This window comes from Micromonospora parastrephiae, from assembly GCF_016802865.1.
GTDB classification, from domain to species: Bacteria; Actinomycetota; Actinomycetes; order Mycobacteriales; family Micromonosporaceae; genus Micromonospora; species Micromonospora parastrephiae.
This window is the reverse complement of record NZ_JAEVHM010000012.1, coordinates 1-57542: the sequence shown is the minus strand read 5'-3', so window position 1 is coordinate 57542 and position 57542 is coordinate 1. Positions and strand designations below refer to the sequence as shown.

Here is a 57542-nt window from a genome sequence, read left to right as displayed (position 1 = left end):
CTGGGAAATCGTCAACTACGTCTTCGACCGGGCGAGCATCGGTGACTCCTTCTCACTGCGCAACGGCCAGAACTCGTACGGCCAGGGTCAGTGGGCGTCGTCGCTGCGTTACCACGACGGCATGTTCTACGTCGCCTTCAACACCAACAACCTCAACGGGGCGTACCTCTACCGCACCGACGACATCGAGAACGGCGCCTGGCAGCGCACCGCCCTCGGCCGCGGCCTGCACGACCCGTCGCTGTTCTTCGACGTCGACGGCACGCCGTACATCTTCTACGGCTCCGGCGGCACCAGCGCCGTACGCCTCAACGCCGATCTGACGGCCATCGAGCAGGACTATCCGAACATCTTCACGGCGGGCGACTACGCCGGGCAGCCGTTCATCGGCGGCCTGTTCGAGGGCGCGCAGTTCTATCGCATCGACGGCTGGTACTACGCCGTCATCATCACCTGGCCGTCCGGGCAGGGCCGCCAGGTCGTCATGTTCCGGTCGAAGAACCTGCTCGGCCGCTACACCTCAGCCGGCGGGGTGAACACCTACGAGGCGCGTGGGGTGCTCAACTCCAACGGCTTCGCGCAGGGCAGCCTGGTGCCGATCAGCCGCCCGGGTGGCGGGACCGACTGGCACGGCATGTTCTTCCGCGACACCTTCCCGATCGGGCGGATCCCGGCGCTCATTCCCGCCACCTGGCAGGACGGGTGGCCCACCTTCGGCACCGACGGTGTCGTACCGGTCAACGGCCTGTTCGACAAGCCGATCCAGCTCAGCCCGGCGGAGGAGGTGTTCGAACGACAGAAGAGCATCGTCGCCTCGGACGACTTCGCCAACGACGCGCCGCACAGGGCGTACCAGGACGAACAGTGGACCGTGCCCGCGCCGCTCGACGAGGCGGAGATCAGACCCAACGGATCGCGGCTGGACCTGGCGTGGGAGTGGAACCACGCCCCCGACAACCGGTACTGGTCGCTCACCGACCGTGACGGCTGGCTGCGGTTGACCGCCGGCAAGGTGGTCACCGGCCAGTACGTCTACACGAAACTGTCCAACCGGGCCGAGCTGGCGTGGTTCGAGGAGGCCCGCAACACGCTCTCCCAGCGGACGTTCGGGCCACGGCAGTCGGTGGAGACCCGGATGGACATCTCCGGGATGCGAAACGGCGACGTCGCGGGCCTGGCCGCCTACAACCGCGGATTCTCGTACGTGGCGGTCAAGCGCGTCGGCGGCGTCAACACGCTGGGCGTCGTCAACCGGGTGCAGCCGTTCGCGGTCGACCTCGACCAGTCGACGCTGGAGACCTTCCTACCGGGCACGACGGTGCCGCTCGGTGCCGCCACCGAGGTGCACGTGAAGGCGGACCTCGACTTCGCCTCGCCGGTGGGCCAGTTGTGGACGACGTTCTACTACAGCCTGGACGGGCAGCAGTGGACTCGTCTGGGCGACCGCGTCGGGCCGCAGACGCTGGACGCAGCCTCGCGCACTTCATGGGTCACCGGGTCGGACTGTTCAACTACGCGACCCAGGAGACCGGCGGACGGGTCGACTTCGACCACTACCTGCTCAGCGACACGCTGACCGCGCAGGCCCGGCCACTGGACACCAGCGCCCTCGACGCTGCCATCGCCCACGCCGAGAGCCTCGACGGGCGCCACTACCCGGCCGACGCCTGGGCCGCGGCACAGTCCGCGCTCACGGCGGCCAGGTCGGCGCGGGCCGGACACTTCGGCACCCAGAACCAGATCGACGCGCCGGAGCGGGCACTCAGCTACCAACTGGCCCGGCTCGGAGTGCTCGCGGCGTTGCCCGTGACGGTCACGGCTCAGGCGCGGTGTCTGGGTGGGAAGGCGTACGTGGCGGTGCGGGCGCGTAACGATTCGGATGGGCCGGTCGGGGTGGCGTTGGAGACGGCGTACGGGAGTCGGTCGTTCGCGGCGGTGGCGCCGGGGGCGAGTGTCTATCAGTCGTTCAACTCGCGGGCGGTGTCGGTGGCGGCTGGTACGGCGACGGTCCGGGTGACCGGTGTGGTCGGCGGTAGGGACGTGACGACCGTGCGGACCGTGCAGCACCCCGCCGCCACCTGCGGCGGATAACCCCGGCACGGGTTCCCGGCGCACCGGGCACCGCCACCACGGCACGACCGCCCGGCGCGCGGAACGGCCGGTCCTGTCCCGCGCCGCCGGCCCCGTTCGCGCCGGTGGCGTGACCGACCCTGACCTCCGAGCGTCCACCCCACCGATCCCCGTACACCGATGACCGCACGTCAGAGATGAAGGAGGATGCCTCGTGGAACAACCACAGCGACGCGCGACCCGAGGACGGGTCGCCGCGATCGCATCGGTCGGCGTGCTGCTGGCCGCAGGAATCGTCGCCGGGGCGGCACCCGTCCAGGCCGCCGAAACGGATCTTGTCGTCAACGGCGGCTTCGAGCAGGGCACCGCGAACTGGTTCGTCAACAACGGAAACGCCTCCGACAGTGCGGCTCTCTCGGTCACGTCGGACGCCTACTCCGGATCGAGCGCCGCGCTCGTCACCAACCGGACGACCACCGGATCCGGGCCCATGCAGGATCTCAGCGGCAAGGTGCAGGCCGGGCAGACGTACGTCCTCACGGCCCGCATCAAGTACGAGAACCCGAGCGGGCCGGCCACCAAGCAGTTCTTCGCCACGATGCACTACGGCGCCGCCACCTACACCAACCTCGTCAGCGTGACGGCGACGAAGGGCCAGTGGGCGCAGTTCAACGGGACGTTCACGATCCCCGCCGAGCAGAACGTGTCGACGGCCCGGCTGTTCTTCGAGACGCCGTGGACGAGCACTCCCTCCACCGACCCGGACCTGCACCTCATGGACTTCACACTCGATGACGTGTCGGTGGTCGGCGCCGCCCCGCCCGCGGCGCGTCGAAGACCATCGAGGTCGTCGGCAAGCTGCCGGGGGAGCACAACCCGTTGATCGGACACAAGTTCGGCGCCGACGGCTTCGGGTTCGTGCACGACGGCCGGGTGTACATGTACATGACCAACGACACCCAGGGCTACGCCCCCGACCCCGCTACGGGCGTCTCGCCGGGCATCAACTACGGCAACATCAACCAGATCACGGTCATCTCCTCGGAGGACCTCGTGAACTGGACGGATCACGGCGAGATCCAGGTCGCGGGCCCGAACGGCGTCGCGCCGTTCACCGCCAACTCGTGGGCGCCCGGCATCACCAGAAAGGTGGTGAACGGCCAGGAAAAGTTCTTCCTCTACTACGCCAACGGCGGCGGCTCCAGCAACGTGATCACGGGAGCGTCACCGCTCGGCCCGTGGACCAGCGAGCGTACGAGCACGCTGATCAACGGCAGCACCCCCGGCGCCGAGGACGTCGCCTGGAAGTTCGACCCGGCGCCGTTCGTGGACGACGACGGTCAGCCGTACCTCTACTTCGGTGGTGGTCCCGCGTCGACGAGCATGCCGCCGGCCGAGCGGTTCAACAACCCGAAGAACATCCGGGCGATCGAACTCGGCGACAACATGGTCTCCACCGAGGGGACGGCCGCGGTGGTCGACGCCCCGGTCGCCTTCGAGGCCGGCCACGTCTTCAAGCGTGCGGGCAAGTACTACTTCTCGTACTCCTCGCACTTCGGCGGCAACGACTTCGGTGGCAACCAGCAGCCGCTTCCCGGATACCCGGGCGCCGGCCAGATCGGCTACCTGATCTCCGACAACCCGATGTCGTGGCCGAAGGAGACCTACGCGGGCGTGCTGTTCCCGAACCAGTCGCAGTTCTTCGGCGCCGGCACGGGCGGCAACAACCACCAGTCGGTCTTCGAGTTCGGGGGCAGGTACTACTTCACGTACCACGCCCCGACGTTGAACAAGCGCATCAACGGGAACACCACCCAGGGGTACCGCAGCCCGCACATCCAGGAACTGACCTTCAACCCGGACGGCACGATCCAGCAGGTCGTCGGCACCTACGCCGGCGTCGACCAGGTCCGCAACTTCGACCCGTACCGCGTCTTCGAGGCCGAGACCTTCGGTTGGAGCAAGGGCGTCGCGACCGCGAAGGTCGACGATGCCTCCGCCCAGTTCGGCGCCGCGGCGCCGAACCTGGTGGTACGCGACATCGACAACGGGGACTGGACGGCACTGTCGTCGGTGGACTTCGGCGACAACGGCGCGCGCAGCGTGACGACCCGCGTGCGGACGCTCGCCGCCGGCGCGAAGATCGAGGTACGACTGGACGACGTCAACGGTCCCGTGGTCGGCACGATCCCGGTCGACACGCCGAACGGCGAGTGGGCCGAGGTGACCGCCGACCTCTCGGGCGCCACCGGCGTGCACGACGTCTACTTCACCTACACCGGCCCGTCGGGCGCCGACCTCTTCGAGATCGACACCTGGACGTTCGGAGCCGCCACGGGTGAGCCCGAGCTGCCCGTGACGGTCACGGCTCAGGCGCGGTGTCTGGGTGGGAAGGCGTACGTGGCGGTGCGGGCGCGTAACGATTCGGATGGGCCGGTCGGGGTGGCGTTGGAGACGGCGTACGGGAGTCGGTCGTTCGCGGCGGTGGCACCGGGGGCGAGTGTCTATCAGTCGTTCAACTCGCGTGCGGTGTCGGTGGCGGCTGGTACGGCGACGGTCCGGGTGACCGGTGTGGTCGGCGGTAGGGACGTGACGACCGTGCGGACCGCGCAGTACCCCGCCGCCACCTGCGGCGGATGACCCTTCACGGATGAGATCGGAGATCACATGAACACCCATAGACGACGACACCTGCTCGCGGCCTGCGCCGCCGGCGCCGCGCTGGTCGGGGCGGCGGTGCTGCCCTCGCCCGCGATGGCCGAGCCCGACGACGACGCCAGCGTGCGGGTGACCGTCGACATCGACGAGATCAGGGAGCCGGGCGTGCTGGCCCTGTCGATCGCGGGCGACTCCGTCGCGTTGTCCGAGGACGGCTCGACCCTGCTGGTCCGTCAGTTCGTCGGTACGTTGCCGACGGTGACGGTCACCGACACCCGCGTCGCCGACGAGGTGCCCGACGGTGCGAGCTGGGCCGTGCTGGGCAGCGCGACCGACTTCGCGGGCAGCGCCGGTCAGCCGCCGATCAGCGCCGACCACTTCGGTTGGAAGCCGCGCCTGCTCGACGGTGGGGAGACCGGTCTGGTCACCGAGGGCGAGGAGGTGGTGACCGTCCTCGACGAGGAGACCCTGCCCGGCAACAACGTCGGCCTGGTCGACCAGGAGCTGCTGGTCTCGGCGTTCGACTCCGCGGCCGTCGCCAGCGACTCGTACTCGGTCAACGCCGACCTGTACCTGCGGGCCCCGGCGGAGGTCGCCGCCGGCGAGTACAGCTCCACGCTCACGCTCTCACTGTTCGAGTAGCGGCTCGGCGGGGGTCCGGACCGGGCCCCCGCCAAGCCCCCTGTCGAAGGGCCGTCGCCATGTCCGTCACCCCGCTGCGCCGGGCGCTCACCGTCCTCGCCGTCGCGGCCCTCGCCGTTCCGGCCGCCCCGACCGCGGCGGCGGCGGACCCGGACCCGAAGGCCCTGACCTGGACGGTCCAGCCGGCCACCGCGAGCGGCCCGGACGAACGTCGATGGATCACGGCAACCGTCGATCCGGGACAGGTCGTGACCGAGCACCTGGCGGTCCGGAACTTCAGCCGCTCCGCCGTCACCTTCGCACTGAAGGCCGCCGACGGCTATCTCACCGACAAGGGCCGCTTCAACATGCTGCCGTCGGACCGCCCCTCCGTCGACGGTGGCACCTGGATCGACGTGCAGGAGAAGGTCACCGTCGGCCCCAACGAGACCAGGGTGGTGCCGTTCACGATCACCGTGCCCCGGGGCGCCACTCCCGGTGACCATCCGGCCGGCGTCGCGGCGACCGTCACCAGCACCGGGGGCACGGTCAACGTCGAGAGCCGCGTCGGGTTCCGAGTCATGATGCGGGTCAACGGCACGGTCCGGGCGAGCCTGCCCGTCCAGGGCCTCGCCGTCACCTACACCCCGTCGTGGAATCCTCTCGCCGGTGGCACGGTCCGGGTTCGCTACACCGTGACGAACGACGGCAACGTCTGGGTCACCGGCACGGGGCGGGTCGCGGTCTCCGACGTCCTCGGCCTCTCCAACCGCGACGTCACCGGCGAGATCGAGGAACTGCTCCCCGGCGGCAGCAGGCAGGTCGAGGCCCGCGTCGACGGCGTCTGGGCGCTGGGACGGCTCCGTACGACCGTCACCACCACTCCGGCCCTGCCGGGCGACGCTCAGGATGGCGCGGATCTCCGGCAGGCGTCCGGCGCCGTCACCACCTGGATCGTGCCGTGGGCGCAGCTCGCGGTGCTGTTCCTGCTCGCCGCGCTGCTGCTCGGCGTACGGGTCGCGGTCCGCCGTCGTCGACGGCGGTTGGCCGGGCTGCTCGCCCTCGCTCGGGAGCAGGGACGCCGGGAGGCCCGGGAGTCCGTGCTGGTGGGGGACTCGGCCGCGGGCGGGGAACCCGGACCGGGGGACACCCAGCGGCAGGCCGACACGCGCTGACGGGCTGCGGCACGAGGCGCGGACAGGTCAGTTGCTGGTCGCCTTGTATCGATCCCAGGCTCGGACCAACTGGAGCCGACTGTTGATACCGAGCTTCTGGTAGATCGACCGGAGCTGCGTGTCCACGGTGTGGAAGGAGACGAAGAGGCTCCCGGCCGCCTGCTTCTTGGTGGCGCCCCCGGCCAGGATCTCGGCGACCCGCTTCTCGGCGGGGGTGAGCAGGCCCAGGCCCGCGTTCGGAGGTCGATAATGGTGCGGGGCGGCAGCGAGCGCGACGTACCGGCGGTCGGCGATCGACTGGTCGCCGGGCGCGCCGATCCGGGCGTAGAGCGCGGCCGCCTCGTGCGCGGCCTCCCGCGCCTCCGCGGGTCGCAGCCGGGGGCTGTTCGCGAGGTCGAGCAACGCGTCGCCAGCGCCGGCCGGGCGGCCGTGGCGCGCAGTCGGCCGACCGCCGAGCGCAGCGCGTCCGGGTCGCGGTCGAGCAGGCCCCTGGTCTGGTCGGCCAGCGCGCGCCACAGCGGGACGGGAGTGCGCGCGGCCACCCCTTCGACCAGTTCGGTGACCCGTCGGGCGGCGTGCGGGTCGTCGGCGGCCACGGCCGCGCGTACCAGTCGGGGGCCGAACTGCGGGACGGGCAGGAGCGGCCGGACCGACCGGTGCAGGTCGGCGACGACCTGACCGAGCGCGTGCGCCGGCTCGCCGACCACGGGGTCGCGGACGGCGACACAGAGTGCGGCGGTCCACATCGTACTGTCGGGCCAGCGCCGTTGCCCGGTGCCGGCGCGGAGGATCGCGCGCGCGGCGTCGGCCTCGCCACGGCGGTAGCGGACCTCGGCGACCACCGCGACCAGCAGGGCACGGACCTCCTGGCTGATGTCCTGCGAGCCGAGCGTGGTGGCGGCCAGCGCCGCCGCCTCGGGCAACTCGCCCACCGCGACCATGCGCAGGCAGTCCAGGGCGGTCAGCCTGCTACTCGCCGCGGTGCCCGGCGCGGTCGTGGCGTCGAACGCCTGGCAGACCGCCGTTCGGGCGTCCTCGTGTCGGCCGAGGCCGAGTTGGACGAGGATTCGTTCCGCCCGGATCGACGCGGCGTCTTCCCGTGCCGTCGGGGCGTCGGGATCCAGGACTGCCAGCACGGCGTCGGCGCCCGGTAGGTCCCCGTACGACAGGGAACGGGCGGCCCGGCCGAGGGCGAGGTGGCGAGCGGACGACGGATCACCCACCGCCGCGTGCGCGGTGCCGGCGTCGCGCAGCAGGGCGTCGGCATCCGGGTGTCCGGTACGCGCCGCGACGGTGGCGATCATCGCGAGCACGGTGCTCCGGCCGCCGGTGTCCAGTGGCCGCGTCAGCGCGGCCCGCAGCGCGGCGAGGGCGACCGACGGCTGCTCCCCGGCAACGAGCTCCGCCAGGCGACCGGGCGGGCGGCAACGGTCGGGGTCGACGCCACGGATCGCGGCGGTCGCGTTCGCGTCGAAGGTTGAATCGGACAATGGCGTTCTCCCCGGTGGTAACCCGGCGCGTCGAAATGCCGTCCTGCGACCGAGCCTAACCAGAGCGGCAGGGGTGGGCGACCAGATCGACGAACCAGCGCCCGCAGCAGGCAACGGAGAACCGGTGTGCGCCGAATGGCTCACGTCGTCCCCGATCTGACGTGCCGCTATGGCGCGATCACGTGATGCGAGCCCACGGGCCCAACCCGGACCATCAGCTGACAGGACCTGCGACAGGGAGGCCGTCGTGACGCCGATCGACACCGTGACGCGGACCCGCCCGGAGCGGACCGACCTTCCCGGTCTGCACCGGCTGCGGGTCGTACTGCTCGTGTTCGTGCTGCTCGCCATCACCGGGGCGGGCGGTCACGCACCGCCGTGGACCCGGCTGGTGCTGGCCGCGACCGCAGCGGCCGTTCCCGCCGCGATCGCGGTCCAGTACGGCTGGTCCACCGTTCGCACGCTGCTGGGGATGCCTTCCCGGCCAGATTCACGCGGTGGCGCCGTCTCCGCGGGGGATCCGATCCGATCGGAGTGAGGAGCCAGCGAGCATGGTGAACAGCGATCCCCAGCCCCGACGCGGCGACGAGGGCAGCGCGCCGTTCGCGGGCCGCAACGTCGAGGTCGAGCGGCAGAATCCCGATCTCCTGGTGCCGCCGACGACCGACAGTCGGCTGGTACCCAACCTCAAGTTCTCGTTCTCCCAGGCGCACACCCGGGTGGAGCGGGGCGGCTGGACCCGTGAGGTCACCGTCCGGGACCTGCCGATCGCCACCACGATGTCCGGCGTCCAGTTCGGACTGGAACCCGGCGCGTACCGCGAAATCCACTGGCATCAGCAGTCGGAGTGGGCGTACATGCTCGGCGGCAGTTGCCGCATCAGCGCCGTCGACCACGAGGGGCGCAACTTCATCGAGGACGTCAATGCGGGCGACCTGTGGTTCTTCCCGCAGGGGGTGCCGCACAACATCCAGGCGCTCGACGACGGCGCGCAGTTCCTGCTGGTCTTCGACGACGGCGCCTTCTCGGAGAACAACACGTTCCTGCTCAGCGACTTCTTCGCGCACACGCCCCGGCACGTGTTGGCGAAGAACTTCGGCTGGACGATGGAACAGATGGAGAATCTGCCCGAGCGGGAGAAGTACATCTTCCAGGGCGACGTCCCACCGCCCCTGCAACGGGGCCGGGTGATCAGCCCGACCGGCGACATTCCACGAAGCTTCAAACACCGGATGACCGCCCAGACCCCGCAGCGGTTCCGCGGTGGAACGGTCCGGATCACCGACTCGACGAACTTCGCCGCCTCCGCCACCACCGCCGCCGCCCTCGTGGAGGTCGAACCCGGGGGGATGCGTGAGCTGCACTGGCATCCGACCACCGACGAGTGGCAGTACTACATCTCGGGCACCGGACGGATGGGCGTGTTCGCGGCCCAGGCCAGCGCTCGGACGTTCGACTTCCAGGCCGGCGACGTCGGCTACGTTCCCTTCGCCTACGGCCACTACATCGAGAACACCGGTGACGAGCCGCTGGTGTTCCTGGAAATGTTCAAGCATTCCCGGTTCGAGGACATCTCGGTGATGCAGTGGATGGCGAACACGCCCCACGAGATCATCGCCGACACGATCAACGTGGAGAAGTCGATCGTCGACGAGCTTCCGGCCACCAAACAAACCGTGATCTGAACGTACACCCGCGCTGTCAGCGTTGAGCCGTCCGCCGTCGCCACAGCAACCCGGCCGCCAGCACCGCCAGTACGGCCAGCGCGGTGCCGGCGGCGAGGACACCGCCGGCCGGGCCGTCGTGCGACTCCGCCGCGGCCGCAGTGCCGTCGTCGACCGGTGCGGCGCCCGCCGTGGGTTCGGCCACCGTGGTGGTGGTACTGGGCATGAACGTTCCTTCCCATGGCTGGTCTGACGTCCGTTTGGTCGGCCACCTCGGGTGAAAAGTTCCTACCGGCCGGAAGTGGCCCGGACGCCGACCCGGTCACGTAGCGTGCTGGTGACGCTTCGGTGATGGGATGTGTGCAGACGTGCGTGCCGCGGTGCTACGGGAGTTTGACGTTCCGCTGACGGTCGAGCGGATGGATCAACCCACCGCCGGTGCCGGTGAGGTGCTCGTGCGGGTCGTCGCCAGCGGCGTCAATCCGCTCGACACGAAAATCCAGGCGGGCAGGGCCGCGCACGCCCGCATCCGGCTACCCGCCGTCCTCGGCCTGGACGTCGCCGGTGTCGTCGCCGCGGTCGGCCCGGAGGTGACCGGGTTCGCGCCCGGTGACGAGGTGTACGGGCTGTGCGGCGGTGTCGGCGATCTGCAGGGCTCGCTGGCCGAGTACGCCGCGGTGGACGCCCGGCTGCTGGCCCGCAAACCGGGGACGCTCTCGATGCGGGAGGCCGCCGCGCTGCCGCTGGCGGCGATCACCTCCTGGGAGGGGCTGGTCGACCGGGCCGGGGTCCGCGCCGGACAGAAGGTGCTGGTGCACGGCGGCTCGGGCGGCGTCGGTCATGTGGGCGTGCAGCTCGCCCGGGCGCGAGGTGCCGAGGTGTACGCGACCGGCGCGCCGGCGAGCATGGAGGTGATCGAGAGCCTCGGCGCCGTGCCGATCGACTACACCTCGACCGACGTCGAGGAGTACGTGCAGCGGTACACCGCGGGGGAGGGCTTCGACATCGTCGCTGACAACGTCGGCGGTGCGACGCTCGACGCGTCGTTCGCGGCGGTACGCACCTACCACGGGCACGTCGTCAGCGCGCTGGGCTGGGGATCGCACTCGCTCGCCCCGCTGTCGTTTCGCGGCGCGACCTACTCCGGAGTGTTCACCCTGCTGCCGATGCTGACCGGACGGGGCCGTGCACACCAGGGCGAGATCCTGCGCGAGATCGCGGCCCTGGCCGCCGGGGGCGAGCTGCGCCCACGGGTGGACCCGCGCACCTTCACTCTCGACACGGTCATGGACGCCCACCGGCTCGTCGCCGGCGGCGCCGCCACCGGCAAGGTCATCGTCGACATCGACGGTTGAGCGGGCCGCTGCGACAGCGCGCGACTTCGCACCGGTGAATGCGGCGTGCCGAAGTGCGCTCTCCGGCCCGGATGACGTCGCGGTCATACCGGGCCGGAGGCCCTACGACGGAGGTCGGCGGCTGAGCGACCGCCGGCCGAGCGTCAGCGGACCACGCCGATGCCGGTGAACGACCTGTCGTACTCGCCGAAGGACTGGTTGGTGTACGGCGCGTGGATCCAGGTACGCAGCGAGTTCGCGGCGGTGTCGATCTCGACGAGGCGTACCGGATTCGTGGTGTTGGAGTGGAACGTCTGGAGGAACGTGTAGATCTTGTTTCCGTTGACGCCGGTGTCGACCCGGTTCGCGGCGACGCCGACGTGACCGGAGAAGACGAACCGGATGTTGGCGTACTGCTTGATGAGGTTGTCGAACAGGTACTGCGGGCTGGTCGCGCCGTACGAGGCGCTCTGTTCGATGGCGCCGTTGCCGTCGATGAAGTCGTGCGTGACGACGATGACGTTGTGTCGGGGGTGGGCGGCGACGACGCTCCTGGCCCAGGTGACCGCCTCGACCCGGGGCCAGAGTTCGAGGGTCAGCACCATCCACTGCACGCCGCCGGCCTCGAAGGTCGAGTACGAGTTGTCGACCTTGCCGGACTCGAACTGTCCCTTGACCGCCCCGAACTGACCGGCGGTGAAGTACCGGTTGAACACGGTGGTGTCGCGGACGAGTTCCCGGGTGTGGGCGGGGTCGCGGGCGGAGCCCCCGACGCCGGTCGCCTGGGTGTCGTGGTTGCCGATGGCCAGCGAGTACGGGATGCCGGCGGTCTCGATCGGGCGCATCGCGTCGCGGGCGATGACGTACTGGGAGTGGTCGGGGGTGTCCCAGTTGACCACGTCACCGGAGTGCGTGACGAAGCGCAGATCCAGCGTGGACCTGTTCTGCACCAGCCAGTCGGTTCGGTTGCGGAAGCGCGAGTCGGTGCTGTCGAGCACCTCCTGCTGGGTGTCCGGCAGAACGGCGATGCTGAACTTCGTGTCGGTGGCGCCCGGCGTCTCCATCCGCGCGTACGCGACGTGGACGTTGCGGTCGCAGGTCTCGGCCCGGAAGTCGTTGACGAACTGGATCCGCACGGCGTGCTGACCGGCGCCGAGGGCAGCGCCGACCGGGTAGGTGCCGTAGCTGGTCGCGCTGACGATGGTGGTCTGCCCGACGCTGACGCCGTCGACGGTCACCCGCACGGTCGGCCAGCCCTGGCAGTTGTCACCGATGGCGCCGATCAGCACCCGCCCGGAGCCGGTGACGCTCGTGGTGGCGTAACTGGTGTTACCCCAGAGCGAGGCGTGCGTGCCGGAGGCGGGGGTGGGTGTGCCGGTCGCCGTACGGATCGCGCCGTCGGTGACGGTGAACTGGGAGGGCTCGGCGGCGTTGGCCGTGCCGACGGACACGCCTCCCACCGCCACGGTCACGGCCAGCGCGACGATCACGGATCTGAATTTCCTGGTACGCACCGCTTGTCCTTCCTCGACGACATGCCCCAGAGCCGGGCATTCACAGCGTAAGAACAATCAGCGGGATATATGTGAATGCGCGAAGGCCACTTCTGGTGCCGAAGCTGTACACGACGTTGCGGCCGGCCCGCGCCCGGCGGGCCGGCCGCAGCCCGTGGCGAACGGAGACGGTCAGTTGCCGCCGCGGTACCGGCCCGGCACGTAGACGAGCGCGTCGCCGACGGCCCGCTCGGCGCCGCTCGGCTGGTTCACCAGGGCACCCTGCGCGGCCATGGCGGTGGAGCCGCCGCCGTCGAGGTTGACAGCGTCGTCCATGCCGAGCGCCTGGGCGACGGCGGCCGTCTCGTCGAGCGTGGTGCCGACGCTGGTGGTCTGGCGACCGTCGATGGTCGCCAGCATGATCTTCCCGTCCCGGGTCGTCCCGGCGATCGTGCGGGGGTTGCGGGCGAAGAAGCTGTCGGACCCACCGTCGGGAACGACGATCTGACCGTTCGCCGTCAGCGGGTAGCGCCCGTTCACGCCGAACAGCCCGGGTCGCAGCGCGAGCTTGCGTCCCCGCTGGTCGGTCAGCGTCGAGGTTCGGTCCAGGCAGCCGCGTCCGGCCACGGCGAGCAGGCGGCGGCGTCGCGGCCGGTGGCCTGTAGCGACGTCTGGCCGGTGGCGAGCGCGGTGCCGCGGGTGGCCTCGGTGCGCACCACGCAGCCGAGCCGGTCGAGGACGACCTCGACGCCGGCGCCGGACGGGGTGGCCGAGTCGAACTCGGGGGTGAACTGGACGACGTCACCCGCCTCGGCGCACCGGGTCTGGTCGACGAGGGTGGCGCAGCCGGCGGGGATCACCGGCGGGTGGTTGACGAACTCCAGCGGCAGAACGGCGTTGGTGCGCCGGTTCCGTACGCTGCCGGACCAGGTCAGCTTTCCGGTCAGAGCCCGGTTGGTGGTGGCGTCGACGACGAAGTTGACCTCCCCGGGCTCGCTGGTGGGCTCACTGAGCAGCTTGCCGCCGTACAGACCCAGGCCCACCGGGTCGCCGGGGTAGAGCTGGCTGGCGGTGAACGTGAAGAACGAGGCGTTCACCCCGGCCAGGGCGCCGGCGTCGCGGACCAGGTCGGTGGTCTTCTCGACCTGACCGAGGGTCGGGCCGTACGTCGCCTTCAGGTGCCCGCGTGCCCGGCGCGGGTCGATGGTGAGCACGTTCACCACCCACGGACCGCGCGTGGTGGTGTTGATCTGGTCGGCCGGCGCCGGGTCGGTCCCGCGCACGATGCGGGTCAGGGTCACGCCGTCGGCCAGGGTACGGCTGGTGCTGACCTGCGTCAGGTCGGCATCCCCGATCGGCAGGGTGACGCCGGCGGCCTCGGCGTGGGCGCCCGGAGCGACGGCGAGCGCCACCGCGGCGAGTGCGGCCGCGGCCAGCGCCCCGGCGCGACGGAGGCCGGACAGGCCAGGAGTGGAAACAGTCATGGCCCGATCATGGCGGCGGCAGCGAAGCACGTACCGGACACAACCTGACAACCAGTCGAACTGTGGTGAAAGGACTTTCTCACCCTCGGCTGCGCGGGCACGCGTGTTTCGGCCCGTCCGGGTCGATACCTGCCAGCCCGTCGCCGATCATGAGCGGGTTGCCGACGGCCCGATGCGCGGGTGGGGGATGCTGGGTCCGTGCAGATCACGATCCTCGGCCCGCTCGCCGTCGACGGTCGACCGGTCCGGGGCGAGCGGCTCGCGGCGGTGGTGCGCGCGCTGGTCGACGCGCGTGGGCGGGCGGTCTCCACCACGCTGCTCGTCGACGCCGTGTGGGACGGGACGCCGCCGGACGACGCGACCGGCGCCGTCCAGGCGCTGGTGTCCCGGGTACGCCGGCTCGGGCTGCCCGTCGTCGCCGTGCCCGGGGGATACCGGCTGTCCGTCGACGAGGTCACCGTCGACATGATCGAGGCGCGGACCCTCGTCGAGCGGGCCGGTGCCGCACTGCGAAGCGGGGACCTGCCCGCCGCCCGGAACGCGGCCGACCAGGCGCGGGCGCTGTTCCCCGAGGTCCCGGAGCTCGACGCCACCGAGGACGCCCGCCTGTTCGCGGACGTCGCCGCGCTTCGTGCGCAGGCGGCGCTCGCCGGTGCGGGCCCCTTCGACGAGACGGACCTGCGCCGGCTCGTCGCCCGTACCCCGCCGGACGAGCCGTCGGCCGCGTTGCTCGTCCGGGTGCTCGCCGCGCAGGGCCGCGACGCCGAGGCGTTGGAGGTGATCGAACGGCTGCGCGCCGACCTGGCCGACCGGTACGGCACCGACCCGTCGCCCGTGATCACCGAGGTCCACCTGTCGCTGCTGCGGGGCGAACTCACCGCCCCGACCGTCGTGGCGGCGCCCCGGCAACCGGCGCGGATCACGCTGCCCACCGCGTGGCGTCGGCCCCTGACCGCCCTCGTCGGGCGGGAGCGTGACGTCGAAGCGGTCACCGCCGCGCTGACCGAGACGGCCCTGGTGACGATCGTGGCGACCGGCGGGGCGGGCAAGACCCGCCTCGCCGCCGAGGTGGCCCGGCGCGCGGCGACGGCCGGTCAACCGGTACGCGTGATCGAACTCGCCGGCCTGCGGTCGCCCGACGAGGTGCTGCCCACGGTGCTCGCGGCCCTCGGCGGGGCGGACACCTCGGCGACCGGCGGCAACCTGGGTCTGGAACGGCGGGTCCTCAGCCCCGAGGAGCGGCTGCGCGCCGTGGCGCCGGACCTCGACGGGCTGGTGGTGCTGGACAACTGCGAGCACGTCCTCGACGCGGTGGCCACCGTCGTGGCGGACCTGGTCGCGGTGACGTCCCCGGAGGTCGCGGTGCTCGCGACGAGCCGGGCGCCGCTGGGCCTGGCCGGCGAACTGGTGCACCGGCTCACCGCCCTTCCGGACGCCGACGCGCTCGCGTTGATCGAGTCCCGGGCGCGGGCCGGCGGCGCGGTACCGACCTGGGACACCGGACGGGCTCTCGCCCTGTGCCACCGGCTGGACAACCTGCCGTTGGCGCTCGAACTGGCCGCCGCGCGACTGCGGAACATGCCGATCGACGACGTACTCGCCGGACTGACCGACCGGTTCGCGCTGCTCGACGACGCGCTGCGCGGCCTGCCGGAGCGACACGCGAGCCTGTGGGCGATGGTCGACTGGAGCCGTGAGCTGCTCGCGCCCGAGGAGCGTGAGCTGCTCCAGCGGGTGGCGGTCATCCCGGCCGCGTTCACCGCGGACCTCGCCGCCTCGGTCGCGCGGACCCCGGACGTACGACGCGGCCTGGCGACGCTCGTCGAACAGTCCCTGCTGACCCTGGTCGCAGGGGAGGGGCCGCCCCGCTACCGGATGCTCGAAACCGTCCGCGAGTACGGCGAGGCCCGCCTCGACGCAACCGGCGACCGGGAGCTGGCCATGGCCGGCCTGGTCGAATGGGCTCGCAAGGAGGCCGTGGCGCTCGCCGACCGGTTCGTCGGCACCGGTCAGGTCGAGGCGCTCGCCCGATGCGCGGCCGAGCAGGACAATCTGGTCGCGGCTCTGCGCTGGGCGCTCGCCACCGACGACGAGCCGGCCTCGATCGACGTCGCCACCGCGTTGTTCCACCTCTGGACGGTGCGCGGCCTGCACCTGGAGGTCCTCGGCTGGGCACGGGATCTGCTGCACGTCGACGACCCGCAGCGACGACGGCGCTCCGCCACGCAGTACGGCCGTTCCACGGGTCGGCCGCTGCCCGGCGCCGACCGGATCGTCTGGACGTGCCTGCTGGTCGGGGTCAACGCCGGCATCAGTGGCGAACTCCGGCTCGCCGCGCTCTCCCGCCGGGCGCTGCGGATCGTCCTCGCCGAACGGCCCGCCGAGGTGTCCGACCGGCAGACCGCGCTCGCGTCGGCGTTACCGAGGTTCGACACGTCCGACCCGGAGCAGAGCATCAAGAGCGCCGGGGAGCTGATCGCCCACCCGGACCCGTACGTGCAGGGGCTCGGCTTGTTCGCCCGTGCCGCCCTCCGGGAGAACGGTGGGATGCCCGAGGCCTCGGTGGTCGACGCGGAGCAGGCGTACCGCCGTTTCGAGGCGGTCGGTGACCACTGGGCCATGGCCATGGCGGCGGGAGCGGTCGGGCAGTTCCTGGTCCCCCGAGACGGTGCCCGGTCGATCGACTGGCTGACACGCAGCCTCCGGCACATGGAGCTGATCGGCGCCACGCAGGACGCCCGCTCGGTCCGGGTGCGCCTCGACGTGCAGCTCGCCCTGGCCGGCGACCGGGACGCCGAGCGGCGACTGGTCGCCACGGCGACGCCGGGCGAGGCCGAGGAGCTGGACGCCGCCCAGGCACGCCTCGGCCTGGCCCACCTCGCCTGGCAGCGTGAGCGATACGACGAGACTCTCGCGCACGCCCGGGGGGTGACGCTGATCCTGGCCGAGTGGACCGGAGGGTCGCCGCAGCCGCGCGTCATCCTCCGGGTCGCGGTGGCCGTCCTGTACCTGCGGCTGGGACAGGTGCGGCCGGGCTCCGAGGCGGACGCCGCCGCGTTGCTGGCGCTGGCCCGGGACGAGGCGCTCGACTCGAAGGACCTGCCGGTGATCGGGGCGTGGGCGCAGGGCGGCGCCGAACTCGCGGCACACCGGGGCGACGTCGCGGCCGTACGCGAGCTGTTCGCGCTCGGGACGCGGATCGGCAGCCACGTCGGGATGTTCTTCCCACCCGGGACGCCGAACGGCTCACCGCCGCCCTCGGGAACGAGGAGCAGCGTGAGCCGTTGCTGGCCGCGTGGCGCGAGCGGCCGGTCGCCGCCGTGGTCGCCCGCATCCGCGAGCTGATGGACGACCTGCTCGCGTAGGTCAGATCTTCTTGCGGTACGCGCCCAGCGCCAGCGGCATGAACACCGCCACGAAGCCCGCGCACCAGGCGAGGGTCCACCACACGTGCGAGTCGAGGGGAGTACCGAGGAACAGCCCGCGTACCGCCGCCACCAGGTGGGTCATCGGGTTGACGTCCACGAAGGACTGCATCCAGCCCGGCAGGGTGTCGGCGCCGACGAACACGTTGGACGCGAAGCTCAGCGGCATGATCAGCGCGAACATCAGGCCCTGCACGGCGCCCGGGGTGCGTACCTTCATCGACACGTAGACCGGTAGCCAGCTCAGGCAGAGCGCGAACAGCACGGCGAGCAGGCAGCCGGCGACCGCCCGGAACGGGTCGGTGTCGATCCGGAAGCCCATCAGGTAGCCGATCGCGAGGGTCGACACCGTGACGATCACGTACCGGACGACGTCGCCCAGGACCGCGCCGACCAGCGGCGCGGAGCGGGGGATCGGCAGCGACCGGAACCGGTCGAAGATGCCCTTGGCGATGTCGGTGTTGAGGTTCACGCCGATCGCGATGGCCCCGGTGGCGATGGTCTGCGCCAGGATTCCGGGCAGCAGGAACTGAAGGTAGTCGTGGGTCGATCCCGCGACCGCGCCACCGAAGATGTACACGAAGATGATGAGGAACAGCACCGGTTGCAGCGTGACGTCGATCAGCGCCTCGGGCGTACGCCAGGTCTTGATGAGGCTGCGTTTGGCGAGCGCCAACGAGTGCCGTACGAGCCGGAACGGTCGTGGGTTCGGGGCGGCCGTCGACAGGGCGCGGCTCGCCGTGGGTGGTGCGCCGACCAGTGTGCTCATGCCGCGACCTCCGTGAGGTGGGTGGTGTCGTCCTCGGATGCCGTGCGCCCGGTGAGGGTGAAGAACACCTCGTCGAGGCTCGGCAGGTGCAGGGAGAGTTCGGTGACCGCGATGCCGGCGGCGGCGAACCGCGCGACGCTCTCGGTCAGGGCCCTGTCGTCGGTGACCGGCACCGCGAGCACGCCCTTGCGGATCTCGTCGGCCTGCGCGCCGGAGCTGACCTCGGACAGGATCGCCGCGATTCGGGGCAGGTCCGCGAGATCCGACGGCCGGACCTCGAGGGTCTGCCCGCCGACCACCCGCTTGAGCCCTTCGGGGGTGTCGTGGGCGATGACCCGACCGTGGTCGATCACCGTGATCGCGTCGGCGAGCGCGTCGGCCTCCTCCAGGTACTGGGTGGTGAGCAGCACCGTCGAGCCGTTGGTGACCAGCGACCGGACCACCTCCCACATGTCCTCGCGCTTGGCCGGGTCGAGGCCGGTCGTGGGCTCGTCCAGGAAGATCACATCCGGTGATCCGACGAGGCTGGCGGCCAGGTCCAGCCTCCGGCGCATGCCGCCGGAGTACGTCTTGGCCGGCCGGCCGGCGGCATCGGTCAGATCGAACCAGTCGAGCAGTTCGGTGGCCCGCCGGCGGGAGCCGGCGCGGCCCAACTCCAGCAGCGTCCCGAACAGTTCCAGGTTCTGCCGTCCGGTCAGGTCCTCGTCGACCGAGGCGTACTGGCCGGTGAGGCCGATGCTCTGCCGGACCCGCTCGGCGTCGCGTACGACGTCGAAGCCGCCGATCCGGGCGGTGCCGGCGTCCGGGGTGAGGAGCGTGGAGAGGATGCGTACGGCGGTGGTCTTGCCGGCGCCGTTGGGCCCGAGCACGCCGAGCACCGTCCCCCGGGGGACGGCGAGGTCCACGCCCTGTAGCGCCCTCGTCTTCCCGAAGTGCTTGACGAGGCCCTCGGCCTCGATCACCAGGTCAGCTGTCATGTCCCACAGCGTGCGCCGGTCGCCTGACACCGCGCCGACACGGCACCGACACCGCCACCGACACGGGGAGCTGGACCCATAACCTCGGGATACGACCCAGAGGGGATGACCCGCAACATCCACGCAGATCAATATGATGACCGCTATCTCGATCAGGTGCGCTCACGAGGCGTGCCGTACCGATGCGGAGGAATGCATGGTTCGCTGGCGCACCCTCACCGGCCTGTTGGCCACCGCGCTGGCCGCGGTGACCGCGGGCAGCCTCACTCTCACGGCTCCCGCCGCCGCCGACAGCCCCGTCACCCCGAACGTCGTGGGCGGCACCCGCGCCGCCCAGGGCGAGTTCCCCTTCATGGTGCGTCTCTCGATGGGCTGCGGCGGTGCCCTGTACAGCGCCCGGCTGGTGCTCACCGCTGCGCACTGCGTGGGTGCCACCGGCACCAACACCACCATCACCGCGACACTCGGCGTAGTCGACCTCCAGTCGTCCAGCCGGATCACCGTCCGGTCGAACTACGTCTACCGTGCTCCCGGATACAACGGCAACGGCCGGGACTGGGCGCTGATCCGGCTGGCCACCCCCGTCACCGGGCTGAGCACCCTGCCGATCGCCAACACGACCGCCTACGACAGCGGCACCTTCACCATCGCCGGCTGGGGTGCCGCCCGTGAGGGTGGCGCCCAGCAGCGCTACCTGCTCAAGGCGACTGTCCCATTCGTCAGCGACTCGACCTGCAACTCCAACTACGGCGGCGACATCATCGCCGCGCAGGAGATCTGCGCCGGGTACGCCAGCGGCGGCGTCGACACCTGCCAGGGTGACTCGGGTGGCCCGATGTTCCGCCGCGACGCCAACAACGCCTGGATCCAGGTCGGCATCGTCAGCTGGGGCAACGGCTGCGCCCGACCCAACTACCCGGGCGTCTACACCCAGGTGAGCTACTTCGCCTCGACGATCGCGTCGGCCGCCGCGAGCCTCGGCGGCTGACCGTACGACCCCACGAGCGGCCCGGACGACGACCGTCCGGGCCGCTCGATCCTGTCGTCAGCGCGGAAAGCGCAGCGCGTCGTCGCGGAGCACCGCGTGGGCGCCGACGGTCTGGTTGACGATCTGCGTCACCCGTACGTCGACTGCGACGCTGGCCAACGCGGCCGCGTCCGCGCGGCTGACACCGTGCGACCGTTGCAGCAGCGTCAGCATCGAGTCCAGGGCCATGAACGTGGCGTCGTCGAGCGACGCGCCGACACCGAGGGTCAGCCAGGCGTCCGCGGTACGGGCCACCGGACCGGTGACCGGAAAATCGTCCCGGACGTCGAAGGTCAGCGTCACCTCCTCCATCGGGCACTCGATGGCGGTACCGCCGATCTCCCCGTCGCCCTGCGCGGCGTGCCCGTCGCCGACCGAGAACAGCGCGCCGTCGACCGGGATCGGCAGCAGCAGGGTGCTGCCGGCCGTCAGGTCCTTGCAGTCCAGGTTGCCGCCGTGCGGTCGGGGCGGAATCGTCGAGTGCCGCCCCGGCTCGGCCGGCGGCATGCCGAGCACCCCCATGAACGGACGCAGCGCGATTATGTGGCCGTGCTGGTTGCGGCCGGTCATCGCCACCGGGTCCAGCTCCCAGGAGTGCACCGCCTGTTCCCGCTCGACGCCGTAGCGCTGGTTGAAGGCGCTCGGCCAGCCGCCGGCCACGGTGGTGCCCCAGGCGCCCGGAGTGATCGCGTCGACGCGTACCTCAAGGGTCTGACCGGCGCGCGCACCGCGCACCGCGACCGGCCCGATCAGCGCGTGCCCGTGGTCCGGCTGGTGCTGCGGGACCCGGGGGCGGTCGCCGTTGTACCCACCGGGGTACGGGCCGGCCGACCACCAGCAGTCCAGTGTGCGGTAGGTGACGGTGTCGCCGGGGTCGATGGTCAGCACCGGCGGGAAGTCGGCGGAGAAGTGACCGTGCAGGGTGTTGTCGCCAGGGGTGAGGGTGTGTCGCATCTGGGCAGGCTATGCCCCGGCGTCCAGCACCTCCCGCAGTCGGGCGGCGAACTCCTCGGGCTTGCCCGCGTAGCCGAACTCACCGCCGAGGAACCCGCCGTGGTGGCTCGGGAACACCACGGCCTCCTGGCCGAGCAACGCCGCGGTGCCCAGGGCCGTACGCGCGGTGTACGTTCCCGCCGACTCCTCGCCGACCGCGATCACGATCCGGGTGGGGGCTGCCGTGAGCAGGTCCGCGTCGGGGCGGTAGTCGGTGACCGCCCACGAGTTCTTCGACAGCAGCGGATCGTCGCGGCTGCCGTCGTCCTCGGCGGACATGCCGAACATCGCGGGGTCGGGGGCTGGCTGGGCGAAGTAGGCGTCGGTGAACTCACCCTGCCAGGACGTCATCGCGATGAACGAGGCCATCCCCGCGCTCCGGCCCTTCGCCTGGTACGCCTCGTAGAAGTCGGCCCGGGCGCGCTCGGCGGCCGTGGCGTCGGGAAGCACGGCGTTGATCGGCGGTTCGTGCGCCACCAGCGTGGCGACGTCGTCGGGGTGGGTGGCGACCAGTTCGAGTGCGGTCACCGCGCCGCCGCTGCTGGCCAACACGTCGACCGGACCGGCGCCGAGCGCCTCGATCAGCGAGTGCAGGTCGGCCGCCTGCTGCTGCGGCGTGTGGTCGGACCGACCGTCCGTGCGGACGCTGCGACCCAGGCCGCGCGGGTCGTAGGTGACGACCGTGCGGTCCGTGAAGTGTGGCGCGAGCGCTCCGAAGCCCTCCGCCGTCATCGGTTGGCCGATCATCAGCAATGCACGATGGCCGCCGGCGGGAGGAAGCGGGCCACGGACGTCGTAGACCAGGTCGGCGCCGGGGAGGGAGAGGGTGTGTGTCTGGATTTCCGTCATGCCGGTGACACTACGGTCGACGGGACCCGATCGGGGTGCGACATGTCCCGGTGACCACCGAAGCGCTCCACGCCCTCGCCACGTCGTGAGCGTCACCCTTCGGGACCGCGCAATGGCGTCGCGGTCGGCGGTGGCTGACGTAGCGCGTCGTCGATGATTCCCGGCATCCGCCGGGCCACCCCCGCGAGGAGGTCCGCGACCTGGACGCGCGGATCGTCGCGGGAGTCGACCATCACGAGTCCGGCCAGGGGTGACACTCCGTACGGCAGGGCCCCAACCCCGTCGGCATCTGCCGCCGACGCGTCGGCCAACGTGCGCTGGAGGCGGGTCAACCGGTCGGCCGTCAGGGCGCTCTGCTCGTCGTGCGTCACCAGCACCTGCCGGTGGCCGCCGCTCCAGTACAGGACCGTCTCCGCCAGCGCCGGCAGCAGCGGTTCCAGCGGTGGGGGGACCGACCGGTCGTCACCGTCGAGCCTGGCCACCACGGCCTTCACCTGCCCCGGGCTGAGCCCGTCGAGGACGGCATCCGCCGCCGCGCCGAGCCGGTGTCGCAGCAGCGCGTCCCGGGCCTGGAAGAACCGCCGCACCGTCCGGTGAACCGGAAGCCGCCGCTTCATCCGGACGAGATCGACGAACGCCGCCAGGAAGGCACCCCAGTCACTCCCGGCCGAGCGTCCGGCCTCGTGCAGGGCGAGAGCAGCCGGACGGTTGTCGTGGGCCAGTCGGGTGCCAGCCGCGTACGACGGCTCGGCCAGCAGGAAGTCGACGATCCGGGTGACGAGGAAGAACTCCTTGTCGATCAGGTGGACGTGCGCGCGGCCCGTCAACGCCGCCAGGAACCACTCCAGGGCTTCATCCGCACCGGAGCGGCGCAGGAAGTGCCCGGACTTGAGCTCGTGCGGCGAGAACCGGAACCCGGACCGCAGCGCGGTGATGAGCGCGACGGCCTCGTCGACGACCAGGTCGACGCTCGCGTGCGTGATCACCGGGGCGGTCGAGTGCAGCAGGTTGGTACCGGAGAATCCCGACTCGTCGCAGGCGATCTCCACGACGGTGCCAACCACCGCACCCCTCGGCGGTAGTCCGCCCTGAAGTGGCGATCTCACACCCCAGCTCCCGCCATGCCGACCATGGTCGTCCGCGCACCCGCACGGAACAACCCGATTGTGTACGGCGGGGCGCGTGGTGACCGGCGGGCGGCAGCGGGTTCAGCGCAGCCGGCGGATATCGCCGTACGCCCGGTAGAACCCGCCACGGCCGGACTCGCGGACCTCCGTCACCAGGTAGCGGGCGCCCGGCTCGCGGATGCCCTTGGGGAACTGCACGGACCAGTCCCGTCGGTAGCCGTCGGACACCACCTGCACCCGGAGTCGCCCCCGGTCGTCCAGGCACTGCACCACCACACCCGCGCCCGTGTCACCGGTCACCTCGACGACCGTCGGCTGCACGGTGCGCGGCGCCTCGCGGGGCGCCTTGATGTCGCGGACCTGCGGCACGTCGCCGACCTGGGCCGCACGGATCGCGGGCTCGCTGGCGTCGATGCAGGCTAGGTGGCCGCCGGTGGTCACCACGTAGAGGCGACCGTCGTGATACTGCATCGAGTACGCCGATCCGCAGCCGGTGCCGAGCTTCCACAGTCGGGTGCCGGCGGCGTCGAAGCAGTAGATCGAGGACTGGCTGTCGCCGGCGAAGACGTACTCGCCGCCCTCCGCCGTCGCGCAGGAGAAGACCGGGGCGTCGCACCGGTAGCTGCGTTCGGCCCGGCCGTCCTTGGCCAGCCGCACCACCTCGCGGGTGCCCGTCCCGGCGAACACGCTGCCGCGTTCCTGCCAACCGAACAGCACCGAACCGGTCCTCGTGTGCCACAGCTCGCGGCCGGTGCGCCAGTCGTAGCCGGTCACCCCCTGCGAGTGGCCGTGGTAGAGCGCGTCGGCGTCGCAGCGCACCATCCAGGCCGAGCGCCCCCGCCCGGGCCGACGCCACAGGAACTCGTCCTCGTGGTCGATGGCCGCGATCCCGCCGTCGGCGTCGGAGACGCCGAGGACGCCGTCGTGGATGTCCAGCCAGTAGATGTCGATCTCCGGGGCGATCGCGTACGCGACCCGGGGCACCTTGCCGGAGAGGTCGTAGACGTTGCCGTCGTCGCAGCCGGCGTAGATCCAGGCGTCGTCGGCGACGATGCACTTCACCCCGTCGGGGAGGCGCACCTGGCCGCGCACCTGGGCGTCGTGCCCGAGGGTGGTGATCACCCCGTGCTCGTTGCCGACCATGCAGTGCTCACCGTCGACGAAGATGCCGAAGGCGGGAGCGCCGGAGTCGTAGCGCCAGAGCACCGGGGCGATGTGTGCCGTGGAGCGGGTGCTGACGATCTGCCGCCGGGAGACGCTGCGCTTCTGCCGGACGCCGGGGACGGCCGGGGCGTACCCCTTGCGGACCTTTTCCCCGATCTTCTTCGCCGCCGCCGCGCGGGCACGGGCGTTGTCCGGATAGGCGCTCGTCTTGACCTGCCCCTGGTCACCGATCCGGCCGTAGCGCACGGTCAGCGTGGTGTCGTCGACGACGACCTCGTAGAACTTGTGTGCACCGTCCACTTCGGACAGTTCGAGGTAGGTCGTCTCCTGGGACATGGGGGCCTCCGAGGGGGTCAACTACCGGCCCGACATGGCCGGCGCGGCGACAGTGACCACACGCTAACCGCAGCCCCCGACAACATCTGCTGCCGATGACGGCACGTCGGCGCGCGGCCGGCTCCTCGGGCCGACCGCGCGCCTGTGCCTCGATCAGTCGACGATCGGCGGTGCGGTCCTCGACGCCTCGGCGAGCGCCGCCGCGGCCCCGGCGTACGGGTTGTGGCTGTAGGTACGTGCCAGGCCCGCCGGAATCGTGAAGTACTCGGCGGACAGCTTCGCCGGGTCGCTGGCCAGTTCCCCACGCGCCGGCACGTCGTTGCCGTCGTCCCAGCCCCAGGGCGCGTTGGCCGAGTTGGTCGAGCAGCTCCAGGTGCCGACGCCGCAGTCGCCGGAGGTGTCACCAGCGAACGTGCCGAGCCCGGCGAAGAGGCTCGCGTTGGCGCGCTGCGCCCACAGGCCGCCGGCGGCGAAGATGTCGATCAGCTGGTACCGCACGTCCCGGTCGTTGCCGTCGCTCGGCGTCTCGGCGACCGTCGACGGGTAGTAGACGACGCCGTCGCCGTTGATGGCGAACTGCGGGTAGGCCTTCAGGCCGTGGCCCTGCGCCTCCTGCGCGGTGACCGGATGCTGGAACGTGTCATGCGGCGACGCCTGGAGCTGCAGCGTGCCGTCGACGCTCTCGCGGCCGCTGGTCCACGTGCTGCCGGCAGGCGTGTACGAAAAGAAGTCGCTGTGCGCGACGGTGACCGCCGCGCGCAGGACCCCGTACGCCGAACCGTCGCGCTCGATCGTGAACAGGACGCCCTCGCCGTCGTTCTCGTGTTCGGTCTCGAAGAGCGGGTGGTCGGTCCAGTCCCGAGGGTGGAAGAACAGGTACGTGATGTACCAGTGGCTGCTCGTCTCGACGACGGAGTAGTAGGCGTGCGCGGCGAGCGAGGTGCCGCTCTGCCCGGCCCGGTCCCAGTTGTTGCGCCCGGCCAGGTCGCCGTCGAAGTCGACCCTGGTGATGTAGTCGGACTGGCCGCCCAGCGCGTGGGAGCCGGTGGCGTCGACGTCCTGGTAGTGGATGGGCGCCCAGCGCAGGGCGAGATCCGCCCTGCTGACGGCCGCCCCGGCGGGCGTCGGCGCCGCGAGTTGGGCGGCCACCAGCACGGCCGCGGCACCCGCCGCGGTCAGTGCCCTCGCCACCCGGGATCGCCGGAAGATGCTGCTGTCGTCGAGCATGGTGTGCTCCCGTGTCCGAGCCGATAGATCGCAATGGATAATTCTCGGCTCGGGCGCCCGCCGCGTGTCCGTCGGGCGAAGAGAAGACGGACGGTCCTCGACAGGACCGCGACGGCCTTGTATCGATGCTGGTCGAATGCCATGCTGTGGTTCGGTCGTGCTCGGGAGCCAGCGCACACCACATCTTCTCCGGCCCACGGGACGCGCGAGGTGGTCATGCCACCCGTGCCGGGCAGTCCTCGTCGGCGGCCGGAAACCCGTGTGCGGCACCGGACACCAGCTCGGTCGTCGGTGCCCGGTAACCCCCGGAGGTACCGATGCTCCGCATGATCCTCGCTGTCACGACCATGGCGCTGGCCGCCTGGACACCGACGAGCAGCGCCGCCGAGACGACACCAGCGTCCACGCCGACGCCGTCGGTCACGCCGACACCGGTGTGCCCGCCAGCGCTGCCGATCACCGCCAGCCTGACCGGGACCACCACCACGAGCCTGACCATCTCGTACTCGATATTCTTCCGGCCGCCCTGCGGCTACGACCCGCCGATGACCATCAGGCTCTTCGCCAGCCGGGACGACGCCGTGAAGTGGCTGAATCCGGTGGCCGAGGCGGTCTCCGGGCCGGAGCCCAACGGGACCGTGACCATTGATCGGCTGACGCCCGACACGGAGTACTGGTACCGGTTCAGCGACGTCGAGGGTCGCCGCGATCCGTACATCGTCGGTGGACCGGCGCGCACCCTGGCTCCGGTGGCCTGCCGTGCGACGGCCACCATCGACGCCCGCTGGGGCAGCGGTTTCGTCGCCACGGCCACCGTCCGCAACACCGGCACGGAGCCGATCGACACGTGGCGGGTCGCCTGGCGCTGGTCCGGGGACGAGCGCCTCCAGACGGTCTGGTGCGGCGTGGCCACGACGGCCGGCGTCGATGTCACAGTGGGCAACGCGTCGTACAACGGGACGCTGGCGCCCGGCGCCGCGACGACGTTCGGCCTGCTCGTGTCGAGCAGTGCGGTGCCCGACGGGCTGACGCTGGCGTGTAACCGGTGAACGACGACCGCCCCGCTCCCGCAGTCGTGGCGGAAGCGGGGCGGCAGCACGTCGGTCAGGGCTTGCGGGCCACCGCGCCGTACGCGTCGATGCCCTTCGCGTCGGCGATCTCCGGGCGCCACAGCGGGATCGGCACCAGGCCGGGCTCGACCATCGTCAAACCGGAGAAGCAGCTGGCGAGATCCTCCGGGCTGCGCAGGATGTACGGCACACCGCCGTTCTCCGCCAGCCGCTCGGCGCCGGAGACCACCTCCGGGCTGGTGTTGGTGCCGTCCCAGAGCACCAGGTGGCTGCCGGAGGCGGTCGCGTCCATCGTCCGCCCGACGATCGAGCGGACCACGTCCAGGTCCGGTTCGTAGCCCATCACGCCCATGCACATGACGGCGATCGGCTGGTTGAAGTCGAGAGTCCGCGCCGCCTCGGCGAGGATCTTCTCCGGGTCGTGGTAGTCGGCGGGCACGTAGGTGGTGACGCCCTCCGACGTCGCACTGGACAGCAGCGCCCGCGCGTGCACGAGGACCATCGGGTCGTTGTCCACGTAGACGATCCGCGAATCGGGCGCGATCGCCTGCGCGACCGCGTGCGTGTTCTGCATGGTGGGCAGGCCGGTACCGATGTCCAGGAACTGCCGGATGCCCGCCTCGGCGGCCAGATATCGTACGGCCCGCACCAGGAACACCCGGGACTGCTGCGCCATGACGACGATCTCCGGGTAGACCTCGGCCACGGCGTCGCCGGCCGCCCGGTCGGACTGGAAGTTGTCCTTGCCGCCCATCCAGTAGTTCCAGATCCGTGCGGCGTGGGGCACGTCGGGCTGAAGCTTCGCGGCGAGTTCGGCATCCGGGCCGGCCATGCCAGGCTCCTATCGAGGGGTTCGACGGACTTACGTACACCAGATGCGGGATCGTACCTCCGTGCTGTCCACTGTCGAGCCTCAGTGTCGTTCCGGGGACGTCGTCGCGGCGCGGTGGACTGTCGCCCCGTCGCGGTGCCGAGCGGCGTCGACGGATGCGTTATTCGCGCGTCAGACCCGGCGGGAGGGCGTCCTCGTCGGGGCCGACGGGGTGGGCGTTGACCAGCGGGTTGCGGTGCAGGGCGCTGATCAGGGCGGCGGGGCCACCGAGGTCGGTCCAGGTGTCGTCCCAGAGCGCCGAGACGAGCCAGCAGTGGTCCGCGGGAAACATCAGGTCGGGCAGCGGGCCGTCGCCGCGCATGTGGCCGGTACGCCAGGTGAGCGCCTGTTCGGGACCGGCTTCGACCAGCACGTAGGGCCAGCCGGCGTAGAGGTGCACCTTCGGGGCGTCGGGAAAGACGATGTCGTGTGCACCGGTGTCGAGGTAACCCAGCCACCAGGTCTGCTCGGGCGTGTGTCGGGCGAGTTCGTCGACCAGCGCCCTCTCGTGCACCTCGAAGCCGACGCCCGCGGGCGGATGGCAGGTCGCGTAGGCGTCGAAGACCGGCGGGACGGCGGTGGTGATCGAGAGGCCGTGCGTCGTTCGGTCAGCGAGCCAGGCGACGTCGCCGGCCGTGCCGATCCGCCAGCGTCGCCCGTCCCTGATGACCTCCATGGGCACATCGTAGGGCCGGGCGCGCTTGTTCGACCGGCGGAAAACCGTAATTCGATCTTGCCTTAGCTGGTCGGCCCTGACCTGCGGAGATAACGCTCTCACGGATGATGGGAGAACGCTTGACGCGCCCGTGATCCAACCGCAACGATGCATTCGCATCCATCGTTCACCACCGCCTGGCGTGATCGGCGCACGCCGTCCCCGCACCGCGAAAGGACCCGACCGTGCGCAGATCCCTGAGATCGTGGCTCGGTGCCGTGCTGAGCGCGATCCTCGTGATGGGCGGCGTCGTCGCCGCGCCACCCACGGCCAGCGCCGCGCCGTTCACCGTGCTGGTGTTCAGCAAGACCGCCGGATTCCGGCACGGATCCATCACCCCCGGCATCACCGCCATCCAGCAACTCGGCGCCGCCAACGGGTTCACCGTCGAGACCACCGAGGACGCGGCCCAGTTCACCGACGCCAACCTGGACCGGTTCGCCGCCGTGATCTGGCTGTCCACCACCGGTGACGTGCTCAACGCCGCCCAGCAGGCCGCGTTCGAGCGCTACATCCAGGGCGGCGGCGGATACGTGGGAGTGCACGCCGCCTCCGACACCGAGTACGACTGGCCCTGGTACGGCGGCCTCGTGGGCGCGTACTTCGCGTCGCACCCGGCCGAGCAGACCGCCACCGTCAAGGTCGCCGACCAGGTGCACCCGTCCACCAGGACACTGCCGCAGCGGTGGAGCCGGTTCGACGAGTTGTACAACTACCGCACGAACCCCCGGGGCAACGTGCACGTGCTGGCCACCCTCGACGAGACCACCTACACCGGCGGGAGCATGGGCTCCGACCACCCGATCTCCTGGTGCCAGAACTACTCCGGCGGGCGCGCCTGGTACACGGGCCTCGGCCACACCGACGCGTCGTACACCGAGGCGGCCTTCCGTCAGCACCTGCTCGGCGGCATCATGACCGCGGCCGGCGCGGTCGACGCCGACTGCGGGCCCACCGTCACCAGCAACTTCCAGCAGGTGGAGCTGGCGAAGGGAGCTGCGGAGACCGGCGAGCCGATGAGCCTCACCGTCCTGCCCGACCGGGGCGTGCTGCACACCTCCCGCAACGGCGTGATCCGGCACACCGACGCCGCCGGCAACACCAAGGTCGCCGCCACCCTGCCGGTCTACACCGGCGACGAGGAGGGCCTACAGGGCATCAAGGCGGACCCGAACTTCGCCACCAACCGCTGGGTGTACGCCTACTTCGCGCCCCCGCTGAGCACACCCGGCGGCGGGGCCCCGGCCACCGGCACCCCGGCGGACTTCGCCGTCTGGGACGGCGTCAACCGGCTGGCCCGGTTCACCGTCAACCCGGACAACACCATCAACCTGGCCAGCGAGACGCTGATCCTGAACGTGCCGACCAGCCGGGGCATGTGCTGCCACGTCGGCGGTGACATGGACTTCGACGCGGCCGGCAACCTGTACCTGTCCACCGGCGACGACACCAACCCGTTCGACTCGGCCGGATTCACCCCGATCGACGAGCGGGCCGGGCGCAACCCGGCGTTCGACGCCCAGCGCACCTCGGCGAACAGCAACGACCTGCGCGGCAAGGTGCTCCGGATCAAACCGGGCGCGGCGGGCGGCTACACCATCCCGGCCGGCAACATGTTCGCGCCGGGCACCGCGCGGACCCGCCCGGAGATCTACGCGATGGGCTTCCGTAACCCGTTCCGGATGAGTGTGGACAAGGCCACCGGCGTGGTCTACCTCGGCGACTACGGTCCGGACGCGGGCACCGCCGACCCGAACCGGGGGCCGGCCGGCAACGTGGAGTTCGCCCGGATCGACCGGCCCGGCTTCTACGGCTGGCCGTACTGCACCGCCCGCAACGACGCCTACAACGACTACACGTTCCCGTCCGGGCCGTCCGGACCGAAGTTCGACTGCGCGGGCGGGCCGGTCAACAACTCGCCCAACAACACCGGCATCACCCAGCTGCCTCCGGCCATTCCGGCGTGGCTGCCGTACGGCGGATCCGGCTCCCCGCCGGAGTTCACCGGCGGCGGCCTGTCCCCGATGGGCGGGCCGGTCTACCGGTACGACCCGAACAACACCTCCGACGTGGCGTTCCCGGAGTACTACGACGGCACCTACTTCGCGGGCGAGTTCGGGCGTCGCTGGATCAAGAACATCAAGCTCGACGCGGCCGGCCAACCGTTGAAGATCAATCCGTTCCCGTGGACCGGCACGCAGGTCATGGACATGGAGTTCGGTCCGGACGGCGCCCTCTACGTGCTCGACTACGGCACCGGTTGGTTCAACGGTGACGCCAACTCGGCGCTGTACCGCATCGAGTACGCCCGCGAGGGCAGGGCACCCGTGGCGGTCGTCTCGGCGACCCCGACCAGCGGCACCGCGCCGCTGACCGTGGCGTTCTCCTCGGCCGGCACACTCGACCCGGACGGCGACCCGTTCACCTACGCCTGGGATTTCGACAACAACGGCACCACCGACTCGACCGCGCCGAACCCGAGCTTCACCTACACCACCAACGGGACCCGCAGCCCGACGTTGACCGTCCGGGACACCACCGGCAAGACGGGCACCGCGAGTGTGGTCGTCACGGTCGGCAACAGCGCGCCGGTGGTCACCGTGAACACCCCGTTGAACGGGCAGACCTTCGCCTTCGGCGACGCGGTGCCGTTCAGCGTCACCGTCACCGACGCCCAGGACGGCGCGATCAACTGTGCGCGGGTGAAGGTGAACTACGTCCTCGGGCACGACTCGCACGGACACCAGCTCGGCAGCGTGCAGGGCTGCACCGGGGTCATCCGGACCTCGGCCGACGGTGAGCACGACACCGCGGCGAACATCTTCGGCATCATCGACGCCGAGTACACCGACCTGGGCGGCGGCGGCCAGCCGCCGCTGACCACGCACACCCAGGCGGTCCTGCAACCGCGGGTGCGCCAGGCCGAGCACTTCGGTGACTCGTCCGGCGTCCAGATCGTCGCCGGGGCGGCCGGGCACGGCGGCGCCGCGGTCGGCTACATCGACAACAACGACTGGATTTCGTTCCGTCCGTACAACCTGACCGGCGTCCAGTCGTTCAGCGCCCGGGTCGGCGCCCCGGCCGGCGGTGGTGGCACCCTGGAGCTGCGGGTCGATTCACCCACCGGGCCGCTGGTGGGCTCGGCCACCGTCGTACCCACCGGCGGGTACGCCAACTTCGCAACGGTCACCGGTGGGGTCACCGCCCCGACCGGCACCCGGACCCTGTTCCTGGTCTTCAAGGGCACCGGCCCGTGGTTCGACATCGACGAGTTCACCCTCTCCGGCAGCCCCGGCGGCCCAGGGCCGGATCCCAACCCGCCGGGCGCGAACCTGGCCCAGGGCAAACCCGCTCGGGCGTCCAGCTTCGAAGGTGCGTTCGTCGCCGCCAACGCGTTCGACGGCGTGTTGAGCACCCGTTGGGGCAGCTCGTTCGGCGACCCGCAGTGGATCGACGTGGACCTGGGTGCCACGTACGACATCAACCGGGTGAAACTGACCTGGGAGGCGGCGTACGGCAGCGGGTACCAGATCCAGACCTCGACCGACGGGGTCACCTTCACCCCGATCCGGACGGTGACTGGCGGTGACGGCGGCGTGGACGACCTGACCGGCCTGAGCGGCTCCGGCCGGTACGTCCGGCTCACCGGCACCACCCGGGGCACCGCGTGGGGCTACTCGCTGTTCGAGTTAGAGGTGTACGGCGGCACCGGCGGACCCACCGGCCCGCCGGGCGGAAACCTGCTGCTGAACAAGCCGACGTCGACGTCCAGCAGCGAAGGGGCCGACGTGACCGGTGCCCAGGCGGTGGACGGCAACCTCGGCACGCGCTGGTCGAGCACGTTCTCCGACCCGCAGTGGATCCGCGTCGACCTGGGCAGCCCCACCGCGATCGGCCGGGTCAAGCTGAGCTGGGAGGCGGCGTACAGCAGCGCGTACCAGATCCAGACCTCGAACGACGGCACCACCTGGACCACCGTGAAGACGGTGACCGGCGCCGACGGCGGGGTGGACGAGCACACCGCACTCGGCGCCAACGGGCGGTACCTGCGGATCCACGGCACGGCCCGGGGCACCGGATACGGCCACTCCCTCTGGGAACTGGAGGCGTACACCAGCTGAACCACCACCCGGGTCCGCCCCCACCCCCGACTGGGCGGTGGGGGCGGACTCGCCTCGATCACTTGATGCTCAGTAGCTCCGGCGTAGCAGGCGCCGCCGAATTCGTTGTCGCCCTTGTTGCCCTCGTAGTCGGAGTTGATGCCGTAGCTCAGGTCGGTAAACCCGCAAGCAACACCGCGCTAGCGTCTCTCCATCCCCGACTTCGATACAGGCCCTAGTCGTCGGCGACGGCCACCGGCTCCGAGCCGATGCAGCGCACCTTGAGCTCGTGCTTGCCGGACGGCCCCTCGAAGGTGACCTCGACGTCGTCGTCCGGGCCACGGTCCACGTCGCGGACCCGGTAGCCCTGCCCGGGCGCCCAGGAGACGAGGCGTACGCCGCCCGCACCGCACTCGGCCACCGCCGTGCCGCCGTCGGTGGCGAACACCCGGCGGACCCCGGAGCTGGCGCTCGGCGCCACCGGCCCGGCGGAGGTGGCGCTCGTGGTGCCGGTCGGCACCGGCTCGGGCGAGGCGAGCGCCCGTTCGATCTCCGCCTCGCCGCGCACCCCGCCCGGAGTGCCGGTGATGCTCTCGCCGACCAGCCGGATGGCGCCCAACCCGATCAGGAGGGCCACGGCGGCGGTGGCCACCCACCCGGTGGCGATGAGGATCGAACGACGGCCCATCACCTGACTATCCCCGATCCATGGTTGTCGCCGGCACATCCGCACGCTAAGGCACGGTTAACGCCGGTCCCGGCCCCCGCCGCAGCGGCTAGCCTGCCACCTGTGGCGCGTCTACTGCTCATCGAGGACGACCTGACGATCCGTACGCCGCTGATCCGGGCGCTGCGCGAACGCGGGCACGCGGTGGCCGCCGCCTCGACCGCCATGGCGGGTCTCCGCGACGCGCTGGAGGACCGGCCCGACCTCGTCGTGCTCGACCTGGGCCTGCCCGACCTGGACGGACGCGAGTTGCTGCGGATGCTGCGCGCGGTCAGCTCGGTGCCGGTCATCGTGGCGACCGCCCGCGACGACGAGACCGAAATCGTCCGGGTGCTCGACGCGGGCGCCGACGACTACGTGGTCAAGCCGTTCACCGCGGCACAGCTCGACGCCCGCGTACGGGCGGTGCTGCGGCGGGGCACCTCCGGCGCGGACGCGCCCGACCCGTCGCTCGTCGTCGGCGGGCTGCGGATCGACCCCCGGGCGCGACAGGTCACCCTGGACGGAGTGGCGGTCGAGCTGACGCCCCGCGAGTTCGACCTGCTGCACCACCTCGCCGGCCGTCCCGGCCAGGTGGTCACCAAACGTGAGCTGCTCACCGAGGTCTGGCAGATCCCGTACGGCGGCGCCGACAAGACCGTCGACGTGCACCTGTCCTGGCTGCGTCGCAAGCTGGGGGAGAACGCCCAGCAGCCCCGCTACCTGCACACCGTCCGCGGTGTCGGGGTACGCCTCGAGGCGCCGGTGGCGCAGCCGTGAGGGCCCGGCTCGCGCTGCTGGTCGCCGCGGTCAGCGTGCTCACCCTCATCGCGTTCCTGGTGCCGCTGGCGTTGCTGGTCCGCACCGTCGCCGAGGACCGGGCGACCGTTCGGGCCACCGCCGACGCGCAGAGTCTGGTGCCGGTGGTCGGCACGCCGACGCGGCGACCATCCGGCTCACCGTCGAGCAGCTCGCCGCCGAGTCAGGTCGACCGGTCAGCGTCTTCCTGCCCGACGGGACGGTGCTCGGCGCCCCGGCGCCGCGTACCCCGGCGGTGGCCCTGGCGGCGCGCGGGCAGAGCCTTACCGGGGAGTCGGCGGCCGGGCGGGAGGTGGTCATCGCCGTGCAGGGCCGGGCGGACGGCACCGGGGTGATCCGCACCGTGGTGTCACGACACGAGCTGACCGCCGGGGTGACCCGGGCCTGGCTGGTGCTGGCCCTGCTCGGCGTGCTCCTGGTGCTGATCGGGCTGGCGGTGGCCGACCGGCTGGCCCGCACCCTGGTCCGGCCGATCAGCGAACTCTCCGCCGTGTCGCACCGGCTGGCGAACGCCGAACTGGACGCCCGTGTCACACCGGCCGGCCCAACCGAGCTGCGGGAGGTGGCCGGGGCGCTCAACCACCTGGCGGGCCGTATCCAGGTGCTCCTGGTGCAGGAGCGCGAGCAGGTCGCCGACCTGTCGCACCGGTTGCGTACTCCGTTGACGGCGCTGCGCCTTGAGGCGGAGTCGCTGCGCGACCCGGACGACGCGGCCCGCATCACCGCCGCCGCCGACGGGCTCGAACGCGCGGTCACCGGACTGATCCGGCAGGCCCGCTGGCGACACTCGCCGGCGGTCGCACCGGCCGCCTCGGACGCGGCGGCGATCGTCGCCGACCGGGTCGCGTTCTGGTCGGTGCTGGCCGAGGACACCGGCCGGGCCGTCACGCTCGACCTGGCCCCCGGCCCGCTTCCCGTCGGCGTGCCCGCCGACGACCTGATCGCGGCCGTGGACGCCCTGCTCGGCAACGTCTTCGCGCACACGCCCGACGGGACGCCGTTCGCGGTCCGGCTGGCCCGGGAGACGGGCGAGGTGCTGCTCACCGTCGCCGACGAGGGACCGGGCATGCCGGACGGGGCGGTCCGGCGGGGTGCCAGCGCGGCCGGGTCGACCGGTCTCGGCCTGGACATCGCCCGGCGCGCCGCGCAGGCGGGTGGCGGTCGGCTGGAGCTGCCTACCGGGCCGGGAGGCGGGGCGCAGGTGCTGCTCAGGCTCGGGCCGCCGGCGTTGCCCGCCCAGGTCGGCGGTGGCACCGCGTCCGCCGAGGACGGCTTAACCCGCCCTTAGACTAGGACGCTGAGGACGAGGCCGCCGATCGCGAGTGAGGACGCTGATCAGGGCGGCGACTCCGAATACGAGAGCAGGTCCCCGCCGGGTCGACGCCAGCGCGAGACCAATCACTTGGTTAGTTAGGCCCGGGGCGAGCGCAGAGAATGGATCTACGCCGGCATCCTCATCGTTCGGGGCAGTCGTGAAACGGCCACAGCGTCCTTGTCCACCACAGCGCCACGGTCGTCGACGAACTCCAAACGGACCGGCCGGCCTTCGGGTGTCGTCATGGCGTACGTGATGTCGGTGCCCTGTTCGGCTGGAAGATGAGCTTCTCCCCACGCGATCAAGGCCGCGAGAACGGGCATGACCGCTCGACCGGCATCGGTCAAGACGTACTCGTCACGGGAGCGTTCGCCGTTCTCCCGATAGGTGCGCCGATCGAGCAGCCCGGCGTCCACGAGAGCCTTCAGGCGCGCGCCCAAGGTTGCCGTCGGTACACCGATGCGCTGGAACTCGGCGAACTTCCTGCGCCCCAGAAATGCCTCCCGCAACAGGAGAAAATTCCACTTCTGGCCCAGCACACCAACCGTTCGGGCGATGGGACAGGATCTGTTGGCAGGAAAAGACGTGGCGTCCATCTCACCACTCTACTCTGACTTCAGAAAGTGAAGCAAGCATGCTAGGTTCGGTATACATAAGTCAGCGGCGGATGGTGCAGCGGGCGAAGCCACCGGGCATGCCGGTGCGGGCGATCCATCGGCACAGCGCAAGGAGCACGAGCACCCATGACAATCAGTTACGACATCTTCATCGCCGAGCCCGTTCCGCTGAACGTCCCCGAGCCGGTGCCCAACGGTGACCGGCGCATGTTCTCGCCCCTGTCAGTCACCCTCATCCAGGGCGAGAAGGACGCCGTCCTCGTCGACCCACCCCTGACCCGGGACCAAGCCACCGACGTCGCCGCCTGGGTCAAGGCCAGCGGCAAGAACCTCACCCACATCTTCGCCACCCACGGCCACGGCGACCACTGGTTCACCGCCGGCCTGTTGGCCGAGCGCTTCGGTGCACAGGTCGTCGCTTCGGCCGGCACCATCGGCGAGATGGGACGCAATGTCGCCATGCGGGAGCTCTTCTGGGACAAGTTGCTGCCGGGTCAGATCCCGGACGCGCCCGTCACGGCGACCGCGCCAGCGGGCAACCGGCTCGAACTCGAAGGCCACGAGCTGACCATCGTCGAGGTCGGTCACAGCGACACCGACGAGACCAGCGTGCTGCACGTTCCCGACCTCCAGCTGGTGGTCGCCGGCGATGTCATCTACAACGGCGTCCACCAGTTCCTGACTGAGTCCACGGGCGGCGGCCGCGACGCATGGCGCAAAGCCATCGAGGCGGTCGAAGGACTGCGGCCGCGGCTCATCGTCGCCGGCCACAAGAACAAGGAACTCGACGACGACGCCGCCCGCACCATCGCAGAAACCCGCCGTTACCTGGACGCGGTCGACGAGCTGCTCCCGCGATGTGACACCGCGCTCGACTTCTTCAACGCCATGCTCGACCGCTTTCCCGCACGGCTCAATCCCGGCGCCCTCTGGGGCAGCGCCGTCGCACTCTACGCCTGAATTTCGCCAGCGGCTCGGCAGCTCCCCAGGTTGACGGTTAGAGCTGGCCCCACCTACGGCCGATGACTCCGCTGGTCCGGGCCTGTTTGGCTGCTCTTACTTCGACAGCCACTGACGGCGATGTCGGTTGAAGTTGGCCCCATACCTTGGGGGCGCTGCCCACATCTCGCCGCCGGCCTGGCCTTTCTCGGCTAGTTGGATCGCGCACCGGCAGGTGTTGTGCGGAGATGTAGCCGCGGCACTGCTTTGAGGCTCGCTCGCACCGTTTGGACCATTCGGCCTGCTCGTGTCCCAGGTCACGGCGGGGGCGCGGGGCCTACCGGGTGGTGCCGATCTGTGGAACGATCTTGTCATGCCGATCGATCAACACCTGCTCGTGGCCTTTGCGACAACCACGATCGCATGATCGACATCTGGCTCCTACGCCTGGTCCAGCACTTATGAAACAGGGGCTAGCTTAGGGTCCGGATAGCGCGCCGCTATCCCGTTCCGGCCGATCCTCGATGTCACAACCGAGGAAAGGTGGACACGATGAAGCGCAGCTCTCTGCTCCTGGCGTCGGTCGGCGGGGCGACGGTGCTGGCGGTGGCCGGGGTCGCCGTCGGCGTGAACGCCGCCGACGAGTCACGGGCCGGCGGTACGACGCTCGCCGCCGCGACCGTCGCCCCGACCGCCACGGACGCGCCGGACGACAGTGCCACCCGCGGTACGACGGCCGCGCCGAGCTCCAGCGCCACTCCGTCGAGCGCCACCCCGTCGACGCCGGCGCGCCGGCGGTCGACGGGGTCGATCAGCAGCGGGCCGGCGAGATCGCGCTTGCCCGGGCCGGCGGCGGTCAGATCGTCGAGGTCGAGGCCGAGCAGGAGCACGGCCGACCGGTCTGGAGCGTCGAGATCGTCGCGGGGGACACCGAGCACGAGGTGGACGTGGACCGGGACAACGGCACGGTGGTCAAGGCCGAGCAGGAGCCGGTCGACGACGACGGGGACGATCGTGACGACGACGGCTCCGACGACGACGATGACGACAGGTCCGGCGACGACGACTGATCGGCCCCGGGTACCGCCGGCCGGCACGGGCGCACCGTGTCGGCCGGCGGACCGTTTCCGCACCTCGAAGGCCCAGCCCGAGCGCGCGGCAGGCATATGTGCGGCGGCCACGGGTAGCTGCCATCCATGGCTCGGTACACGAAGCCCGAACTCCGGGAACAGCTCAAGGAAGAGATCAAGGCCTCCGACAAGGGCGGTCGGGTGGGGCAGTGGTCGGCGCGCAAGTCGCAGCTGCTCACCCAGGAGTACAAGAAGCGCGGTGGCGGATTCCTGGGTGAAAAGGACGAGCGGCAGAAGTCCCTCCAGCGGTGGGGCAATGAGAAGTGGCAGACCAAGGAGGGTGACACGCGTGCCCGCCAGGGCGGTACGACGAGTCGCTACCTGCCCAAGCGGGCCTGGGAAGAGCTGTCGGACAACCAGAAGCGGGCGACCGACACCAAGAAGCGGGAAGCATCCCGGTCCGGCAAGCAGTACGTCGCCAACACCGGGCCGGCCAAGCGGGCGCGCAGGGACGCCACCACGGCGGGCCAGATGTCGGAGATGTCGGTCGCCGAGGCGGCGAAGCTCGTCCGTGGCCTGGACACCCGCCAGCTCAGGAGCGCCCTGCGACAGGAACGCGCCGGCAAGGACCGCAAGACGCTGGTCCAACGACTCCAGGCGGAACTCGACCGACGGTGACCGTCACAGGCCGGCGTAGGTGGTCAGGCCCTGCCGCAGGTGGATCTTCGGCCGGGACCCGACGATGTGCTCGTGCCGGCCCTTCCAGCCAGCTCGCCGATCAGCATCCAACCTCCTCGACCAGCCCGTCGCGACCACGCTAAACCTTGTCGCCGGCGTCCAGGCAAGATGCGCTCAGGGCGCCGCCCGCAGGCGACGCCCTGAGCTGATCCGCGGGACCTAGCCGATACGGAACTGTTCGCCGTAGACGGCGAACACCAGGGGCGTGTTCAGGTTGAAGTTGCCGTTGTTGAGGAACACCCGCTGGGCGGTGTCGACGCGGGACGTGTCCGAGTGGGCCTCCTCCTTCTTCATCTCGATGACCCGCTCGTCGAGGAACGCGTTGAGCCAGGTCCGCTCGTCGCCGCCCTGCGCCGGGGGCTTCGCGCGGGCGAGGGCGCGGCTGCGGATCTGGCGCATGCCCTCGTACCCGTGCATCACCGCCGCGTCGTAGTAGGCGAACTGGCCGAGCGCGCGGACCTGGTCGTTCTTGCCGTCGCGGACCGACGGGTTGAAGTACACCCGGTCCCGTTCGGCCTCCTGCGCGGCCCGGAAGACGGAGTCGTTGGCCGCGGTCTGCCAGTCGCGGCGGAAGTTGGGGTCGAGGCCGGCGTGCGAGTCGGTGCCGTTGACCGCGCGCAGCGCCGGCAGGTAGCCGGCCAGGACGTTGCCCGGCTTCGTCCGGGTGTACGCCTCGACCAGCTCCAGCATGTCGCCGGTGCCGGAGCAGAAGCCGATGATGCCGGCGGTGTAGCCGCGCCCGTCGCCGATGTCCTCGATGTAGGAGAACTGCGCGCGCCAGTCGAGCGAGGAGTTCTCCGCCGCCGAGACGAGCTGCATGGCGACGTCCTTCTTCGCCGGGTCGTCCAGGTTGGTGCCCGCCGGGGTGGTGGGAGTGGACGTTCCGCCACCGGGCAGGGTCCACAGCTGGTTGGACGTGCCCCCGCAGGTCCAGATCTGCAACCGGGTGCCGTTGGCCGTGCTCCGGTCGGTGACGTCGAGGCACTTGCCGGAGCCGGTGTTGACGAGCGCGCCGTTGCTGGCGGTCCACTTCTGGGCGGCGGTGTTGTTGCAGTCGTACAGCTGCACCTTCGCGCCGTTGGCGGTGGACGCGGCGGTGACGTCGAGGCACTTGCCGAGCGACCGGACGGAGTTGTCGGTGTTGCCGACCGTCCACGTCTGGGCGGCGCTGCCGTTGCAGTCGTAGAGCTGCACCGGTGTGCCGTTGGCCGGGTTGGCTCCGGCGACGTCGACGCACTTGCCGCCGAGGCCGGTGATCGGGCCGGCGGTCGCGGCGCTGGCCGACGGCAGACCGTAGCCGATCGCCGCGACGGCGATCAGCAGGCCGCCCACGGCGTAGGCGGCTGTTCTCTTACGCACCATGGTGTTCCTCGGGGAAGGGGCGGCACGCCGCCGACCGGTCGATGGCCCGGCGCGGCGATCGGCCCCGGCGGGCACCGCGAGCATCGGGAAACTGTATTAACAGATAGCAGTACGTCGATCAACTGTCAACGGCGACCGGAAGTCGCGGGAAGGGGCCGGCCCTACGCCGGCGCCAGTCAGGTCGGATCGGACGGCCGGGATGGGGACGGCACCCGCCCCCGCGGGTGCCGTCCGCGTGGCTCAGTGCTCCCGGTACGTGGCCAGGTCGAAGTCGGCGTGCACACCGTCGCCGCCGAGGTCCTGCACCCACAGGCCGAGGAACGCCCCGGTGAAGCCCCACGCCGCCGGTTCCCCGTCGATGATCAGCGCGGCGTGCTCGTCGGACAGGATCGTCGCGTCCAGGTCGACGGACAACCGCTGCCAGCCGGCGCCGAGGTCGTAGTCGAAACGCACCACCGGCCCGTCGAACACCGCCCGCAGGCCGACCCGGGTGACGCCGCTCGCGTCGACGGTCAGGTCGGGGTACGGGGTGCGCCGCCCGTTGTCGGAGCTGAGCAGCTCCAGCACCGTGCGCCCGTCGTCCGCCCGGGTGAGGTAGAGGTGGTGCCAGTTGAGGGTGTTGTAGTAGGCGGTGATCCCGGCGAGCTGACGGTGGTCGACCGGGTCGAACTCGACCACGGTCTCCAGCGAGCAGTGGGTGGCGCCGACGCGCCGCGCGACAAGACTGGGCGCCTGCCGGCCGACGGGGGACTGTCCACCGTGGATGCGCAGGTGCGACGGGCGGGTTCGCAGGTCGACCCAGTCCGTGGTGGCCGGTCGTCGCAGCGTCGACCAGCAGTGACCCAGCTCGGCGTCGTCGAAGTGGTCGGTGACCGGCTCCGCCGGCCACGGGTGCGTGGGCAGGTCGGGTGCGGCAACCTCATCGGCGGGCACGCCGCCCGGGACCCGGGGCCAGCCGCCGGACGGCCAGTCGACCCGCTGGATCGCGGTCTCCCTGCCCAGCACGCAGCTGCCCAGCGGGGAGTAGGGGCGCCCGACCAGGTGGGCCAGGTACCACTCGCCGTCCTGGGTACGGACCAGGCTGCCGTGCCCCGCCTTCTGCAACCGCAGATCGGGCCGGCCGACGGAGGTGAGCAGCGGCCCGTCCGGGTCCACCTCGTACGGCCCGAACAGCTCCCGCGAGCGCGCCACGGTGACCTGGTGCTCCCAGCTGGTGCCGCCCTCGGCGGTGATCAGCCAGTACCAGCCGTCGTGGCGGTACAGGTGCGGCCCCTCGGTGACCCCGACCGGAGTGCCGGTGAACAGGATGCGGGGCCGCCCGACGAGCCGGCGCGCGGCCCGGTCGTACTGCTGGATCTCGATGCCGCCGAAGCGGTCCCGGCCGGGCCGCCAGTCCGCGCTCATGCTCAACAGCCAGCTGGTGCCGTCGTCGTCGTGGAACAGTGCGGCGTCGAAACCGCGCCCGTGCAGCTTCACCGGATCCGACCAGGGGCCGGCGATGTCCGGGGCGGTGACCAGGAAGTTCTGCGGGTCCCAGTAGCCGCTGGCGAAGCTCGCCACATCGCTGTAGACGAGGTGGAACTCGCCGTCGTGGTAGGTCAGGTCGGGCGCCCACACGCCGTTGGAGTCGCCGCAGCCCCGCAGGTCGAGCAGGCGACGGTCGGTGATGATGCCGCCGAGGGTGCGCCAGTTCACGAGATCGCGGGAGTGGTGTATCCGTACCCCCGGATACCACTCGAAGGTCGAGGTGGCCAGGTAGAAGTCGTCGCCGACGCGCAGGATCGACGGATCCGGGTGGAACCCGGCGAGGACGGGATTGCGGATCGACCGGGCAGCGGTCGCCACGTCAGCGGTGTCGGTCGACACGAAGGCTCCTCTGGGTGACTCTGAAACTTCCGGAAACTTGCGGTCCAGGATGACTGGAAGTCCTGCCTACGCTAGCCGGTCTTCGCGCGATAGGACAGAGGGTCTTGACCGGTGGGGAACTTGCTCGTAGCGTCCCCGCCATCGATCGGTAATACCGGCGAAGCAATGAAAGTTCCGGAGATCCAGGTTCGAACCCTTGCCGGCTCGGCCGGCGTCCGAGCACCCCGTGAGTCCCCGAAGGGATGGATCATGACAGCGCACCTTTCCCGCCGAACGCTGCTCGGCCTCGCCGGCGCGGCGCCGGCGCCTACCTGCTCAGCGCATGCAGCGATGGAGAGTCGGACGACCCGAACGCTCCGCAGGCCATCAACTGGTGGCACATCCAGAACACCGAGCCGATGCTGCCGGTCTGGGCGGCCATGGCCAATGAGTACAAGACCGCGCACAGCAACGTGACGTTCACCATCCAGCCGCTGGAGAACGAGGCATTCAAGGCCAAGCTCACCACCGCCACCCAGGCCGGCGACCCGCCGGATTTGTTCCAGTCCTGGGGCGGCGGCGTGCTCAAGCAGCAGGTCGACGCGGGCCTCGTCAAGGACCTCACCGACGACGTGAAGGATCTGGTCGCCGGGATCCTGCCCGCCGCCATGCAGCCGTACACGATCGACGGCAAGATCTACGGCATCCCGTTCGACATCGGCATGGTCGGGTTCTGGTACAACAAGGAGCTCTTCACCCGCGCCGGTGTCACCGAGACCCCCACCACCTGGGCCGGCCTGCTCGACGTGGTCCGCAAGCTCAAGACCGCCGGCATCACCCCGGTCGCCCTGGCCGGCAAGGACAAGTGGCCGGCCCACTTCTACTGGTCCTACCTCGCGATGCGCATCGGCGGCGTCGGCGCGCTGCAGAAGGCCGTCGACGACAAGAACTTCGACACCCCGGACCTCGCCGCCGCGGGTGAGCGACTCAAGGAACTCGTCGACCTGCAGCCCTTCCAGAAGGGCTTCCTCGGCGCCGAGTTCGGCTCGCCCGACGGGCAGGCCGCCACCATGGGCAACGGCAAGGCGGCCATGGAGCTGATGGGGCAGTGGGCGCCGGCGGTCCAGGCGTCCAGCTCCACCAGCAAGAAGGGCATCGGCGACAAGCTCGGCTTCTTCCCGTTCCCCGCGGTGGACGGCGGCAAGGGCTCCGCCACGGAGGTCTTCGGCGGCGGCAACGGTTTCGCCGTCGGCAAGGACGCGCCGGCTGCCACCATCGACTTCCTGAAGTTCCTGCTCAGCGTCGACAACCAGCGTCGGTCCGCGCAGACCGGGGCGGTGCTGCCGACCGTCAAGGACGCCACCTCGGCCATCGCCGACCCCAACAACAAGGTCGTCGCGGAGACCCTGGCCAAGAACACCGGCTTCCAGCTGTACCTCGACCAGGCGTACGCGCCCGCGCTGGGGCAGCAGATCAACGACAGCGTCGCCGAGATCATCGCCGGCAAGAAGGCGCCCGCGGCGATCCTCAAGGACATCACGCAGGTGGCAAAGACCGTCTGACCGTGACCCGTCACCCATCCGTAGCCGGCCGTAGAACCCGAGTGGAGCAGGCATGACCAGGCCATCGACCGTGTCAGACACGAGGCGCGGCGACACGGCGACCGATCCGCCGGCACCGGGGCCGGGCACCGCGCGAAAGCGCGGCCGCCAGCCCCGGCCGGGCCGGGGCACCGTCCTCGCCGTGTTCCTGGCGCCTGCCCTGACGCTGTTCCTGCTGCTGGTCGTCGCCCCCATCCTGGTGGCCGCCTACGCCAGCCTCTACAAGTGGAACGGCTTCGGGCTGCCGGAGAACTTCGTCGGGTTGGACAACTACACCCGCGCCTTCGCCGACCCGACCTTCCGCGGCGACCTGTGGCGCGGCCTGGTGCTGGTGGTGCTGTCCCTGGCCGTGCAGCTGCCCGCCGCGCTGGCCCTGGCCATGCTCCTCAACCAGCCGCTCCGCGGCCGGGCCTTCTACCGGCTGATCTTCTTCGCCCCGTACGTGCTCTCCGAGGTCACCACGGCCGTCCTGTTCACCCTGGTGTTCTCACCCAACCGAGGGCTGGGCGAGGGGGTCGCCCAATGGCTGGGCGCCGACGCCGGCACGGTCTTCGCCGACCCGGACACCGTGCTGTTCGCCGTCTTCCTGGTGGTGTCCTGGAAGTACTTCGGCCTCTACATGATGCTCTTCCTGGCCGCCCGTCAGGGCATTCCCAAGGAGCTGTCCGAGGCGGCGGTCACCGACGGCGCCACCGCGTGGCAGGCGTTCCGCCACGTCACCCTGCCGCTGCTCGGTCCGACGATCCGGATCAGCGTGTTCCTGTCGGTCATCGGCACCATCCAACTGTTCGACATGGTCTGGGTGCTCACCGGTGGCGGCCCGATCCACACCTCGGAGACCCTGGCCGTCACGATGTACCAGTACGGCTTCCGCCGCTTCGAGGTCGGCTACGCGAGCGCGATCAGCATGGTCATGTTCCTGCTGAGCCTCGTCTTCGCCCTCTTCTACCAGCGCATCGTCCTGCGTCGTGACACCGCGGGCGCGATCACCAACCAGGGAGGCCAGCGATGACCGCCACGGCGGTTCGCGCCCAGCGGACCCGCAGCCTCGTGCTGCACCTCATCTGCATCGCCGTCGGCGCGCTCATCGTCGTGCCGGTCTGGTTCGGCGTGCTCGGCGGTTTCAAGGACAACGGCCAGCTGTCATCCAACCCGTTGGGCTGGCCCGATCCCTGGGTGCCGAACTACCTCGACATCCTCGGCAACGGGGTGTTCTGGCGGCAACTCGGCAACAGCGTGCTCATCGCCGTCAGCAGCACCCTCATCGTCGTGGGTTCGGCGGCGATGGCCGCGTTCGTCTTCGCGCGGTACGCCTTCCGGGGCCGCGAGTTCCTGGTCACCCTGTTCGCGATCGGTCTGATGTTCCCGTTCGCGGTGGCCATCCTGCCGCTGTTCGTCCTACTGCGCGGCATGGGCCTGCTGGACAACCCGCTGGGCGTCATCCTGCCCCAGGCCGCCTTCGGGCTGCCGATCACCATCATCATCCTGCGACAGTTCTTCCGTACCATCCCCGCCGAGGTCGAGGAGGCCGCCGTCCTGGACGGATGCGGCTCCTTCGGGTTCTTCTGGCGGGTCCTGCTGCCGATGGCCCGTCCCGCGCTGGCCACCGTCTCGGTGCTGGCCATCGTGACCAGCTGGAACAACTTCATGCTCCCGCTGGTCGTCTTCAGCGACCAGAGCTGGTGGACCCTGCCCGTCGGGGTCCAGGCGTTCCAGGGTCAGTACGCCGACGACACCGCACGGGTGCTCGCCTACGTCGTGCTGTCCATGCTGCCGGCACTGGGCTTCTACGCCGTGGCCGAACGCCAACTCATCGGCGGCCTGACCGGCAGCGTCAAGGGCTGAGAACGAAGGGCGGACCGTGGGCTCCGACAACGGCCGAAATGTCACCATTGCCATGATCGCGCGGCTGGCCGGTGTTTCGGTGCCCACGGTCTCCCGGGTCATCAACGGACGCTCCGACGTCGCCCCGGACACCCGGGAACGTGTCGAGGCCCTGCTCAACCACCACGGCTACCGCCGGCGGTCACCGGCCCGGCGCGACGACGCCGCACTCATCGACCTGGTCTTCAACGACCTCGACAGCCCGTGGGCTGTGGAGATCATCCGTGGGGTGGAGGACGTCGCGCGAAGCAGTGGTGTCGGGACCGTCGTCTCGGCCATCCACTGGCGCATCTCGTCGGCCAAACAGTGGCTCGACAACATGCGCACCCGCTCCACCGAGGGCGTCATCTTCGTGACCTCGATGGTGAACCCACCACTGCAGGCCGAGCTGCGCCGGCTGCATCTCCCGGTGGTCATCATCGACCCCGCCGGCGTCGACCCGCAGGAATCACCCACCATCGGCGCCACCAACTGGGCGGCAGCCTCAGCGCCAGCCAGTACCTGATCGGCCTCGGCCACCGTCGCATCGGCTTCATCGCCGGCCCACCGCACCTGATGTGCAGCAGGGCCCGACTCGACGGCTACCGGGCCGCCCTCGGCGCCGCCGGCATCGCCGTCGACGACGCCCTCATCCGGCCCGGCAACTTCTACCACGAGGCCGGCTACACCGCCGGTACGCAGCTGCTGACCCTGCCCGACCCGCCCACCGCCATCTTCGCCGCCAGCGACCAGATGGCGCTCGGCGTCTACGAGGCGGTCCGCAAGAGCGGCCTGCGGGTGCCGGACGACATCAGCGTGGTCGGCTTCGACGACCTGCCCGAGGTCCGCTGGTGCTCGCCGCCGCTGACCACGGTCCGTCAGCCTCTCGCCGAGATGGGCATGATGGCCGCGCGGACCATCCTGCGGCTCGCCGGGGGAGAGAAGGTGGAGAGCCCACGGGTCGAACTCGCCACCGAACTCGTCGAACGCGACAGCGCGGGGCCACCCCGGTCGTGACCCTCGTCAGCCGTCGCGCAGCGCGTCGTCGACACCGGTCTCCCGGCGGCCGAGGTGAGCGGGATCCCGGCCGGACAGCAACTCGACCGCCGCCTTCAGGCAGGCGCCGTACTCCCGGGACGAGCTGAACCACCACGTCTGGGCGTACCGCCTGGCGCTGTCGTCGCCCACGCCGTTGGCGTCGATGCCGAGACGCCGGCACAGCGCCACCGCGCGTGGCAGGTGGAAGGACTGGGTCACCACCGTCGCCCGCCGCACCCCGAAGATCCGTTCCGCCCGCGCACACGAGTCGTACGTGTCGAACCCGGCGTGGTCGAGTACGACCCTGCGCGCCGGCACGCCCCTCTCGACCAGCCAGCTGGCCGCGATCAATCGTCCCCGCATGCCACGAACCATTCCTGTCCTGGTCGGGACGGGCCGTTCAGCCGAGGTCGTGCTCATCGAGGGCCGTGTTGAGGACCCAGGCGAGCGGCATGGTCGCGCGTGCCGCGTACTCGCCGCCGTCCAGGCGGTGCATGGTGACGGTCTGCGCCAAATCCTGATCTACCACCCAGTACTGGGGAATGCCCGCGGCGGCGTACTCGCTGCGCTTCGTCACCGTGTCGACCCCCTCGGAGCCGGGCGAGACGATCTCGATCACGAGGAGCACGTCCGCGACCGGCAACCAGACCCCGTCGGCCTGCGGCTTGCTCCACACGACGAGGTCGGGGATCCGTCCGCCGACACCGCCGTCACGGCCGGGTATCCGCAGCCCGACGGCTTGGGCGACGCGGTCGGCCGGGACACCGCCCTGCGTGAGCCAGACCATGAGCCGGGTCGCGATGATCGCGTGGGCATATCCCGGCGGCGGCATGATCGAGACGACTCCCTCGGGGCTGATTTCGTACCTGTGGTTTTCGTCTGCGGCCATCATCGCCGTGAGGTCGTCGAGCGTCACGACCGGGGGCATATACCTGCCAACCGCCTCTGAGCTCATGGGCGCATCGTACCGTTCAACTCCCGAAACCTGTGGTGGGAGCCGCTTCGGTGCTCGTTCCACGTGCGTGGTCGCGACCCGGGCCGCCAGTCGGCGGACTGGCAGACACTCCACTACCCAGGATCATTCGGCGCTTGAGCAGATCGGCGTGGGCGGCCCGGGTGGTGTCCCTGATCTGCCGGGCGGTGCGGGTCGCGGACTGCTGCCGTCTCCCATTCGTCGAGGCGGCGGTCCGCCGCGTCCAACGCGGCAGCATCGACCCACACGTCGACCCCCTGGGACTTTGGCGACCATCACCGCGTAACTGCCGCCACGTTACCAACCGGTGGCACTGCGTGGTGTCCTCGCTCGGGTGGCGGGCCCAGCGGGCGCGCCCGGCCCACGGCGCACCATCAACGCCGCCGGCCACCGCTGAGACGTACGCGACCGTGACCGTGGCCCGGCTCGGGAATCTCCGAACCGGGCCACAAGCCAGAAGATGGGTACGCGGACGCGGCAGCGGAATCAGCTACGGGGTCCACCGCTGGCTGTTCGTGCCGTTGCAGCCGGAGAGGATCACCTGGGTGCCGTTGGCGGTTGCGGCGGCGTTGGGTGCGAGGCACAGGCTGGACTGCACGCCGGTGATCGTGCCGTCGGTGTTGACGTTCCACTGCTGGTTGGGGCCGCCGGTGCAGTCCCAGATGATCACCCGGGTGCCCGGGGTGGTTCCGGCGCCCTCGGCGTCCAGGCACTTCGCGCCGTACACCTGGAGTTGTTTGCCGGCGGTCGTCGTCCACTGCTGGTTGGTGCCGCCGTTGCAGTCCCACAACGTCAGCTGGGTGCCGTTCGTCTGGGACCTGGACGGGACGTCCAGGCAGCGGCCGGCGCCGACGTTGCGCAGCGGTCCCGCCGTGCCGCCAGGTGGCGGAGTGGTGGGGCTGGCGGTGTCGAAGCCGATGAACCGGATGGCCTGGGCGGCGTCGAACGGGATGGAGTGGCCGTAGCCCTGGAAGCTGATCGCCTCGACGGGCGCTGTGCCGTCGGTACCTCCGTAGCGGGTACGGGTGGCGCTGGCCTGCGGTGAGTCGGTGTAGCTGGGTGTCTGGGACACACCCTGCACGTTGGTCCACTGCTTGATCTGCTCACCGAAGTTGACATAGCTCAGCGTGGTGTCCGTGGTGCCGTGCCAGATCTGGATCCGCGGGCGCTTGCCGGTGTAGCCGGGGTAGGCGTTGCGTACCAGGTCACCCCACTGTTGCGGGGTCTTGACGATTCGTCCGCCCGAGCATTCGCTGTTCCACTCCGAGCCGTTGGTGGTGGCGAAGCAGCCGAACGGGACTCCGGAGGAGCTGAAGCCGGCGTTGAACAGGTCCGGGTAGAGACCGAGCATGACGTTGGTCATCATGGCGCCGGAGGAGAACCCGCCCACGGCGATCCGGTTCGGGTCGACCGGGTAGCGGTTCCGGACATAGTCCACCATGGACTTGAGGCCGATGGGGTCGCTGCCACCGTCGCGCCGCAGGGCCTGTGGGGAGGAGACGTCCCAACACTTGCTGCTCCGGGTCACCGATGGGTAGATCACGAGGTAGCCGTAGCGGTCGGCAAGGGAGCTGAGTCCGAAGCCGCTGTGCACCGCCGGGCCACTGCCGGTGCAGTAGTGCAGGGCGAGGAGCAGGGCCGGGCGGGCCGCGACCCGGTCCGGCACGTACAGGTGCATCTGAAGGTTCGTCGGGTTGCTGCCGAAGTTGGTCACCTGGGTGAGCGTCGCGGCCGACGCCGGAGTGGCGACCGTGACCACGGCCGTCATCGTCGCCAGGGCCGTTGCCAGCGCGGCGGCCAGCAGTGCGATCCTTGATCTCATCGGCGCTTCCTTGTCGTGAGTCGGGGACTCGGCGGCAGCACGCTGGTCCGGCGGAGGCGGTCGACGGCGGCGCGCCTGGACGGCACCGAGACGCGCGACGTCCGCCGCGCGTCGCCGGCAGATGTTGACAGGTTCGATGTGACGTCCGTATGCCCGGGAGACGTCGTAACCCGAGGTCGACCAGCGCGGGCTCTCCCGGTGAGCCCCAGACGCTGGTCGCCTCGCCATCGACTGTGAGCGATAACATCCCGTTCGTCAAGGCGTAACGTGTGACGTCATTCGAGTGGCCGGATCGCCGGTGGCGCAGACCTTCCTCTCGGTGGGGAGAGTCGTCAAGGGCCGTAGTGGCCGGGGCAGGGACGAAGACGTGTAACACCCCTTGAGATCCTCGATCCGACCATGACATTCTTGTGCGTCGATGACCTGCCGCGCGCGGGGCTGACGTCCGTCCAATGGGCAGCCGGGATCCGGTACGGATTCCGGGGGACGGTGACACGAGCGATGGACCGCCGGGGGCATCCGTCCACCCATTGCCGCGAAGGAAGCCCAGCCCATGCACATCCAGAGAAGGCGCGCCTCCCTCCTGACGAGCCTGCTGCTCGCCGCGACCGCGCTCTCCGGCATCAACCCACCGACCGCCAGCGCGGCCCCCGACCCGGTCACCGTGACCGTCAACGCCCACGCGGGGCTGGCGACCGTGCCCGACACCGCGTTGGGCGTGAACCACGCCATCTGGGACCAGAACCTGGGCACGGCCGAGACGTCGGACCTGCTGCGCGACGCCGGCGTGCAGATGATGCGCTACCCCGGCGGCTCGTACGCCGACATCTACCACTGGAAGGACCACACCGCGCCCGGCGGGTACGTCGCGCCGAACACCGACTTCGACACCTTCATGGCGGCCGTCCGGCGTGCCGGCGCCCAACCGATGATCATTGCGAACTACGGCACCGGTACGCCCGCCGAGGCCGCCGACTGGGTGCGGTACGCCAACGTGACGAAGGGCTACGGCGCGCGGTACTGGACCGTCGGCAACGAGAACTACGGCAACGGCCACTACGGCTCGGCGTGGGAGGCGGACGACCACCCGGACAAGAGCGCTTCACAGTACGCGCGGCTGGTAGTCGAGTACGCCGACGCGATGAAGGCGGTCGACCCGAGCATCAAGGTCGGCGCGGTGCTGACGATGCCGGGCAACTGGCCGGACGGGATCACCGCCGGCAGTGACCCGGGCCCGTGGAACCAGACCGTGCTCTCCATCGCCGGCCCGAAGATCGACTTCGTGGACGTGCACTGGTACCCGGGTGGCACCGCCGCCGAGTCGCTGGCCCGCGTCAACCACATCCCCGACGCCACCTACCTGCTGCGCCAGCAACTCGCCCGGTACGCCGGCGCGAACGCCGACCGCATCGGCATCAGCTTCACCGAGCTGAACGTCGACGCCGGCCGCAACACCCAGCCGGCGGCGCTCTTCCTGGCCGACGCCTACAGCGGGCTGCTGGAGAGCGGCGTCTTCACCGTCCACTGGTGGAACGTGCACAACGGCATCGGCACCGTGACGCAGGTGGCGGGCCAGACCGACTACGGCGACTTCGGGATGCTCTCCAGCGGCACCTGCACCGAGGACGGCTCGGTGTGCGAGCCGCCGCTGAACACGCCCTTCGCGCCGTACCACGGGCTGAGCATGATGAAGCTCTTCGCGAAGGCCGGCGACCAGTTCGTCCGCGCCGGCACCGACGAGCCGTTGGTCAGCGCCCACGCGGTCCGCCGCGGCAACGGCGACCTGGCGGTGCTGCTGCTGAACAAGGACCCGGACAACGCGCACCCGGTCGCCATCGACTACGCCGGGTTCACCCCGTCGGCCGTCGCGCCGACCGTGTCCACCCTCACCAACGGGGCCACCGGCATCACCACCGGCCAGTCCGGCTCGGCGACCAGCCGGACGCTGCCGCCGTACTCGTTGACGACGCTCGTGCTGCACCCGGTCGGCGCGACCGCCGGCCGGCCGGCCGCGCCGGGCCAACCGACCGCGAGCGGCGTCACCGGCCGCGCCGCGACGATCACCTGGCCGGCGGCCACCCCGGGTGGCAGCCCTATCGCCAAGTACGAGGTGTACCGGCAGAACGGCGCGGTCAGCGAGCAGTTGGGCGAGACGAGCACCACCTCGTTCACGGTCGACAATCTCGTGCCGGGCAGCAGGTACACCGTCAACGTGCTGGCCCGGGACACCGCCGGCCGGTTGTCCTGGGCCTCGCCGCCGCTCACCTTCGCCACCGGCGGCCCGGCCGCGAGTTCGTGCACCGTCCGCTTCACCACCGCCAACGACTGGGGCAACGGCTACATCGGCGGCGTCGAGATCACCAACAACGGGACACGCCCGATCACCGGGTGGACGCTCACCTGGACCTGGCCGACCGGCTGGCAGCAGGTGAGCAGCGGTTGGAGCGCCACCTGGGAGCAGCTCGGCGCGGCCGTGCGGGTCACACCGACCGACGACAACCGGCAGATAGCCGCCGGCGCCAGCGTGAGCGCCGGCTTCGTCGGCGCGTACAGCGGGCCGAACGTGCTGCCCACCGCGTTCACCCTCAACGGCACCGTCTGCGCGACCGGCTGACGCTGACGCCGTGCTCCGGCTGGCACGCGCGTAGGGGCCAGCCGGATGCACGGTGCGCCGGGGATCTTGACAGGTCTCCGATGGGGGACGAACATCCTTCGTGGATGGAGACAACGTTGTCACGACCGAGTGCGACGGCCCCGCCATGGAAAACCGCGTGACGGTGTTCCGGTCGGGCTTCACGCACACGGTCGTCAATCGAAGGGCAAGTCCTGTGCCAAACCCAACGGCTCGTGCGGTGCAGACCGTGAGACGCCGAACTCTCGCCGCTGTCGTGACGACGGCTGTTGCCGCGCTGGCGGCGGTCACCGCGGGCTCGCCCGCCTCGGCCGCCCCTGGTCCGCGGCTGGTCACCGACCCGGCCGCGTACGTCAACCCGCTGATCGGCTCAACGAACCTCGGCAACACCTACCCCGGAGCGGTGCGTCCCTTCGGCATGCTGGCCTGGAGCCCGCAGACCACCAGGGGCGCCCAGGTCTCGACCCCCGCGCCCGGTGGCTACGAGTACCGTGCGACCCGGGTCCGTGGCTTCAGCCTCACCCACCTCAACGGCGTCGGCTGCAACGGAGGCGCCGGCGACATCCCGATCATGCCGTACGTCGGTGACGTCGCCTCGTCACCGAGCGCCGACACCTCCGACGCGACGTACGCGAGTGACTTCTCCCATGAGAACGAGACGGCGCGTGCCGGGTACTACAGGGTCGGCCTCGACAGCGGTGCGTCGGCTGAGCTGACCACCACCGCCCGCACGGGCTCGGGCCGCTTCGGGTTCCCGGCCAACCAGCCCGCCAGCATGCTGTTCCGCACCTCGAACTCGGAGACCGGCAGCACCGACGCCACCGTGCAGGTGGACGCCGCCGCACGGACCGTCACCGGTTCGGTAACGGCAGGCAACTTCTGCGGCCCGCAGAGCGCGAACAACCGCCAAGCCCTGTACACGCTGCACTTCACCGCCCATTTCGACCAGCCCTTCGCCCGGTTCGGCACGTGGCGGGACGACGCCCTGACGCCGGGCGCCTCGACGGCCTCAGGCGGCACGGGCGTCGACACCGGCAGTCCGGTCCCGGGCAAGGGATCCGGCGCCTACGTCACCTTCGCCGAGGGCACCACGAAGGTCGGCGTGAAGGTCGCCATCTCCTACGTCAGCTTGGACAACGCCGAGGCCAACCTGCGGGCGGAGAACCCACAGAAGAAGACCTTCGACGCAATCCGGTCGGAGGCCACGGCGGATTGGCAACGGCATCTGAGCAAGATCAAAGTCGGTGGCGGCTCCGCCGACCAGCTCAGCACCTTCTACACCGCGCTGTACCACTCCATGCTGGAGCCCACCCTCACGAATGACGTGGATGGCCGCTACCTCGGCGCCGACGGCAAGCCCCAGCGGCTGGCCAAGGGCCAGGAAGCGCAGTACGGCACCTTCTCCGGCTGGGACCAGTACCGCGCCCAGGTGCAGCTGATGACGCTGATCGACCCGAAGGCGGGTAGCGACTATGCGCAGTCGCTGTTCAACTACGCCACCCAGCGCGGCGGCGAATGGGACCGCTGGCTACTGGTGCACGGCAAGACGAGCGTCATGTCCGGTGACCCGGCGGCCCCGGCGGTCGCCGGCATCCACGCCTTCGGCGGGCGGGACTTCGACGTCAAGGGCGCTCTTCGTTCGCTGATCACCGCAGCGACGGTGCCGAACGCGAACGACTCCGACAGCGCCGGCTGCAACGTGGCCTGCGTCGGTCAGCGTCCCGCGCTCGACAAGTACCTGCAACTGGGCTACGTACCGGCCGATGGCTGCTCCTGCTGGGGCGGCGCGGCCGAGACGATGGAGGACGGGGTCGCCGACTTCGCTCTCGCCGAGCTCGCCGGCCAGGTTGGCGACCGGGCGAACGAGCGGACCTTCCTCAAGCGGTCGGGCAGCTGGAGCAACGTCTTCGACGTGACCGCGACACCGCAGGGTGGCTACATGCGCTCCCGCAAGGCCGACGGCACCTGGGCGGACCGCACCTTCACCCCGGCCACCGAGAGCGGGTTCGTCGAGGGCAGCAGCGCCCGCTACACCTGGATGGTCTACTCGGACGTCGCTGGTCTGGCCCGCGCCATGGGTGGCAACAAGGCCGCCGAGCAGCGGCTCGATGCCTTCTTCCGTACCACCGACGGCACCTTCGACTTCTCGGCCCGCGACCTCACCCGGTACGACCCGACCAACGAACCTGACATGAACGCGCCGTACCTCTACAACTACTTCGGCGTGCCCTACAAGGCGCAGGAGACGGTCCGGGCGGTAATGGACCAGCTCTGGGGCAACACCCCTGGCGGCATCCCGGGCAACGACGACGCCGGCACCATGTCGTCGTGGTACGTCTTCTCCGCGCTGGGCATGTACCCGCAGAACCCGAGCCGGGCCGACCTGGTGCTCTCCGCACCGCTCTTCCCGCGCGCGGTGATCGAGGCCGGCCCGGCCGCACGATCACGGTCAACGCCCCGGACGCCTCCTCGAAGAACAAGTACATCCAGTCGGTCAAGGTGAACGGTAAGAAGTCGAACCGGAGCTGGGTCCCCGACACCCTCGTCAACAAGGGCGGCACTGTCGACTTCGTGCTCGGTGGAAAGCCGAACAAGTCGTGGGGCAGCGCTCCCTCCGACGCGCCGCCCTCGTACGGCGACGGTCGGCAGCCGTATCTGGCCGGAGCGAGCCCGCAGACGCTGAAGGTCGAGCCGGGCAGCGCCTCGGTTGCGGCGTACAAGGTCCAGGCGCTTACCGAAGCTCCCACCGCCGTGCGGTGGAAGGTCAGCGCGCCCACCGGGTTGACCGTCACTCCGGCTGACGGTGAATTCAAGCTGACCGGCGACGGATCGGGCAGCAAGGCCCTCACCGTCGCGGCGGGGGCTGACCTCAAGCCCGGTGCCTACACCGTGACAGTGACCGCCGCCACCTCGTCCGGTACGACATTGCCTACCGTGACGCTTCCCGTGACGGTCGCCGCCCGGAACAGCGTGTTGTGGAACCTCAACAACAACGGCATCTCGGCTGACGACACCAACCCGCAGGCCAACTTCGACACCGGAGGGTGGAGCTACTCCGCCAAGGCCCTCGAAGCCGTCGGGGTGACCCCCGGGGCCAACGTGTCGATCGCCGGGTTCAACTTCACCTGGCCCAACGTGGCTCCCGGCGACGCGGACAACATCCTGGTCGGCGGTGGCGGCCAGGTGCTGAACGTCCAGGCCGCCGAGGGTGACACCAAGTTGAGCCTGCTGGGCAGCGCCGTCTTCGGTGCCGCGAGCGGCACGGTGACGCTGACGTACACCGACGGCACGACGCAGCAGGCCGAGATCGGCTTCAGCGACTGGACGTTGGGCGGCGGGTTCGATCAGCCGTCTTTCGGCAACGTCACAGCGGCGCACACCACGTACCGCGATGTGATGGGTGGCGGGATCGACCCGGTGGCCACCTACGTCTTCGCGACCGCCCCGATCGACCTGAAGCCGGGCAAGCAACTGGCCAGCCTGACGCTGCCGACCGGCGCCCAGGGTGGCGTCATCCACCTCTTCGGTGTGGCGACGGCCTGACCCTGGGTAGGGGTGTTGCTCGGATGGCCACTGGTCGGCGTCGCCTGAGCGCCAACCGGTGATGTGAGGGCCTGTTCTGCCGCGAGGCGGGACAGGCCCTCACGCCGGTATGGACGGGCAGGTCGGTGGTCGGGCGAGCGGCGGGACATCAGCCGACCCGCGCCGGGGCTCGTCGGACCGGGCGCCGGGTGGTGGGCCGGCTCGGCGGTGAGGTGAGCCACTGTGCACCTGCGGGCATCAGGTACAGCTCGCGGCGCGCGACCGCGTCACCGTTCGGGCCGAGTTGGTAGGCGTCGATCCACAACCAACCGTGGTACGTGTGTCGATCGGTCAGGGCACGGATCACGCGAACGGTGATCGGGCGGACGAACTGCGGGCTTGCGGTGCGGGTGAGGTGCAGCAGGTCGCCGGACCGTACCTGCGCTGGCTGATCTGTGGGCATGGTCTTCCCCGGAGCTGGACGTTGGGAGGGGCCGCCCCGCGAGTGCTCGCCCATCGGGGCGGCCCCGGTACGAACGCGTCCGCCGGTTCTCGGGTCCTCCACCGGCCGCGCCGCTGGTGACACTCTGGTGTGGAGGCCACTACTCTCGGAAGGTGCTTTGCCGGTTCGGGCTGAGCTGGCAAGACGTTCCACGCCGGGTGGCGGCGTGAGTAGTCGATCTTTTGGTTTGGGGGGCACTGAAATGGCCGACCTGCCACACCCGCTCGCCGCGTTCATCGTGGGCGAGATCCGCCGTGCCCGAGGGGTCGCGGGCATGACGCAGGAGGCTTTCGGCCGGGGCGCCGGCTTCAGCGCGTCACACGTCAGCGCCGTGGAGAGCGAGACGCGGGCGCTGACGATGGACTTCATCAAGGGCGCCGACCGGGCGTTCAAGAACGGCGGGCTGTTCGAGCGCATGGTGGGCAAGCTCGGCGCCCCGTCGTGGTTCCTGCCGTGGCTCGACGCCGAGCGCACCGCGACCCAGTTGAGGTGTTTTCAACCGACCCTCGTTCCGGGCCTGCTCCAGTCGGAGAGCTACGGCCGCGCCGTGATCCGCTGCGATGACACGTTGAGCGACGACGAGGTCGAGAAGCGGCTCGCCCACCGTCTCGACCGGCAGGCGGTCCTCACGAAGGCGAACGCCCCGCAGTTCATCGCGGTCGTCGCCGAGGCGGTGCTCCGCCGCGCCGGTGCGGACTTCCGCGACATCATGGCGGGGCAGATCAAGCAGTTGACCGCCCTCGCGGAGCGGCCGAACATCAGTGTCCATGTGCTGCCGGACGAGGTCAGCATGCACGTCGGCCTGACCGGGCCGTTCAGCTTGGCACGCCTTTCCGACCACAAGTGGGTGGGGCAGATGGAGAACCAGCTAGGCGGGGTTGTCATCGATCGAGACGACGATGTGGATACTCTGACGTCGCGGTGGGAGACGGTTCGCAACGAGGCGCTACCCCGCCGCCAGTCACTGGATCTGATGAAGGAAGTGGTGACGTCATGGACCTGACCGGCGCTACGTGGCGCAAGTCCACCCGCAGCGGCTCCGGCGGCGGCGACTGTGTCGAGGTCGCGGACAACCTGCCCGGCATCGTGGGCGTGCGGGACTCGAAGGACCCCGAAGGCCCGGCGCTGGTCTTCGGGCCGGTGGCCTGGCGGGCGTTCGTCGCCGAGGTCGCGCGACCGTCGTAACCGGCCGCCAGAACGCGCGGAGCGCCCGCCCCCGAAAACCGGGGACGGGCGCTTCGCCGTGCAGGGGTCGGTCAGGCGACCACCGACCGGAGTGGCACCCCGGCGTCGCGCAGCGCGCGTACCAGATCGTTTGTGAAGGGGTGTTCGTCCACCTGGAGCCCCCGCGGGTTCGGGATCACGACGTACGCCGAGGTGCCCTTCGCGGACGCCTGGGCGTCCGTGGTGAAGCGACCGACGATCGCCTGCGTGCGCGGCAGGTCGCCGGCCGCCACCTCGATGGTGATCGGCCGCCATCCACCGCCCAGATCCGGGGGCGACCGGCGCGGCGGCGGCGCTGCGCGCGCCGCGTCGGGG

The 57542-nt window shown here is 70.6% G+C and carries 49 protein-coding genes and 4 pseudogenes (1 of these 53 running past the window's edge); 28 read left to right on the top strand and 25 right to left on the bottom strand.

Annotation, left to right across the window (positions count from 1 at the left end):
- The 6 genes from JNW91_RS05015 to JNW91_RS05000 all read left to right on the top strand — a co-directional run.
- A protein-coding gene (locus tag JNW91_RS05015; RefSeq protein WP_309244234.1) for a glycoside hydrolase family 43 protein crosses the window boundary here: on the top strand, positions 1–1576 show its 3' portion. 263 nt of this gene lie to the left of the window's left edge; the window shows 1576 of its 1839 coding nt (coding positions 264–1839); its start codon lies beyond the left edge, outside the window; it ends in the stop codon at positions 1574–1576.
- Complete coding sequence (locus JNW91_RS31860) at positions 1486–2091, top strand: hypothetical protein (protein ID WP_238424375.1); 606 nt, start codon at positions 1486–1488, stop codon at positions 2089–2091. Before JNW91_RS05015 ends, JNW91_RS31860 begins: the two co-directional genes overlap by 91 nt.
- 193 nt (positions 2092–2284) lie before the next feature.
- Complete coding sequence (locus tag JNW91_RS31855) at positions 2285–2953, top strand: carbohydrate binding domain-containing protein (protein ID WP_309244233.1); 669 nt, start codon at positions 2285–2287, stop codon at positions 2951–2953.
- The gene (locus tag JNW91_RS05010; protein ID WP_238424374.1) at positions 2950–4710 is read left to right on the top strand and encodes a glycoside hydrolase family 43 protein; all 1761 of its coding nucleotides are present in this window, start codon (positions 2950–2952) and stop codon (positions 4708–4710) included. The genes JNW91_RS31855 and JNW91_RS05010 overlap by 4 nt, the downstream gene beginning before the upstream one ends.
- A 27-nt stretch (positions 4711–4737) precedes the next feature.
- Complete coding sequence (locus JNW91_RS05005) at positions 4738–5370, top strand: hypothetical protein (RefSeq protein WP_203173756.1); 633 nt, start codon at positions 4738–4740, stop codon at positions 5368–5370.
- 59 nt (positions 5371–5429) lie between these two features.
- The gene (locus JNW91_RS05000; protein WP_203173755.1) at positions 5430–6524 is read left to right on the top strand and encodes a COG1470 family protein; all 1095 of its coding nucleotides are present in this window, start codon (positions 5430–5432) and stop codon (positions 6522–6524) included.
- A gap of 27 nt (positions 6525–6551) precedes the next feature.
- On the opposite strand, the gene JNW91_RS04995 is transcribed toward JNW91_RS05000, so the two are convergent.
- On the bottom strand, positions 6552–6926 hold the full coding sequence (locus tag JNW91_RS04995; protein WP_203173754.1) for a helix-turn-helix transcriptional regulator: 375 nt from the start codon (positions 6924–6926) through the stop codon (positions 6552–6554).
- Positions 6927–7180: 254 nt separating this feature from the next.
- Between JNW91_RS04995 and JNW91_RS04990 the strand changes: the two genes are divergently transcribed.
- The 3 genes from JNW91_RS04990 (at position 7181) to JNW91_RS04980 (ending at position 9699) form a co-directional block, all read left to right on the top strand.
- The gene (locus tag JNW91_RS04990; protein ID WP_203173753.1) at positions 7181–7678 is read left to right on the top strand and encodes a hypothetical protein; all 498 of its coding nucleotides are present in this window, start codon (positions 7181–7183) and stop codon (positions 7676–7678) included.
- 583 nt (positions 7679–8261) lie between these two features.
- Entirely contained in the window at positions 8262–8552 is a 291-nt protein-coding gene (locus JNW91_RS04985; RefSeq protein ID WP_203173752.1) for a hypothetical protein, read from the top strand.
- 13 nt (positions 8553–8565) lie between these two features.
- Entirely contained in the window at positions 8566–9699 is a 1134-nt protein-coding gene (locus JNW91_RS04980) for a cupin domain-containing protein (RefSeq protein ID WP_203173751.1), read from the top strand.
- Positions 9700–9715: 16 nt separating this feature from the next.
- On the opposite strand, the gene JNW91_RS04975 is transcribed toward JNW91_RS04980, so the two are convergent.
- Positions 9716–9904, bottom strand: a complete 189-nt coding sequence (locus JNW91_RS04975) for a hypothetical protein (protein ID WP_203173750.1) — start codon at positions 9902–9904, stop codon at positions 9716–9718.
- 193 nt (positions 9905–10097) lie between these two features.
- Here JNW91_RS04975 and JNW91_RS04970 point away from each other — a divergent pair, with 193 nt between their 5' ends.
- Complete coding sequence (locus tag JNW91_RS04970) at positions 10098–11033, top strand: zinc-dependent alcohol dehydrogenase family protein (RefSeq protein ID WP_203173749.1); 936 nt, start codon at positions 10098–10100, stop codon at positions 11031–11033.
- A 143-nt stretch (positions 11034–11176) separates the two neighbouring features.
- Here JNW91_RS04970 and JNW91_RS04965 read toward each other — a convergent pair whose 3' ends face one another.
- Together JNW91_RS04965 and JNW91_RS04960 are read right to left on the bottom strand one after the other, a co-directional pair.
- Positions 11177–12526, bottom strand: a complete 1350-nt coding sequence (locus JNW91_RS04965) for a carbohydrate-binding domain-containing protein (RefSeq protein ID WP_309244232.1) — start codon at positions 12524–12526, stop codon at positions 11177–11179.
- 171 nt (positions 12527–12697) lie between these two features.
- Positions 12698–13989 (bottom strand): annotated as a pseudogene (locus JNW91_RS04960) (phosphodiester glycosidase family protein).
- Between the two features lie 198 nt (positions 13990–14187).
- Here JNW91_RS04960 and JNW91_RS04955 point away from each other — a divergent pair.
- Positions 14188–17334 carry a BTAD domain-containing putative transcriptional regulator gene (locus tag JNW91_RS04955; protein ID WP_309244231.1) on the top strand — a complete coding sequence of 1049 codons (3147 nt, stop codon included), beginning with the start codon at positions 14188–14190 and terminating at the stop codon, positions 17332–17334.
- Positions 17335–17355: 21 nt separating this feature from the next.
- On the opposite strand, the gene JNW91_RS04950 is transcribed toward JNW91_RS04955, so the two are convergent.
- Both JNW91_RS04950 and JNW91_RS04945 read right to left on the bottom strand, forming a co-directional pair.
- Positions 17356–18183, bottom strand: a complete 828-nt coding sequence (locus tag JNW91_RS04950) for an ABC transporter permease (protein ID WP_203173748.1) — start codon at positions 18181–18183, stop codon at positions 17356–17358.
- Complete coding sequence (locus JNW91_RS04945) at positions 18180–19160, bottom strand: ATP-binding cassette domain-containing protein (RefSeq protein ID WP_203173747.1); 981 nt, start codon at positions 19158–19160, stop codon at positions 18180–18182. Before JNW91_RS04945 ends, JNW91_RS04950 begins: the two co-directional genes overlap by 4 nt.
- 196 nt (positions 19161–19356) lie before the next feature.
- Between JNW91_RS04945 and JNW91_RS04940 the strand changes: the two genes are divergently transcribed.
- Positions 19357–20148: a S1 family peptidase gene (locus JNW91_RS04940; protein ID WP_203173746.1), complete on the top strand. Its 792-nt coding sequence runs from the start codon at positions 19357–19359 to the stop codon at positions 20146–20148.
- A gap of 57 nt (positions 20149–20205) precedes the next feature.
- Here the strand turns inward: JNW91_RS04940 and JNW91_RS04935 are convergent, their stop codons facing one another.
- From JNW91_RS04935 to JNW91_RS31850, 6 genes are all read right to left on the bottom strand, one after another.
- The gene (locus JNW91_RS04935; protein WP_203173745.1) at positions 20206–21141 is read right to left on the bottom strand and encodes an acetamidase/formamidase family protein; all 936 of its coding nucleotides are present in this window, start codon (positions 21139–21141) and stop codon (positions 20206–20208) included.
- A 9-nt stretch (positions 21142–21150) separates the two neighbouring features.
- Positions 21151–22029, bottom strand: a complete 879-nt coding sequence (locus JNW91_RS04930; RefSeq protein ID WP_203173744.1) for an alpha/beta fold hydrolase — start codon at positions 22027–22029, stop codon at positions 21151–21153.
- Between the two features lie 92 nt (positions 22030–22121).
- Complete coding sequence (locus tag JNW91_RS04925) at positions 22122–23093, bottom strand: hypothetical protein (RefSeq protein WP_309244230.1); 972 nt, start codon at positions 23091–23093, stop codon at positions 22122–22124.
- A 144-nt stretch (positions 23094–23237) separates the two neighbouring features.
- Entirely contained in the window at positions 23238–24656 is a 1419-nt protein-coding gene (locus tag JNW91_RS04920; RefSeq protein ID WP_203173743.1) for a WGR domain-containing protein, read from the bottom strand.
- Between the two features lie 153 nt (positions 24657–24809).
- Positions 24810–25883: a hypothetical protein gene (locus JNW91_RS04915; protein ID WP_203173742.1), complete on the bottom strand. Its 1074-nt coding sequence runs from the start codon at positions 25881–25883 to the stop codon at positions 24810–24812.
- A gap of 214 nt (positions 25884–26097) precedes the next feature.
- On the bottom strand, positions 26098–26382 hold the full coding sequence (locus tag JNW91_RS31850; protein WP_238424373.1) for a hypothetical protein: 285 nt from the start codon (positions 26380–26382) through the stop codon (positions 26098–26100).
- Between the two features lie 46 nt (positions 26383–26428).
- Here JNW91_RS31850 and JNW91_RS04910 point away from each other — a divergent pair, with 46 nt between their 5' ends.
- Positions 26429–26932: a cellulose binding domain-containing protein gene (locus tag JNW91_RS04910; RefSeq protein ID WP_238424372.1), complete on the top strand. Its 504-nt coding sequence runs from the start codon at positions 26429–26431 to the stop codon at positions 26930–26932.
- Between the two features lie 55 nt (positions 26933–26987).
- Here the strand turns inward: JNW91_RS04910 and JNW91_RS04905 are convergent, their stop codons facing one another.
- Both JNW91_RS04905 and JNW91_RS04900 read right to left on the bottom strand, forming a co-directional pair.
- Complete coding sequence (locus JNW91_RS04905; protein ID WP_203173740.1) at positions 26988–27785, bottom strand: SAM-dependent methyltransferase; 798 nt, start codon at positions 27783–27785, stop codon at positions 26988–26990.
- Between the two features lie 160 nt (positions 27786–27945).
- Positions 27946–28500 carry a hypothetical protein gene (locus JNW91_RS04900; RefSeq protein ID WP_203173739.1) on the bottom strand — a complete coding sequence of 185 codons (555 nt, stop codon included), beginning with the start codon at positions 28498–28500 and terminating at the stop codon, positions 27946–27948.
- A 224-nt stretch (positions 28501–28724) separates the two neighbouring features.
- Here JNW91_RS04900 and JNW91_RS04895 point away from each other — a divergent pair, with 224 nt between their 5' ends.
- On the top strand, positions 28725–32660 hold the full coding sequence (locus JNW91_RS04895; RefSeq protein ID WP_203173738.1) for a ThuA domain-containing protein: 3936 nt from the start codon (positions 28725–28727) through the stop codon (positions 32658–32660).
- A gap of 214 nt (positions 32661–32874) precedes the next feature.
- On the opposite strand, the gene JNW91_RS04890 is transcribed toward JNW91_RS04895, so the two are convergent.
- Positions 32875–33327, bottom strand: a complete 453-nt coding sequence (locus tag JNW91_RS04890; RefSeq protein WP_203173737.1) for a septum formation initiator — start codon at positions 33325–33327, stop codon at positions 32875–32877.
- 102 nt (positions 33328–33429) lie between these two features.
- Between JNW91_RS04890 and JNW91_RS04885 the strand changes: the two genes are divergently transcribed.
- Together JNW91_RS04885 and JNW91_RS04880 are read left to right on the top strand one after the other, a co-directional pair.
- Positions 33430–34125 carry a response regulator transcription factor gene (locus JNW91_RS04885; protein ID WP_203173736.1) on the top strand — a complete coding sequence of 232 codons (696 nt, stop codon included), beginning with the start codon at positions 33430–33432 and terminating at the stop codon, positions 34123–34125.
- Between the two features lie 241 nt (positions 34126–34366).
- On the top strand, positions 34367–35452 hold the full coding sequence (locus JNW91_RS04880) for a sensor histidine kinase (protein ID WP_309244229.1): 1086 nt from the start codon (positions 34367–34369) through the stop codon (positions 35450–35452).
- Between the two features lie 152 nt (positions 35453–35604).
- Here the strand turns inward: JNW91_RS04880 and JNW91_RS04875 are convergent, their stop codons facing one another.
- Positions 35605–36075 carry a winged helix-turn-helix transcriptional regulator gene (locus JNW91_RS04875; RefSeq protein ID WP_203173735.1) on the bottom strand — a complete coding sequence of 157 codons (471 nt, stop codon included), beginning with the start codon at positions 36073–36075 and terminating at the stop codon, positions 35605–35607.
- Between the two features lie 147 nt (positions 36076–36222).
- Here JNW91_RS04875 and JNW91_RS04870 point away from each other — a divergent pair, with 147 nt between their 5' ends.
- Positions 36223–37056: an MBL fold metallo-hydrolase gene (locus JNW91_RS04870; protein ID WP_203173734.1), complete on the top strand. Its 834-nt coding sequence runs from the start codon at positions 36223–36225 to the stop codon at positions 37054–37056.
- 506 nt (positions 37057–37562) lie between these two features.
- Here the strand turns inward: JNW91_RS04870 and JNW91_RS33445 are convergent.
- Positions 37563–37973: a hypothetical protein gene (locus JNW91_RS33445; protein ID WP_309244240.1), complete on the bottom strand. Its 411-nt coding sequence runs from the start codon at positions 37971–37973 to the stop codon at positions 37563–37565.
- Here JNW91_RS33445 and JNW91_RS33440 point away from each other — a divergent pair.
- Both JNW91_RS33440 and JNW91_RS04860 read left to right on the top strand, forming a co-directional pair.
- Entirely contained in the window at positions 37866–38105 is a 240-nt protein-coding gene (locus JNW91_RS33440) for a PepSY domain-containing protein (RefSeq protein WP_309244239.1), read from the top strand. The genes JNW91_RS33445 and JNW91_RS33440 overlap by 108 nt on opposite strands.
- 126 nt (positions 38106–38231) lie before the next feature.
- The gene (locus JNW91_RS04860; protein WP_203173733.1) at positions 38232–38783 is read left to right on the top strand and encodes a DUF5872 domain-containing protein; all 552 of its coding nucleotides are present in this window, start codon (positions 38232–38234) and stop codon (positions 38781–38783) included.
- Positions 38784–38786: 3 nt separating this feature from the next.
- Here JNW91_RS04860 and JNW91_RS33080 read toward each other — a convergent pair whose 3' ends face one another.
- The 3 genes from JNW91_RS33080 to JNW91_RS04850 all read right to left on the bottom strand — a co-directional run bounded on the left by JNW91_RS33080 (position 38787) and on the right by JNW91_RS04850 (position 42071).
- A complete protein-coding gene (locus JNW91_RS33080; RefSeq protein WP_255544984.1) occupies positions 38787–38921 on the bottom strand; it encodes a hypothetical protein in 135 nt (44 codons plus the stop codon).
- Between the two features lie 81 nt (positions 38922–39002).
- A complete protein-coding gene (locus JNW91_RS33315; protein ID WP_203173732.1) occupies positions 39003–40205 on the bottom strand; it encodes a chitosanase in 1203 nt (400 codons plus the stop codon).
- A gap of 240 nt (positions 40206–40445) precedes the next feature.
- A complete protein-coding gene (locus tag JNW91_RS04850; RefSeq protein ID WP_203173731.1) occupies positions 40446–42071 on the bottom strand; it encodes a glycoside hydrolase family 43 protein in 1626 nt (541 codons plus the stop codon).
- 242 nt (positions 42072–42313) lie between these two features.
- Between JNW91_RS04850 and JNW91_RS04845 the strand changes: the two genes are divergently transcribed.
- From JNW91_RS04845 to JNW91_RS04830, 4 genes and pseudogenes are all read left to right on the top strand, one after another.
- Entirely contained in the window at positions 42314–43612 is a 1299-nt protein-coding gene (locus JNW91_RS04845; RefSeq protein WP_238424370.1) for an extracellular solute-binding protein, read from the top strand.
- Positions 43613–43793: 181 nt separating this feature from the next.
- On the top strand, positions 43794–44663 hold the full coding sequence (locus tag JNW91_RS04840; protein ID WP_309244228.1) for a carbohydrate ABC transporter permease: 870 nt from the start codon (positions 43794–43796) through the stop codon (positions 44661–44663).
- Positions 44660–45496, top strand: a complete 837-nt coding sequence (locus JNW91_RS04835; RefSeq protein WP_203173729.1) for a carbohydrate ABC transporter permease — start codon at positions 44660–44662, stop codon at positions 45494–45496. The genes JNW91_RS04840 and JNW91_RS04835 overlap by 4 nt, the downstream gene beginning before the upstream one ends.
- Positions 45497–45548: 52 nt before the next feature.
- Positions 45549–46531: pseudogene (locus JNW91_RS04830) on the top strand (LacI family DNA-binding transcriptional regulator).
- Positions 46532–46537: 6 nt separating this feature from the next.
- On the opposite strand, the pseudogene JNW91_RS04825 reads toward JNW91_RS04830, so the two are convergent.
- The 3 genes and pseudogenes from JNW91_RS04825 to JNW91_RS04815 all read right to left on the bottom strand — a co-directional run.
- A pseudogene (locus tag JNW91_RS04825) lies at positions 46538–46888 on the bottom strand (SanA/YdcF family protein); the annotation flags it as partial.
- A gap of 64 nt (positions 46889–46952) precedes the next feature.
- Positions 46953–47468 (bottom strand): Uma2 family endonuclease, encoded by a 516-nt coding sequence (locus JNW91_RS04820; RefSeq protein WP_309244227.1) that lies wholly within the window; start codon positions 47466–47468, stop codon positions 46953–46955.
- 547 nt (positions 47469–48015) lie between these two features.
- Positions 48016–49347 (bottom strand): extracellular catalytic domain type 1 short-chain-length polyhydroxyalkanoate depolymerase, encoded by a 1332-nt coding sequence (locus tag JNW91_RS04815; RefSeq protein ID WP_203173728.1) that lies wholly within the window; start codon positions 49345–49347, stop codon positions 48016–48018.
- A 553-nt stretch (positions 49348–49900) separates the two neighbouring features.
- Between JNW91_RS04815 and JNW91_RS04810 the strand changes: the two genes are divergently transcribed.
- The 3 genes from JNW91_RS04810 (at position 49901) to JNW91_RS33075 (ending at position 55522) form a co-directional block, all read left to right on the top strand.
- Positions 49901–51961, top strand: coding sequence for a cellulose binding domain-containing protein (locus JNW91_RS04810; protein WP_203173727.1), 2061 nt, complete (start codon positions 49901–49903; stop codon positions 51959–51961).
- 274 nt (positions 51962–52235) lie between these two features.
- Positions 52236–54482 (top strand): GH92 family glycosyl hydrolase, encoded by a 2247-nt coding sequence (locus tag JNW91_RS04805; RefSeq protein WP_309244238.1) that lies wholly within the window; start codon positions 52236–52238, stop codon positions 54480–54482.
- Entirely contained in the window at positions 54422–55522 is a 1101-nt protein-coding gene (locus JNW91_RS33075) for a glycoside hydrolase domain-containing protein (RefSeq protein ID WP_309244237.1), read from the top strand. The genes JNW91_RS04805 and JNW91_RS33075 overlap by 61 nt, the downstream gene beginning before the upstream one ends.
- A 148-nt stretch (positions 55523–55670) precedes the next feature.
- Here JNW91_RS33075 and JNW91_RS04800 read toward each other — a convergent pair whose 3' ends face one another.
- Positions 55671–55964: a hypothetical protein gene (locus JNW91_RS04800; RefSeq protein ID WP_203173726.1), complete on the bottom strand. Its 294-nt coding sequence runs from the start codon at positions 55962–55964 to the stop codon at positions 55671–55673.
- Positions 55965–56205: 241 nt separating this feature from the next.
- Here JNW91_RS04800 and JNW91_RS04795 point away from each other — a divergent pair, with 241 nt between their 5' ends.
- Together JNW91_RS04795 and JNW91_RS04790 are read left to right on the top strand one after the other, a co-directional pair.
- Positions 56206–57006, top strand: a complete 801-nt coding sequence (locus JNW91_RS04795) for a helix-turn-helix domain-containing protein (protein WP_203173763.1) — start codon at positions 56206–56208, stop codon at positions 57004–57006.
- Entirely contained in the window at positions 56997–57188 is a 192-nt protein-coding gene (locus JNW91_RS04790) for a DUF397 domain-containing protein (RefSeq protein ID WP_203173725.1), read from the top strand. The genes JNW91_RS04795 and JNW91_RS04790 overlap by 10 nt, the downstream gene beginning before the upstream one ends.
- 71 nt (positions 57189–57259) lie before the next feature.
- Here the strand turns inward: JNW91_RS04790 and JNW91_RS04785 are convergent.
- Positions 57260–57542: pseudogene (locus JNW91_RS04785) on the bottom strand (M14 family zinc carboxypeptidase); the annotation flags it as partial.

What these genes read in the sequence shown, in the direction of transcription:
- JNW91_RS04870 (WP_203173734.1), top strand. Translation starts at nt 36,223, where the DNA reads ATGACAATCAGTTACGACATCTTCATCGCCGAGCCCGTTCCGCTGAAC.
- JNW91_RS04945 (WP_203173747.1), bottom strand. Translation starts at nt 19,160, where the DNA reads ATGACAGCTGACCTGGTGATCGAGGCCGAGGGCCTCGTCAAGCACTTC.
- JNW91_RS04790 (WP_203173725.1), top strand. Translation starts at nt 56,997, where the DNA reads ATGGACCTGACCGGCGCTACGTGGCGCAAGTCCACCCGCAGCGGCTCC.
- JNW91_RS04910 (WP_238424372.1), top strand. Translation starts at nt 26,429, where the DNA reads ATGACCATCAGGCTCTTCGCCAGCCGGGACGACGCCGTGAAGTGGCTG.
- JNW91_RS04845 (WP_238424370.1), top strand. Translation starts at nt 42,314, where the DNA reads ATGGATCATGACAGCGCACCTTTCCCGCCGAACGCTGCTCGGCCTCGC.
- JNW91_RS04835 (WP_203173729.1), top strand. Translation starts at nt 44,660, where the DNA reads ATGACCGCCACGGCGGTTCGCGCCCAGCGGACCCGCAGCCTCGTGCTG.
- JNW91_RS04800 (WP_203173726.1), bottom strand. Translation starts at nt 55,964, where the DNA reads ATGCCCACAGATCAGCCAGCGCAGGTACGGTCCGGCGACCTGCTGCAC.
- JNW91_RS04815 (WP_203173728.1), bottom strand. Translation starts at nt 49,347, where the DNA reads ATGAGATCAAGGATCGCACTGCTGGCCGCCGCGCTGGCAACGGCCCTG.
- JNW91_RS04875 (WP_203173735.1), bottom strand. Translation starts at nt 36,075, where the DNA reads ATGGACGCCACGTCTTTTCCTGCCAACAGATCCTGTCCCATCGCCCGA.
- JNW91_RS04980 (WP_203173751.1), top strand. Translation starts at nt 8,566, where the DNA reads ATGGTGAACAGCGATCCCCAGCCCCGACGCGGCGACGAGGGCAGCGCG.
- JNW91_RS04900 (WP_203173739.1), bottom strand. Translation starts at nt 28,500, where the DNA reads ATGGAGGTCATCAGGGACGGGCGACGCTGGCGGATCGGCACGGCCGGC.
- JNW91_RS04940 (WP_203173746.1), top strand. Translation starts at nt 19,357, where the DNA reads ATGGTTCGCTGGCGCACCCTCACCGGCCTGTTGGCCACCGCGCTGGCC.
- JNW91_RS04860 (WP_203173733.1), top strand. Translation starts at nt 38,232, where the DNA reads ATGGCTCGGTACACGAAGCCCGAACTCCGGGAACAGCTCAAGGAAGAG.
- JNW91_RS04970 (WP_203173749.1), top strand. Translation starts at nt 10,098, where the DNA reads ATGGATCAACCCACCGCCGGTGCCGGTGAGGTGCTCGTGCGGGTCGTC.
- JNW91_RS04950 (WP_203173748.1), bottom strand. Translation starts at nt 18,183, where the DNA reads ATGAGCACACTGGTCGGCGCACCACCCACGGCGAGCCGCGCCCTGTCG.
- JNW91_RS05000 (WP_203173755.1), top strand. Translation starts at nt 5,430, where the DNA reads ATGTCCGTCACCCCGCTGCGCCGGGCGCTCACCGTCCTCGCCGTCGCG.
- JNW91_RS04975 (WP_203173750.1), bottom strand. Translation starts at nt 9,904, where the DNA reads ATGCCCAGTACCACCACCACGGTGGCCGAACCCACGGCGGGCGCCGCA.
- JNW91_RS04915 (WP_203173742.1), bottom strand. Translation starts at nt 25,883, where the DNA reads ATGCTCGACGACAGCAGCATCTTCCGGCGATCCCGGGTGGCGAGGGCA.
- JNW91_RS04795 (WP_203173763.1), top strand. Translation starts at nt 56,206, where the DNA reads ATGGCCGACCTGCCACACCCGCTCGCCGCGTTCATCGTGGGCGAGATC.
- JNW91_RS04890 (WP_203173737.1), bottom strand. Translation starts at nt 33,327, where the DNA reads ATGGGCCGTCGTTCGATCCTCATCGCCACCGGGTGGGTGGCCACCGCC.
- JNW91_RS04905 (WP_203173740.1), bottom strand. Translation starts at nt 27,785, where the DNA reads ATGGCCGGCCCGGATGCCGAACTCGCCGCGAAGCTTCAGCCCGACGTG.
- JNW91_RS31850 (WP_238424373.1), bottom strand. Translation starts at nt 26,382, where the DNA reads ATGGTCAGGCTCGTGGTGGTGGTCCCGGTCAGGCTGGCGGTGATCGGC.
- JNW91_RS04810 (WP_203173727.1), top strand. Translation starts at nt 49,901, where the DNA reads ATGCACATCCAGAGAAGGCGCGCCTCCCTCCTGACGAGCCTGCTGCTC.
- JNW91_RS04935 (WP_203173745.1), bottom strand. Translation starts at nt 21,141, where the DNA reads ATGCGACACACCCTCACCCCTGGCGACAACACCCTGCACGGTCACTTC.
- JNW91_RS31860 (WP_238424375.1), top strand. Translation starts at nt 1,486, where the DNA reads ATGGGTCACCGGGTCGGACTGTTCAACTACGCGACCCAGGAGACCGGC.
- JNW91_RS04920 (WP_203173743.1), bottom strand. Translation starts at nt 24,656, where the DNA reads ATGTCCCAGGAGACGACCTACCTCGAACTGTCCGAAGTGGACGGTGCA.
- JNW91_RS33315 (WP_203173732.1), bottom strand. Translation starts at nt 40,205, where the DNA reads ATGGTGCGTAAGAGAACAGCCGCCTACGCCGTGGGCGGCCTGCTGATC.
- JNW91_RS05005 (WP_203173756.1), top strand. Translation starts at nt 4,738, where the DNA reads ATGAACACCCATAGACGACGACACCTGCTCGCGGCCTGCGCCGCCGGC.
- JNW91_RS04930 (WP_203173744.1), bottom strand. Translation starts at nt 22,029, where the DNA reads ATGACGGAAATCCAGACACACACCCTCTCCCTCCCCGGCGCCGACCTG.